The organism is Brachybacterium sp. AOP3-A1-3 (assembly GCF_052378285.1).
Classification (GTDB): domain Bacteria; phylum Actinomycetota; class Actinomycetes; order Actinomycetales; family Dermabacteraceae; genus Brachybacterium.
In genome coordinates, this window is record NZ_JBQSXM010000004.1 from 223,435 (window position 1) to 278,948 (window position 55,514).

Here is a 55,514-nt window from a genome sequence, read left to right on the forward strand (position 1 = left end):
CGATCAGCTCGTCGTAGATGCCGGTGACCAGCGCGACGGTGCCTCCACTGACTCCGGGAACCGTCTCGACCACCCCGATGAGGGCGCCGCGCAGCAGGTTCCCCAGCGGGTTGCGGTGACGCGGCAGGGCAAGGGGCTCCGCCGGTTCCGCCGCGTGGGCCCCCGGCGTGCGGGTTTCCGTGACGCGGGGCTCCGATGCGGTCCCGGCGGGGTGATCCGGTGTGCGGTCGGGTGCGACGTTCGGGGAGGCATCCGTCATGGTGGACAGCCTACGAACCCACCGGCAGAACACCTCTAGGATCACGGCCATGAGTGGTCGCCTTCACCTGCTGTACGGACTGTCCGGCTCCGGGAAGTCCACGCTGGCCCGGCAGCTCCAGAAGCAGAGCCCGGCGGTGCGCTTCACCCTCGACGAATGGATGCTGCGCCTGCACCCGGAGCTCTCGATCGACGACCCTGCCTACGGTGACCGCGCAGAGGTGGTGCAGGAGCTGATCTGGTCCATCGCCGAGCAGACGCTGCGCTCGGAGGTGGATGCCGTGCTGGACTGGAACTCCTGGTCGCGTGCCCGTCGGGCCTGGGCCCGGGAGCGCGCGGGGACCGTGGGTGCGGAGGTCGTGCTGCATCGGCTGTCGACCTCCCTCGAGGAGTCGACCCGGCGCGCGCAGCTCCGGGAGGAGTCACAGGCCTCGTTCGCCCATCGCATCAACCTCGAGGGGAACCAGCACCTCACTGGGCTCCTCGAGGAGCCGACCGCCGACGAGGGCCTCACGATCCTCGAGCACTGAGCACTGCCTGGACGGCCCCCATTCCCGCGGGACATTCAGCGTCCGCGACCCCAGTGCGGAGGCACATCGCCGGCGATGCGGGCGTCGTTGGACTCGTCGGTGCCGGGTTCCGGGGCATCCTCCGCGACCCGGTTCGGCAGGACCGGCCGACGCTCCTTCGAGGTCGCCGGCCGCTCGGCCGGGCTCTCGTCGTCCCAGGGGAACGGTTTGCCGGTCACCGAGGAGATCACGACCCGCCTGCTGGACCCGGAACCGGAGGCGCGCCGGGAATCAGCGCCCCGCGGGGCCTCCGGCGTCTCCGCGCTCCCGGCGCCCCCTGCGCTCCCGGCGCCCTGCTCGGTCACTGCCGCTCCTGGTAACGGCGGATCGCGCTCGAGACCGAGACGTCCAGCAGCACGGAGCGCTGCTCGAAGCCGAGGAAGCTGCGCACCTCGGTGGCCAGGTGCTCCTCGAGGCGAGCACGGCCGTCGGAGCAGATGTACTCCACGATCGCGTCGAAGTCCTCGCTCGAGTAGAACGAGAGCTGGTGGCCGGCAGGGATCTGCGGGCGCGGCTGGCGGTGCCGCACGGTCCCGACGCCCTTCGGGGACTCGGAGAGCTCCTCGGACTGGACCAGGCGCAGTGCCCGCTCGACAGCCCGGCGGATCCGCTCGGCCTCGCCGTCGGGGTCGATGAACAGTGCCCAGGACCAGACTCGTTCGGTCGCCCAGCCGGCCGCCTCGAGCCGCTCGGCCCGCAGACGGTCACGCTCGCGCTGGCTGGCGGTGCCCACATAGCGGGCACCGTCGGTGTCGACCGCGACCAGGAGCCTGCCCGGCATATCCGGGTGGCCGAGAGCGAGCTCGATGCGGTCGGAGGAGAGCCCGAAGTCGCTCTCCACGAGCAGCCCGAGCCGCCACAGCCGGTCGGCGAGATCGCGCACCAGGGCGTCGGTCTCCAGCTGGCGCGGGGCGACGGGCTCCGGGATCTCGTCGGCAGGAACGCTCTCGGCATCGGGCAGGTTCTCATCGCCTGCCGGGTTCTCAGCGTCCGACGGGCTCTCGCCCTCCCTCGCGCTCTCACCGTTCGCCACCTGGTGGGATCCGGATCCTGACCCAACGCGCTCGGGGGCCTCGACGGGCGTCTCCGCAGCAGGGTCTGCACTGTCCGGGGAGTCGGCGGACTTGCGGGCCATGGCCGCAGCGATGGCCGCGTCCAGGTCCTCGTCGGAAAGGTCCGACGTGGTGTCCTGCGTCGGTGCAGAGCCGTCGGCGGAAGCGAGGGAGCCGTCAGCGGAAGGGTTGGAGCCATCAGCAGGAGCGGCGGCTCCTGTCCGTGTGGCGTCGACCGTCGGGGCCGTGGCTGCGGGCGACTGTCTGGGCTGCTCGGGCTCGGGCGGGTCGATCGGGTCCTCGCGGCCGGTCAGCGCAGCGACGTGCGGGACGACGGCGACGTCGGCTCCCCCGCGCAGCACCCAGAACATGGCGCGGAGATCGCGTGCCCCTTCGCTGCGCAGACGGGCGTGGTCGAGGTCCTGCACGTCGATCGAGGACACCACGGTGGTGCGTCCGCGTGCCCGGGTGATCACGGTGGCGAGCGCCTTGCGGCCGCCGGCCTCGGAGAGCGGGCCGAAGCGGTGCAGGAGGCGTCCGTGTGGGGTCTTCCCGAAGCCGACGGAGACGATGATGTCGTCGCGCACCATCGAGGTGGCCTGCGCCGCCGGGAGCACGGTGAAGACCTCGCGGGCGGCGGGATCGAAGTAGTCCCGCAGCGCCGGGATCACGGAGACGGTGTTCATGATCCGCTCCATGAGCCGGCGTGCGTGCTCCTCCGTGAAGGTGAGCACGGCGAGAGAGCGCTCGGGCCGGGTACGGGCATGCTCGATGACGAGATCCGTCACGCGGCGCAGCTCCGCCTCGGTGCTCTCCACGTACTCCATGCCCTCGGTGACCGGGCCGCGGCCGTTCTCGACCACGATCAGCCGGTCCTGCTCGGGCACGACCGGGCTGGGCACTGCGGCGACCTCGCCCACCAGGGCCCGGCGCTGCGCGAAGCCGCGCAGTCCCTCGGTCGCGTGGTGCGCATCGCGCAGCAGCTCGATATGGGGCGCGATCCGCAGCATGTCGTCGAGCAGGCTCGGAGCGGCATCCCCGCCGTACTCGAGGGGGTCGCCGACCACGACGGTCTGCTCGGCGCGCACGATCGACGGCAGTGCGGCGGCGGTGGGCAGACGCCCGCCGTCGGCCACGATGAGCACGTCGAAGTGGCGTCCGCGCGGGAGCACCTGGGCGACCAGGTACGGGGAGGCGAGCCAGGTGGGGCGGGCCGCGAAGAGGATGTCCTCGTACTTCGCGGCGAGGTCCCGGATCGACACGGTCGAGGACCGGGCGAGCTCGGCGATCGCGGCGCGGGAGGTGTCCGGGTAGGACTTCATGGTCCGCACCCGGTTCTCGTCGGCCGCGGCATGCACGCGGGCCGATGCCCCCGCGAGGTCCTCGTGGTCCAGTCGGCGGAAGCGTTCGGCGACCTCCGACAGCGAGGTCCCGTCGTACTGGGAGATCGTGGGCTCGGCGCCGGCGATCAGCTCCAGGACGCTGCCCCACCAGCACAGCTCGAGCTCCGCGCCGACCTGCTCGGTCGGGACGCGGCGGGTGCGGAGGTCCTCCACGAGGTCCCCCAGCCCGTCGAAGCTGAGCCGACGCAGCAGCTCGGTGCGGCGCGGCAGGCTCTCCAGGTCGGCGCGGTCCGCGGCGAGGGCCTCGACCCGACGCTCGAGCTCGTCGAGGTCGGTCCGGGCCAGATCCGATCCCGTGGCAGTGCCGTCCAGCAGGACGGCCAGCTCGTCGAGGGTCTTCTGGGTGCGCTCGGCGATGCGGTGCGCCCGGTCCAGATCGGCCGGCAGCACCGGGGTCGACGGGGTGGCTGCGGGTGCTGAGCCGGATGCTGAGCCGGATGCTGAGCCGGCGGTGTCCGTCGAGGCAGCTGTCCTCGTGTCGGCAGCGGCCTCCGGCACGGCAGTGGTCCCCAGCTCAGCGGCGGCACCCGGCTCGGCCGCGGTCCCGGGCTCGACGGCCGTCCCGGGCTCGGCAGCGCCGTCGGACAGCGGGGAGATTCCGGCCGCGGCGGCGGGTGCGACGGGGGGCACCACGGGGGTCTCTGCCACCCGATGCCACTCGTCGGCGACACGGCGCGCTTCGCTGAGGTCCCGGTACAGATCCGGGGACAGCGCCGCCGGGCGCTGCAGGGAGGCGGCGTCCTTCCGCAGCCGACGACGCAGGCCGAAGCCCATCGTCACGCCGTGCTCGAGGCGCCAGGCCTTGTCGGCGGTGGCGGCGACGAGATCCGGCAGCGGGGCCCGGAACACGGCGGGCTGGAAGGTGCCCAGCAGCGCCCGCACCCGGTCGAGCAGACCGAGCCGCTCCGTGAGCTGCTGGAGCGTGGCGGGCGCCGCCAGCCCGAGGTCGTCACCGGTCTGGGTCGTGACCTCGCGAAGCTTCGGCAGGATCTCCTCGCGGAGGTGGTCCACGAGCTCCTCGGCGCGGGCGGCCTGGGTGTCGGAGCTGATGGGGGCTCCGTACCAGGCGGTCTCCTCGGGGCCGGTGGTGAGCACGCCCACCTCGGCGGCCTCTCGCAGGGCGTCCGAGTACCGGTCCCGGTCGTCGCCGATCATCTGGGCGGCGACATCCGCACGGAGCCGCACCTGGGTTCGGGGTGAGGGGCGCAGACGGGTCAGAGCGGCGAGCGCGGAGATCGCGTCGTGCGCGGAGGCGTTCCAGGGCTGCTGGAGGCGGTGCATCGCCTCGACGTGGCCCACGAGGATGTCCCGCATCTCCGCGAGCTCCGCCGGCGCGGCGTCCTCGGGGCCCAGCGCGTGGGACCCGGCGCGGCGCAGGCTGCGCAGCAGGGCCGCGGAGGCGTTGCGCTGCAGCGACGGGTCCGGGGAGAGGTCGAAGACGAGCTCCTCGAGGCCTCTGCGCTGCGCGGTCGCGACGAGCTGGGCCAGGTTCCGACGGCGCTGGGAGACGATCAGCACGCTTCGGCCGCGGGCGTTGAGCTCCTCGGCGAGGTCCACGACGAGATCGAGGCTGCCGTTGCCCGGGGGCGCCGCGACCGCGAGATCCTGACCGGCGAGCACCCGGGCGAGCACGGCGCGATGATCGGGATCGACGGCGGAGACCAGCTCGTGCTCGGGGACCTCGGGGACCTCCTGGTCCGCGTCATCGCTGCGCACGACGGCCTGGGCCTCGGCGTCCCCGGCGAGGGCCGCGACCAGGGGCGAGGACACCCAGTCGGGCCGGTCGGCCGCGAGGTCCTCGCCGACGGATCCGGCGGCGTCCATGAGGTTGCCGACCACCAGTGCGTGGGTGATGCGGAACCCGGGCAGGGGCTGCCCCAGGGAGCGGAAGGCGTCGAGCACAGGATTGGGGTCGAACCCGTGGGAGCCGTCGGTGGTGGCCAGCAGGGCGCGGGCGTCGACGGCGACACCGGCCTCGCGCAGGGAACGCAGCAGCACCGGGTTCAGATCCGCGGTCGTGTCGACCTCGAGGTCGACGTCCTCGCGGGCGTTGCCGCGCAGGCTCAGGGTGATCGGACGCACCAGCACGGGGGCATGGATCGGCTCGGAGCCGTCCTCGGGGAACCAGGTGGCCTCACCGATCCCGAGATGGCAGGTGGTCAGCCCGATCTCCTCGGCATGCCGCTCGGCGATCTCGCGGATGGTCCGGGCATGGGCTCTCGCGTCGGCCAGGGCGCCGACTTCGCGGACCAGGGACGACAGGCGCGTCGGACCATGGCCGGCGAGCAGCTGGGCGAGCCCGGAAGGATGGGAGTGCGTGAGCTCGAGGACGGTCGAGCCGGCCCGGATCTGGGTGAGGAAGGACGGCGCGGTGACCCCGCCGGTGATCTGCTGGGCCCAGCTGTCCAGGGCGTCGGCGACCAGGTCCTCGCGGCTGAGCGGGCGGTGCTCGCGAGGCTCGGAGGGGAGGTCGTCCTCGTCCTGCTCGGGGGCGATCCCGGCGCCGACCTCGTCGAGATGAGGTTCGACGACCAGGTCGTAACGGCTCGTGCTCGGGGCGTCCGTCGCGCTCTCCGCAGCGGTTCCAGCGCCCTCGGCGCGGTCGCCGTGAAGGCGCCCGTCCGCCTCGTCCTCGGCCGCCTGCGCGGAGGTGCTCGCAGAGGCCCGACTCTCACGGGCCAGGTTCGACAGGGCGTCGTCGCGACGGCCCGCACCCTCGGCCGTGCTGGCAGGGCGCTTCTTGCCGCGCAGGAGATTCCACATAGTGCATCACGCTACCGGGAGGCGGGCATCTGCTCGCGCAGGCGTGCCGTGGCCGCCCGGGAGTCCTGGGCGTGCCTGCTCACACCTCCTCCTCACACCTCGTGCAGACGCACCGAGGTCTCCTCGAGATGCGCCCGCAGATCGTCCGGGACCGGGCCGGCGATGATGAGGTCAGTGAGGACCGAGACCGGGCAGATCCCGGCGAGGGCGCGGTGGCCGACCTTGTCCGCCGTCGCCAGCCCGACCACGCGGCGGGAATGCCCGATCATGATGCGCGTGACACCGGCCTCGGCATCGGAGTTGCAGGTGAGCCCGGCGTGGATATCGAGGCCGACGGTGCCCACGAACATCGTGTCCAGCCAGAGGTCGCGCATCGTCGCCGTGGCGAGAGGGCCGGTGAGCTCGAAGGAGTACGGCTCGGCGACGCCGCCGAGCACGACCGTGCGCACCGAGGGCCGCAGCACGGCCTCCGTCGCGATGTTCAGCGCGGCGCAGACCACGGTGAGCCCCGGGGTCCCGTCCCGGGAGTCGATGTCCGGCCGGGCCACGGCACGCCGTGCGGTGGAGGTGGTGGTGCGCCCCCCGTTGAAGCCGATGATCTGTCCGGGCTCGACCAGGCTCGCGGCGCGGCCCGCGACGCGTTCCCGCTGCGCCGAGCCCTCGTCGGTCGTGCGCGGCACCGTGGCCAGGGAATAGGCGACGTCGATCGCGATGATGCCGCCGTGGGTGCGACGGGCGAGCTGGGCACGCTCCATCTCCATGAAGTCACGACGCACCGTGGACTCGCTGATCCCGAGCTCCGCGGCGACCTCGGACACCGACAGCCGCTTGGTCGTCGACAGCAGCGTGAGCACGTGGTCCCAGCGCGCCGATCGGTCCTTGCGGTCCGCAGGCTGCCGGGCTCGAGGCGCTCCGGACTGCCCGTCCGGCCGCACGTCCGGCCGCGCGTCTGGCCGCCCGGACTTCTGGTCAGAATTGGAAATACGCGGGTTCACGCACCCAGTATTGCGCATCTCGTCCCGACTCTTCGGGCTTCCGGTCACTAACCGTCAGAGGTGAAGGGAATCAGGTGGTCACGTTTGAGACACGACCTGCCGGGACGTAAGTTGGCGATGTCGCCCCGCACGGGGCGTGACCGCGAACGAAAGGACACTGATCATGGGTTTCGATGACGCGCTCAACAAGGCCAAGGACTTCGCCGGAGACAACCCGGACAAGGTGAACCAGGGCCTGGACGCCGCGAGCGACCAGGTCAAGGAGCGCACTCCGGACAACCTCGACAAGCATGTCGACACCGGCGCCGACGCCGCTCGCGACCGCTTCGGTCTCGGCGGCGACGACGAGGGTGAGAAGAAGGGCAACTGATCGCCCCTTCCCCCGCGTGACTGCGAAACGCCCCCGACGCTACGGCGTCGGGGGCGTTTCCTTGCTCGCGCCGTCCGCTCAGCTGCGCTTGCGGAGGACGAAGAACGCTGCGGCAGCGGCTGCGACCACCACGATCCCGACGACGCCCAGCAGCAGCGGCATCGCGGAGCCGCTCTCTTCGGTGGCCCCGGAGTCCTCACCGGACTCAGCACCCGTGGCACCCGAGGAGCCCCCTGCGTCCGACGAGCCGGCGGCCTCGTCTGCACCCCCGGCGTCGCTCGACCCGGTCGCTGCACCCTCGCCACCACCGTCGCTCGGCGCGGCAGAGTCCTGGTCAGCTGAGTCCTCTCCCGCAGGGTCCTGCTCGACGGCGATGTCCACGGAGCCTTCGATCGGATGCCCGTCGCTGGAGACGACCCGCCACTGCACCGTGTAGTCGCCGGCAGGCAGCGGATCCGCGAGCTCGGCGGTCACCTCGGGGCCGTCCACGGTCGGCTCCATATCGGCCACGGTCTCGCCGGCCTCGTCGACGATCCGCACCGCGGGGCTCACCTCGAGGATGTCCGCGGAATAGGTCAGGGTGATCGACTCGGGCGACGTCTCCAGCGTGTCGCCGTCGGCCGGATCCGAGGAGATCAGGGTGTCGTGGGCGTAGGCCGGGATCGAGAGCATCGCGAAGGCGGCGAGCATCGTCGCTGCGCACAGCGCGAGCAGGGAGGCGGGACGGACAGAAGCGGGCAGAGCGGAGGCACGAGGGCCGGTCGAGAGCATCACGCGAGCAGGCTACGCCAGCGACCGGGGGCGATTCCTGGACGGCGACGGGGCGGTGAGCGACGTCGCAGCGGGTGCTGGAACTCAGTCCCGGGGCAGGGGAACGCCGTGCTCGAGGACCGGCAGCGCAGCCCTCGCGTCCCGGACCTCCTCGAGGTCGAGGTCCACCACCAGCAGGCCCGGCTCCCGACCGAGCTCCTGGCGGATCTGCCCGAGCGGACCGATCACCGCGCTCTGCCCGATCCCCCGCGCCGCCTTGCCGGTGTACTGCGCCGGCGGGGCCTGGTCCGCGGCGAGCACCACGGTCGTGGAGTCCAGGGCGCGAGCCTGCAGCAGCAGACGCAGCTGCTCGCTCTTCCCGGGGCCGTCGGCCCAGGCCAGCGGGAGCAGGATCGCCTGCGCGCCTCGCCGGGCGAGCGCCGAGAACTGTTCCGGGAAGCGCACGTCGTAACAGGTGGCGATCCCCAACCGGGCGCCACCGAGGTCGATCACGACCAGCTCCTCCCCCGGGGCGACGGTCTCGGACTCGCGGGATCCGTAGGCATCGAACAGGTGGATCTTGCGGTACTCGGCCCGCACGGCACCCGGCTCGCCGATTGCCCCGGCCGCGTCGGCGGCAAGGGGCTCGTCGGCGGGACAGTTCTCGTCGGCAGGACCGTTCTCGTCGGCAGGACCGTTCTCGTCGTCAGGGCCGCGGGCGATCACCGTGTTGTGCACGCGGTCGCCGTCTGCCGGGGTGAAGGAGCCGGCTACCACGACAAGATGATGCGCATCGGCGAGCTCCTGGATCAGCTGCTCGAAAGAGGCATGGTGGCCATCTGCCACGGCCCGCAGGTCAGTGCCGAACGGCGTCAGCGTGGCCTCGGGCAGCAGCACGAGCTGTGCTCCGGCCGCTGCGGCCTCTGCCACCGCGGCGCGAACGGTTCCCCGCGTGACCTCGGCATCCTCGGAGACCTCGATCTGGGCGAGGGCAATGCGGGGGCCGGCCGCGTCGCGCGCCGCATCCAGCGCCTCCGGGGTGTCGATATCGGAGGCCTCCGCCCCCGCGGCCTGTCGCGTGAGGAGCTCATCGGCCCCGAGCTGGTCGTAGAGGCGGCGCAGGCTGAGGTTCGCCCAGCCGCCCTCAGGCTGTTCGAGGACTCCCAGTGCAGCGCGCAGTCGTGCGAGCGGCCAGGCGGCGCAGAGGTACTGCACATGGCCGTCGGACCCGGCGAGGGCCGCGACCTTCTGCTCGGAGGCGCTGGTCGACACCAGCGCGGTGAGGGTCTCTGCGCGCAGCAGGGGCATGTCCCCGCCGAGCACAAGCACGGTCACGCCGCGGTCGGAGTCATCGCTCGGGCCCTCTCCGCCGGGGATCTCGGCGACACCGCGGGCCAGCGCGGCGAGGGGCCCGGAGCGGGGCGGGTCCTCGTGCACGAAGCGGGCGCCGTGGCTGCGAGCGAGATCGGGCCCGTCGTCCCCGGCGGGGCCGACGACGATCCGCCGGTCGACGTGCGCCGAGCGCAGTACCCGCTCCAGTGTCGTGGCTCCTGCGACCTGCACCCGGGTCTTGTCCGTGCCGTCGAGCCGGGAGGAGGCGCCGCCCGCCAGCACGATCGCGATGGTGGTGGCAGTGGTCTCGTGCAGCTGGCTCGACATGCTCCGATCCTGCCATGGGCGCTAGTATGAGCGCGCCCGTGCGACGTCGGATGACGGATCGGCCGGGCAGGATGGCCCCCGTAGCTCAGGGGATAGAGCACCGCTCTCCTAAAGCGGGTGTCGGACGTTCGAATCGTCTCGGGGGCACGAAGGACGTATCGGGTCAGGGCGCTGCGGCAGCGTCCTGACCTTTCTTCGTGGCCCCAGGAGTCCGCAGACGGTCCGCAGCGTTCTCTCCTGGCGACTCCGGTAGCGTGACGAGATGCCTTCCTCCACCTCGAGCACAGACGCTCCCACCCCCTCCATGGCCCGCTCCCCCGAGGACCCGGCGAACGCTCCGGCCTCGGAATCTGCGGGGTCCTCTGATTTCTCGAACTTCTCCGACATCGACGGCTTCCTGCGCATCCCGCGCCTGGCCTCGCTCGCTGCCGGATCCGATGGCCGGGTGGTCGCCGCGATCCAGGAGGCCGACGAGAACGGCGCGAAGCTCGTCTCCTCCCTGTGGGAGTTGGATCCGGCGGGTGACCAGCCGGCCCGTCGGCTCACCTTCTCCGCCAGCGGCGAGAGCTCCCCGCGTTTCGCCCCGGACGGTTCGGTGCTGTTCAGCTCTGCTCGCCCGGACCCGCAGGGCGAGGCCGAGGACGACACCGCCGCGATCTGGCGCCTGCCCCGCACCGGGGAGGCGCAGGTGGTCGCGTCGGCCGCAGCGGGCCTGACCCTGCTGGGCGTCGCGGAGAACGGCACGATGCTCGCTGCGACCAGCGTGCTGCCCGGTGGCGCCCTCGAGGATGACGCCGAGCGTCGGAAGGCCCGCAAGGACGCGAAGCAGACCACGATCTGGCACACCGGCATGCCGATCCGGCAGTGGGACCACGAGATCGGCGACCAGAGCCGACGCCTGGTGCTGGTCAGCACCGACGGCGACCTCACCGATCTCACCCCGGACGTCGGGACGGTGACGCTCCACGCCGCCTCCGCGGACCTCTCCCCCGACGCCTCCACCGTCGCGACCTCCTGGACCCAGCGGGTGCGCGGCGGGGAGACCCGCAGCTCGATCGTGCTCATCGACACCGCCACCTTGCGGCGGGTCGTGCTGCTGCAGGCTGACGACGAGGCCCAGTTCGGCGCTCCCCTGTTCTCCCGGGACGGCAGCCATCTGGCCGTGATCCGCTCGACCGCGTCGAGCCCGACGGACACCAGCTACAGCCACCTCGAGATCCATCCGATCGGCGGCGGCGAGCCCGTCACGGCGCAGCTCGGCGACCTGAGCATCGGCGACCTGGCCTGGGCCGAGGACGGGTCCCTGCTCGTGGCCGGCGACCTGCACTCCTCCGGAGCGGTCCTCGCGATCGACCCCACCAGCGGCGCCTCCCGCACGGTCGCGGCCGACGGAGTCTTCTCCGCGCTCGCCCCCGCGGCAGATGGCACGCTGTTCGCCCTGCGCAACGACGTCGGGACGCCGTCCCGCCCGGTACGGATCACCGCCGACGCCACGCCCCGCGAGCTGCCCGCCCCGGGCGCGGTCGGCGCCCTCCCCGGCACGCTGGAATGGGTCGAGACCGACGTCGACGGGATCACCGTGGGCGGCTGGCTGTGCGTTCCCGCGTCGGCGTCTGCCGCGGAGCCGGCCCCGGTGATGCTGTGGATCCACGGCGGTCCGCACGGCTCGTACAACGCGTGGAGCTGGCGCTGGTGCCCGTGGCTCGCCGTCGAGCGCGGGTACGCGGTGCTCATGCCGGATCCGGCGATGTCCACCGGCTACGGGGACGAGGGCCTGAACCGCGGCTGGCCGCGCCTGCCCGACGTCGTCTTCCGGGAGTGCGAGACGCTCTTTGACGCCGTGCTGCCGCGCCCGGAGCTCGACGACACCCGCACCGCGATGCTCGGGGCATCGTTCGGCGGGTTCATGGCGAACTGGATCGCCGGGCATACCGACCGCTTCGACGCGATCGTCACCCATGCCGGGCTGTGGGCGCTCGAGCAGCAGCACCGCACCACTGACGCGGCCGCCTCGAAGATGCGCGTGCACCGCCACGAGGACGAGGTGCCCGAGTGGTATCGCCAGTACTCCCCGCACCGCGCCGCCGCGTCCATCACCACACCGATGCTGGTCACGCACGGCAACCGCGACTACCGCGTCCCGGTCAGCGAGGCGCTGCGCCTGTGGTGGGACCTGGTCTCGGGCTGGGACGGCGAACCGGAGACGATGCCGCACCGCTTCCTGCAGCTGACCAGCGAGAACCACTGGGTGCTGACCCCGTCCAACGCCCTGGCCTGGAACCAGGCGATGCTCGCCTTCTGCGACCAGCACGTGCTCGGAGCGGACCCGATCCCGGAGGTGATGCCGTGGTGAGGTCCCGCCGCATCGTCTCGGGATGCATGCCCCGGCGCTGACACCTGTCATCGCATCGCTCTTTGCCGGCACGGCGCCTTGGCCCCGGACCTCACGTCCGTGACGAGCGCGAGGCCCTGGGCCACGCAGGACGACGAAAATTCGTCGTCGCCCGGCACAGCCAGCGATCCGACAGCGACAGCACCAGCGGCCCGATGCCGCTGCACAGCGCGTCGGCCCCTTCGGGCCGCCTCTCAGTTCAGCGTGCCCGTGAGCCGTCCATGGAACCCGGTGGAGCGTTCATCGAGCCCGGTGAAGCGCACCTCGATGTCGTGCTCGGCGTACTTGGCCTGCACGGAGTCGAGCACGGCCACGGTCGAGGCGTCCCAGATCTGGGCGGCGGAGAAGTCCACGACCACTCGTGGGGGATCCTCGGCGTAGTGGAACTGCTCGACGAGGTCGTTGCTGCTGCCGAAGAACAGCGGCCCGCGCACGGTGTACGCCGCGCCCTGGTCCCCGACCAGGCGATCCACGGTGGTCACGTGCGCGACTCGCCTCGCGAAGAGCAGGATCGCCAGCACGGCGCCGGCGGCGACGCCGATCGCGAGGTTGTGGGTGAGGACCACGACCACGACGGTCACGAGCATCACGAAGGTCTCCGACAGCGGCATCCGCTTCAACGTGGCCGGCTTGATGCTGTGGACGTCGACGGTGGACAGGGCCACCACCATCATCACGGCGGCGAGCGCGGCCATCGGGATCTGCGCCATGAGGTCCGAGAGCACGGTCACCAGGATCAGCAGCAGCACGCCGGCGATGAAGGTGGAGAGGCGGGTGCGAGCCCGTCCGAGCTTCACGTTCACGACGGTCTGCCCGATCATGGCGCAGCCGGCGATGCCGCCCCAGAGACCGGCGAGGATGTTCGCAGTGCCCAGCGCCCAGGACTCGCGGCTCTTGGAGGACCTGGTGTCGGTGATGTCGTCCACGAGCTTCGCGGTCAGCAGGGTCTCCATGAGGCCCACGAAGGCGACGCTGAGCGCCGTGGGCCCGATGATGCCCAGGGTCTCGAGGTCCAGCGGCACCTGGAGCTGGGTGAGACCGGGCAGGCCGCCGGACATCTCGCCCTGGTCGCCGACATTCGGGACGGCGAGGTGGGCGATCATCGCGATGGCGGTGACCACCACGATCGCCACGAGCGGCGCCGGCACGGCCTTGGTCAGGCGCGGCAGCACGAGCACGATGACCAGGGTGAGCACGAACAGCGGGTAGACCGCAGTCGGCACATCCAGCACATGCTGCAACTGGGCCGTGAAGATGAGGATGCCGAGCGAGTTGACGAAGCCGATCATCACCGAGCGGGGGATGAAGCGCATGATCCGGGCGAGACCGGTGACGCCGAAGAGGATCTGGATGACGCCGGCGACGATCACCGTGGGCAGCAGGTACTCAACGCCGTGGGTGTGCACGAGCGGGGCCACCACGAGGGCGACGGCGCCGGCGGCCGCAGTGATCATGGCGGGCCGGCCGCCCAGGATCGACATCGAGACGGCGAGGACCACGGAGGCGATCAGGCTGACCTTCGGGTCGACGCCCGCGATCACCGAGAAGGAGATGACCTCGGGGATCAGGGCGAGAGTTGTCACCGCCCCGGCGAGCACCTCGGTGGTCAGGAGGTGAGGATGGCGCAGCGCCTGGAGGGTGGTCGGGGAAGCAGTCACACAGGGACTTTACCGGGGAACCGCGCTGGGTCTCCGGTGCGCGGGATACGTCTCGTTCCCGGCGATGAGACCTTTCTCGAGCTTCCACAGCGTCCGCTCCCGACGAGGGATCCCTCGGGGCGGCTCCCGGCTAGGCTTTCGAGGGACGCCCCACCCGCGCGGCCCGCGCAGGGCCACATCGAACCGCAGGGCCACATCGAACAGAGGCAGCATGACTCCGCAGAAGCACCGTTCCTTCGACGCCACCTGGATGCCGTTCGGCATGCTGATCGGCTTCATCGTGGGGATGGGCATCGCGCTGACGATGACGGACAACCTGGTGACAGCTGCGGCCTTCGGCTTCGCGGCGGGTATCGTCCTCGGGATCATCCTGGGCTTCCGTCCCCGCCACGGGTCGACGACGGATGAGGACGCGGAGGACGACCGCTACCGCGCCGAGCACGGGGATCCCACGCCTGGGCGCGACGACGACCACTGACCCGGGCTTCGACGGACTTGCCTGAACCGGGCTGAACTGGGCTGACTTGGCCTGAACTGGCCTGAACTCGCCCGAATGGCCTGAACCGGTCGTCTGCTAACCGGCTTTTCCCGCGTCTCGGACTCGCGGGATTGATCATCCGGAATTGCCCGCACGACGACCTTTCCTCCCCGAGGCACGTTATCCACAGGAAACTCAGGTGTCTTGCCGCCGTTTCCCTGGTTGTGGTGGCATGCTGTCCTCACCTGGTCAACGATGACCAGTGAAGACCGCCTGAAGTCCGCAGGAGGATTCCGATGAAGGTCACTGATACGCACGACACCGCCGCCGAGCATTTCGATTATCTCGACGCCGACGCACTGAGCGAGGTGGAGCGCGATGACGCGCCTCACGATCTCGAGGGAGAGGCTCACGATCTGATCGATCTGGTCCAGGTCACCGGCCCCGCCCCCACCGTCGCACCACGCGTCTCCGCACGCACCGCTTGATCGGCACGCACCGTCCGATCGGCACGCACCGTCCGATCGGCACGGCTGGTCCGGGCCACCACACCCAGGTGGCCCTGACCAGTCGTGCCAGCCTGACCAGCGGACCGAGCTGAGGACACCTCTGACCCCGTCGAATCAGCACCGTGCACGGCGATGACATCGGACGGCGAGAGCTGGGACCTCCTGGTCACCCCGAGCGACGTCGGTGGCGACGGCTGGGGTCGGCAGGTCGGCAGGTCGACAGGTCGACAGGTCGACAGGTCGACTGGTCGGCATCGACACGATTCCCAGAAGCTGACGGCTTTCGCGCGTCGGCGATCAGGCGGTCAGATCGCTCACCAGGTGCTTCCGAGCACCGCAGTCGTCGCCTACCGTGAAAGGTGCGTCGTCCCGGAGACGGGCGACGCCGCGACCGGGACGACCCGATCGCAGGAGCTCCGACGAGGACGGCCTCGGAACAGGACGATCCCATGCCGTCGCTCGACCGCTCCCCCGCCCTCACCGGCCCCCGGCTCGCCCGCGCAGTCCTCACGCCGTCCGCGATCCTGCGTCTCGTCGTCGGCTGGTCGTCGGTCGCCGCGCTCGCCGCCCTCGTCCCGGTGCTCCCGTCCCCGCTGTCCTCGCTCGGCCTGCTGGCGATCCTGACCGCGATCGTGGCAGTCATCGTGCTCGCCGCCGGTGGAGTCGTGCAGCAGGCAGAGGCCCTGGCCGGCCGCCTCGGCGACCCCTACGGCACGCTCGTGCTGACCCTCTCCATCGTGGTGATCGAGGTGGTGCTGATCGCGGCTGTGATGCTCGGCGAGGGCGACCACGCCACCATCGCCCGGGACTCCGTGATGGCGGTCGCGATGATCATCCTGAATCTGGTCTTCGGTCTCTGCCTGGTCATGGCCGGGGTCCGGTACGGCGGCCTGACCGCGAACCGGACCGGGACTTCGATGTACGTGGGCATGCTGGTGCTCCTGGCGACGAGCGCCTTCGCGCTGCCCGCCCTCATCGGGGACGAAGGCTCGCTGCGCCCGGTCCAGGCCGCCGTGGTGGCGGGCGCGGCCATCGCGCTGTACGCAGTGTTCCTCCGACGCCAGACCGGCGTGCGTGCCCCCGACTTCCAGGAGGTGGCGACCGGCCCGCGCGCAGCGCAGACCGGTCGCCGCGCAGCACAGACCGGTCGCCACGCAGCACAGACCGGCTGCCGAGCGGCGCCGGAGGACGTCGTCCGCGACCCCGACGCTGTCTCTTCCACGTCGGCGTCTGCGGCTGGGTCGGCGTCGTCCTCCCCATTCACCCCATCCGTCTCATCCGTCTCATCCGCCCCTTCCGCCTCATCCACCCCTTCCACCTCATCCACCCCATCCACCCCAGGGATCGGGCCGGCCCTTCGCACCCACCGCCTCGAGCTGCTGGCTCGTTCCGCGCTGCTCGTCGCCACGGTGCTGCCGATCGTGCTGCTCTCGCACCACATGGCGGGCCTGCTGGACGAGGGTCTCGCCCGGCTCGGCGCACCCGCGGCTCTCGGCGGGGTGCTGATCGCGATGATCGTGTTCACGCCGGAGTCGATCACGGCCGTGCGGGCGGCGCTCGGCGGAGAGATCCAGCGGGTGGTGAATCTGTGCCACGGCGCCCTGGTCTCGACCTTCGCCCTGACGATCCCGACGGTGCTGGTGATCTCCCTGCTCACCGGGCAGCGAGTGGTTCTCGCCGAGTCCCCCACGAACCTCGTGCTGCTCGGCGTGACCCTCGCGCTGTGCGCCCTCTCGGCGCGGGCGGCGAGGATGACCAGGTGGTACGGGATCGCCCACCTGCTGCTCGCCGCGATCTACGGGGTCGCGCTCTTCTCCTGAGCCTGCTCGCGGTACAGTCGCGACGTGAGTGCGACGACGCTTCTGATCCCCACCGACGCCGGCGACCTGCCCGGACTGCTCTGGTTGCCCGAGAACCTCGAGCAGCCGGCCCCCGGCCTCGTCGTGCTGCAGGAGATCTTCGGCCTGTCCGACTACATGCAGCAGCGCTGCGCGGATCTCGCAGCTCTCGGCTACGCGGTGCTCGCCCCGCAGCTGTTCGCCCGTCTCGACCCGCCGGTCGTGGGCCTGGAGGACGGGGAGGACGCCGAGTCCTGGCTCGCCGACGGCATGGACCTGGCCCAGCTGCTTCCCTGGGAGCGGGCCGAGGCAGACGCCCTCGCCTCCCTCAACGCCCTGCGCGCGCACGGCACGGTCGACGCGGAGCGGGTAGGGCTGCTCGGCTTCTGCTACGGCGGAGGGCTCGCGTTCACCACCGCGGCCGCCGCCGCTCGGGAGGACCGCTCCCCGTCGGTGCTGGTCAGCTATTACGGCTCCGCTCTGCCCACGGTGCTCGACCAGGCAGAGGACGTCACGGTCCCGAGCCTGCACCACTTCGGCACCGCCGACGCGTTCATCCCCCTCGATCAGGTCACCCAGATCCGCGAGGCCGTCACCGCCGGCGGCGCGCGGGAGCAGGTCCGCTTCGAGCTCCACGACGGGGCCGGCCACGCCTTCGACAACCCGCATCCCGCCCTCCACCATGCCCGGGCCTCCGAATCCGCCTGGCAGCAGACCCTCGGCTTCCTGGCGGAGACGCTGCCGACCCGCGCCTGACCGGCCGAGCCCAGAGCTACCGCGTACAGGGCCGCCGCATCCAAGGCCGCCGCATCCCGATCTGCCGCGTCCCGATCTGCCGAACGTCCCGATCCACGGCGCATCTGATCCACAGAACATCTGACTGTCTCGGCTCATCAGCGGTGACATGCCAGACAGCTTTCACCTGCGTGATCGAATAGTTATCTCCGGATTGTCGGACACTCCGGACACCAGGTTCCGGGCATCGCGCTCCCCGTAGTCGCCCCAGGCCATACCCCGTAATGGCGCACGGACTCGTCGCGCGGAGTTCACGGGGCTCGATGGCCCGCGGCGGGACAAAAGCCCTGTTCCTGGGCACAAGCCGTTTGCCGATGCGCAACGGTCTTGTGAAGATGGCGTGTCGGGCCGGTGCCCAGGCGTCCGGGGGAACACGCATTCGGGAGCCGATCCGTCACGCCAGATGTCAACAGCCAGAGGAGCCCTCGTGCCACCAGTGATCACCGCGGAAGGCCTGTACAAGGTCTTCGGTCGACGCCCCGCCCGGGGCGTGGAAGCGCTCCGCTCCGGCAGGACCCGGGACCAGCTGCGCGAGGACGGACTCACCGCAGCGGTCATCGACGCCAGCTTCAGCGTCGACCCCGGTGAGATGTTCGTGGTGATGGGGCTGTCCGGATCGGGGAAGTCCACCCTCATCCGTATGGTCAACGGGCTCCTCCTGGCGACCGACGGCGAACTGCGCATCGGTGACCAGGTGCTCTCGGCGATGTCCCCCGCCAAGGTGCGCGAAGTGCGCCGCAAGCGCATCTCGATGGTCTTCCAGCACTTCGCCCTCCTCCCCCACCGCACCGTCGGCGAGAACGCCGCCTACGGCCTGGAGATCTCCGGCCTCAACCGCTCGGAGCGCGAGGCGAAGGCCAGCGAGGCCCTCCAGATGGTCGGCCTGAAGGGCTGGGAGGGCTACCGCCCCTCGGCGCTCTCCGGCGGCATGCAGCAGCGCGTGGGCCTGGCCCGAGCGCTCGCGGCCGGCACCGACATCCTGCTCATGGACGAGGCCTTCAGCGCCCTCGACCCCCTGATCCGACGCGACATGCAGGACCAGCTCATCGACCTGCAGCAGCGGCTGGAGAAGACCGTCCTGTTCATCACGCACGACCTCAACGAGGCCATGCGCATCGGCGACCGCATCGCGATGATGCGCGATGGACGCATCGTGCAGGTGGGCACCTCCGAGGAGATCCTCAACGAGCCGGCGAACGACTACGTCGCGAAGTTCATCCAGGACGTCGACCGCAGCCGGGTGCTGACCGCGTCGGCCATCATGGAGCATCCCCCCGAGGTGCTCGGTGCCGCGCAGGGTCCGCGCACCGCCCACAAGCTGCTGCGCGAGACGCAGAACCCCTGGCTCGTGGTCCTGAACCGTGACCACACGCCGGCGGGCGTGATCTGGGAGAACGACATCGCCGACGCCGTCCAGTCCGGTCGTGACGACCTCCCGCTGACCCCCGCGCACGGCGTGCACATCGTGCGGCACGACACCCCGATCGCTGAACTGTTCGCCCCGGCCGCGCAGCACCTCAACCCGCTGGTCGTCGTGGACGACGACGGGAGGTTCGAGGGCGTCATCCCACGGGTGACGCTCCTGACTGCGGCGGGCGCCGCAGCCGACGGATCACCGACTTCGCCGCCCTCTCCGGGCACTCCGGGCGCTCCGGCCAACGCCGCATTCGGACGCGGAGAGCAGACCGGCTTCCGGGACACCACCGACCACGAGGGGAACGAGAACCGATGAACCCCGATGACAGCCTCATCCCCCGTATTCCCGTCGGCGACTGGGCCGAGTCCGGCATCGACTGGCTCACGCAGAACGCCAGCGGACTGTTCGACCTCATCAGCACGATCTTCAACTTCCTGGTCGGCAACCTGACCTACGGGCTGACAGCGCTCGAGCCGCTCGTGATGATCGTGATCCTGTCCCTGATCGCCTGGATCGTTCGCTCGTGGAAGCTCGCCCTCGGCACGGCGCTGACGTTCCTTCTGGTCCTGTCCATGGAGCAGTGGGTGCACATGATGGAGACGATGGCGCTGGTCCTCGTCGCGACTGTGATCGCGGTGCTGATCGCCGTACCCGTCGGTATCCTCGCCGCCCGCAACCGGGTCGTCAGCAGCATCGTGCGTCCCGGCATGGACTTCATGCAGACCATGCCGGCATTCGTGTACCTCATCCCTGCCGTCACCTTCTTCTCCATCGGTGTCGTACCCGGCATGGTCGCGACGATCATCTTCGCGCTGCCCCCGGGCGTACGCATGACCGAGCTGGGCATCCGCCAGGTCGACGGAGAGACCGTCGAAGCCGGTGAGGCGTTCGGTGCGAGCCCCTGGCAGATCCTCCGTGGCATCCAGCTTCCGCTGGCCGTCCCGACGATCATGGCCGGTGTCAATCAGGTCATCATGCTGTCCCTGTCCATGGGCGTGATCGCCGGCATGATCGGCGCTCCTGGCCTGGGCAAGGAGGTCGTCGCGGCGATCTCCAGCCTCGACCTCGCACTCGGCGTCGAAGCCGGGCTCGGCGTCGTCATCCTCGCGGTGTACCTCGACCGCCTCACGGCCGCCCTCGGAGATCGCGGCTCGTACACCGGTTCACTGCTCGCTGCGATCCAACGGGCCCGGGCACGACGCCTCACCCCGACAACCTGACCCGTGCGCGCCCTCGACGGCGCGCACCCCCGACCCACCGCACCTCGATCGAAGGAGAATTTGAAATGCACACCGCACGCACCCCCATCTCCCGCCCGCTCACGCGCCGCTCCGCCCTCGTCGGCTCGGCCGGTCTCATGGGGCTCGGCCTCGCGGCCTGCTCGGACAATGCGAGCACCGGTGGCGCCGACACCGGCGAGACCATCACCCTGGGCTACGTCCCCTCCTGGACCGATGGGCTGAGCACCGCCTACCTGCTCGACAACCGCCTGCAGGCCATGGGCTACAACGTCGAGCACCAAGAGATCAGCGAGCCCGCTGCTCTCTACGCCGCACTCGCCAAGGGCGACATCGACGTGTACCCCTCGGCGTGGCCGGAGGTCACGCACAAGGAGTACATGGAGAAGTACGGCGAGGACATCGATGATCTCGCCACGTACTACGGCAGCGCAGTGCTGACCATCGCCGTTCCGGACTACACCGACATCACGTCGATCGCCGATCTCAAGGGCAATGCCGACATGTTCGGCGGCAAGATCATCGGCATCGAGCCCGGCGCCGGTCTGACCGGGGTCACCCAGGACTCGATGATGCCGACTTACGAGCTCGAGGGCGAGTACGAGCTGGTCACCTCCTCGACCACCGCCATGCTCAGCGAGCTGAAGAAGGCGACCGAGGCGGAGACCGACATCGTGGTCACCCTGTGGCGCCCGTTCTGGGCGAACTCGGCCTTCCCCGTGCGCGACCTCGAGGATCCCGAGGGCGCAATGGGCGACAAGGAGGGCCTGCACTTCCTGGCCCGCACGGGCTTCGGCGACGACTTCGCGGACGCCGCGGAGTTCATCGGCGGCATCAAGCTGGATGACAAGCAGTACAACTCCCTCGAGGACCTCGTCGTCAACGAGTTCGGCGATGGCAAGGAAGCTGAGGCCATCGACAAGTGGCTCGAGGAGAACCCGGATGTCTTGCCGGAGGTCGAGGAGGGCTGAGGGCTCCCCTCGCACCACCACTCGCCCCACCACGCACGGCACGGGCCGATCGCGTCTGTTCGCGATCGGCCCGTGCCGTGTGCTCGTGAGGCTCGGCGGGCCCAGCCCGCAGAGGATCAGGCCCCGATCGCGACCTCGGCCCCGGCCTTCGCGGAGGCGTAGCAGGCGTCGATGACCTCGGCGCGGCGCAGGGCGAGCGCCCCGTTGTGCTCGGCCCAGCTGTCCGAGCGCACCTTCTGCAGGAAGCCCGCGACGGCGGCGGCGTGGCGGCCGTCCTCGCCGACGACCGGCTCCAGCACGGCCGGCATCCCGGCGACCTCGGTCCACACGGTGATGCTCGGCCCGTCGGGCCCGCCCCACTCGATGGTGGCGCCGCCGTCGGCCCCATAGAGGGTGACGTAGCAGAGGTCGTGCGGGATCCACTGCGCCCAGCTGGACTCCAGCAGCAGCGTGCCGCCGCCCTCGAGGCGCAGGAAGGCCGTCGCGAGGTCCTCGACCTCGAAGGGCACGCCCTCCTCGACCTGGGAGATGCCGAAGCCCGAGCCGCCGCGGCCCAGCGGACCGAACTCGGCGTGGGTGGAGGCCGACGCCGCGGTGACGTCCGGCTCGCCCATCAGGTGCAGGGCCATGTCGAGCATGTGGATGCCGATGTCCATCATGGCGCCGCCGCCGGAGCTCTTCGCCTTGGTGAACCAGGTGCCCAGGCCCGGGATGCCCTGGCGACGGATCCAGCCGGTCTTGGCGTAGTACAGCGTGCCGAGCACGCCGGAGTCCACGACCTGCTTGAGCGCGGTGACATCTCCGCGCTGGCGGTGGTTGAAGGACACGTCGAGCACCCGACCAGCGCGATTCGCGGCCTCGACCATGCGGGCGGCGGATTCGGCGTTCTCCGCCATCGGCTTCTCGGTGATCACGTGCAGGCCGGCCTCGAGGGCGGCGATCGCCATCGGGGCGTGCAGGAACGTCGGGGTGGCGATCGAGACCGCGTCCAGCTCGGCCTCGGCGATCATCTGCTGCCAGTCCTGGTAGCGGCCGGGAACGTCATGCAGGTCGCCGAACTGCGCGAGGAGGTGGTCCTCCATCGCGGAGATCGCTGCGAGGTCGACGGTCGGGTCGGCGGCGTAGGCGGCGACGTGCTGCTGGCCGGCCCAGCCCAGGCCGATCACGCCGACGCGCAGGCGGCGGTCGCTCCCCTGTGCTGCGGCGTCCGGCTGAAGTGCTTCGGTCATCGTGCGTGGTCCTCTCATCGGGGTCTTCGGTGGTCTTCGGTGGTCTTCGCGTCGGCCGGAGATCCCGGGCCGCACACGAAGGGTGCCCGTCCCCTCGTGCGAGGGGCGGGGAGATCTACGGACTGTCCGGGGGCTTGAGGGGCTCGAGAAGCTCCAGAGGGTCCTCCCGCAGGCGGGTGAGGGCGTGCTCGACCGCCCCGCGCACCACGGCGTCACGTCCCAGACCGCTCGCGACCAGCTCGGGAAACGGCGCGTAGGCGATGTCCGGGAGCACCTCCCGGGCCCGGACCAGCACGGGCTCCAGGGAGGAGGCGACGGCGCCGGCCAGGACGATCCGTTCGATGCCGAGCAGGCTCACGAGGATGGCGGCGATCCGGGCGATGCGCTCGCCGATCCGGTCCAGGACGTCCCGCGCGAGGGCGTCCCCGGCCTGCGCGGCGGCGAACACGTCGACCGCGGTGAGGGCCTCGGCAGGCAGCGCCGCGAGCAGGGGCGACTCGCGCCCGGCGGCGAGGCCCTCGCGCGTCCAGCGGCGAGCGAGCGACCCCACGCCCTCCGCGCCGATGTCGTCCTGGAGGATCGTCTCGAGGAAGCGCATCTCGCCCGCGCCGCCCAGCGCACCGTGCAGCAGACGCCCGTCGACGATGAGCCCAGCCCCGACCCGCTCCCCCACGAGCAGCGCGGCCATGTTCGCCTCAGGGTGCAGCCCGTGCTCGGCCAGGGCGCTGAGGTTCGCATCGTTCTCCACGACGACGGGGCCGTCGAGATGCTCGGGGAACCCGGAGTTCATCAGGCGCCAGAAGGTGCCCACGTCGATCGGGGATCGTCCCTGGGTGTCGACGGGGGCCGGGATCCCGATCACGGTGACCAGCAGGGGCGCGGCGGAGGCCGAGGCCTCGCGCACCTCCCGCACCAGCTCCTGGACGGTGCTGATCCGCAGCTCGCGGTCCACGACATCCGGATCGAGCTCTCGCCGACCGGTGGCGAGGACCGTGCCGCGCAGGTCCGCGGCCATCGCGCGGTAGCCGCTGCGCCCGGCATCGATGCCGATCACGAGGCCCGCCCCGGAGCGCAGACGGTGACGGCGAGCCGGTCGGCCGCGACGGGAGAGACCGGCGGCGCGGCTGTCCTCGGCCTCCTCGATCCAGCCTGCCGCCGTGAGCTCGTCGCACAGCCCCAGCACCGTCGCGCGGGTCAGGCTCGTGGCCTCCATCGCCTCGGCGGCCGTGAAGGTCCCCGACGCGAAGGCGTGGCGCAGCAGCGCCTCGATGTTGAGGCGACGCAGCACGCTCGTCGACACGCTCATGCCCACCTGCACCCACCTCCTTGACGTCCGCTATGACGCCCACCATACTTTCTCCAAGCATTAAATCTAGCAACTGAATTTACCAGTTGCGATGCCGCCGAGGAGACACCGTTGTCACCCAGACCCTTCAGCACCGGTCGCCCGACCCGTCGCTCCCTGCTCACCGCGGGAGCCGGCGCCGCCGGCGTGCTCGCCACCGGCGGGCTCGCGGGCTGCAGCTCATCGGGCCGCTCACGCGTGACCTTCTACCAGTCCAAGCGCGAGGTCATCTCGCACTTCCGAGAGCTGGTCAGCGAGTTCAACGCCGAGCAGTCGGACTACACCTACATCCACGATGTGGCGACGAACCTGCAGGCCGGGTTCGTGCGCTCCAACCCGCCGGATCTCGCCCTGCAGAACTACAACCTCGACATGAACCGCTTCATGGCGCGCGGCGCCCTGTCGGACCTCTCGGACCTCCCCGAGGCCGGCATGGTCCGCGACGACGTGCTGGACCTGGTGGACTGGTACCCCGGGTACGAGGGGCGCACCAGCGTGATCCCCTACTCCGTCGCGGCCTCCTCCGTCATCTACAACAAGCAGATCTTCGCGGACAACGGCCTGGAGGTCCCCACCACCTGGGACGAGCTGCTCTCGGTGTGCGAGGACCTGCTCGCCGCCGACGTCACCCCGATCTACGGCACCTTCCCCGAGCTGTGGACGATCACGCAGGGACTGTTCGACTACGTCATCGGCGGCCGGGTCGACGTGCGCGAGTTCTTCACCCAGCTCAACGACATCGGCGAGGACGTCGGCCCCGATTCCGAGGTGTCCTTCCAGAAGACCCTGCTCGAGCCGGTCCAGCAGATGCTCGAACTGCTGCCCTACTTCAACGACGACGCCTCCAGCCGCAGCTACGGCGACGGCAACACGGCGATGGCGAAGGGCGAGGCCGCCATGTACCTCCAGGGCCCCTGGGCGCTGGTGGAGATCGAGAAGGCCGGCACGGACGTCGAGCTGGGATCGTTCCCGCTTCCGGCGACGGGCGATCCCGAGGATCTGAAGATCCGCGTGAACATCGACCTGTCGCTGTGGATCCCGGAGCAGGCCGACGAGAAGCAGGGGGCGCGGGAGTTCCTCCAGCACCTGATGCTCCCGGAGATCCAGTTCCCCTACAACGAGCTGGCCCTCGCGTTCTCCACCACCGATGACGCCCCGAAGGTGAGCGATCCGCGCATCTCCGAGATGCAGCCGTACTACGACGACGGCCGCTTCTACATGGGCGCCTCGCAGTTCGTCCCGCCCACGATCCCCTTCCCGAACTATCTCCAGTCGATCGTGTTCGGAGCAGATCCGGAGCCGATCCTCGCTCAGATCGATTCCGACTTCGCCCGGCTCGCCTACCGCGCCTGAGCGGCCCACCCGCCGTCGACCCCAAGGACGCCCACCATGTCAGCGCAGACATCTCCCGCCCCGAGAACCCGTGAGAGCGAGCCCGCCGCTCGCCCCGGGAGCTCCCCCGCCCCGGCGCAGAACCGATCCCGACGCAAGGTCGACCCGGTCTACTACGCCTTCCTCTTCCCCGCCCTGGTGATCTTCACCCTGGTGATCACGCTGCCGGCCGTCGTCGGCTTCTTCTACAGCTTCACGAACTCCGTGGGCTTCGGCGACTACGAGTTCATCGGCCTGCGCAACTACATCGCGCTGTTCCAGGACCCGAACATCCTCAGCGCCTATGTGTTCACGCTGGGCTTCGCCCTGATCACGGTGATCCTCGTGAACATCCTCGCGTTCGCCCTCGCGGTCATGCTGACCTCGAAGATCCGCTTCCAGACGGCGCTGCGCACGATCTTCGTGATCCCCATGGTCATCTCGGGGATCATCATCGCGTTCGTGTTCAAGTTCCTGCTGTCCAACTCGCTGCCCGCTCTGGGTCAGGCGCTCGGCATCGACGTGATCGCCGAGTCGATCCTGGCCAACGAGAACCTGGCCTGGCTCGGCATCGTGATCGTGACGGCCTGGTCCGCGATCCCCGGCGCGATGCTCATCTACATCGCCGGTCTGGTCACGATCCCGGCCGAGCTGTACGAGGCGGCCGCGATCGATGGGGCCTCGGGGTGGCAGCGGCTGATGCGCATCACCCTGCCGATGGTCTCCGGCTTCATCCTCATCAACACGATCCTGGGCTTCAAGGGCTTCCTCAACGCCTACGACGTGATCGTGGGCCTCACCGACGGCGGCCCGGGCACCGCCACCACGTCCATCGCGATGTCGATCTTCAAGGGCTTCGGCGGCGGCGACTACGGCTACCAGATGGCGAATGCCGCGGTGTTCTTCCTGATCACCATCATCCTCGCCGGCCTCCAGCTTCGGCTCACCGCCGGGAAAGCGAGCTTCGGAGCATGAGCACCACCCAGTCCTCCACCCCTGTCTCCGATCGGTCGGCCTCCGGAGCGTCGGGGCCGACGTCACCCGCGCGGCGCCCGGGTCGACGCCCGGGCCGACGCACGGGGATCGGCACCGACCGCTTCAACTGGCCGCTCACCGCGATCCTCATCGTGTGCTCTCTCGCCGTGCTGGTCCCGCTGCTGGTCACCGTGAACATGTCCCTGAAGACCACCGCCCAGGCGGTCGACGGGTCCGCGTTCTCCCTGCCCGCACCGTTCTCCCTCGAGGGGTTCCGCGAGGCGTGGCAGCTGACCAACTTCCCGCGCGGCCTGGCGATCTCCGCCTTCATCACCGCGATCTCCGTGGCCGGCGAGATCGTCATCTCCTCGCTCGCGGCGTTCGCGATCGTGCGCAACTGGGACCGTCGACTGTTCCGCTGGTCGTTCTTCTACCTGCTCGCCGCGATGTTCATCCCGTTCCCGGTGGTGGCTCTGCCGCAGGTGAAGCTGACCGGCATCGTGGGGCTGGACAACCCGCTCGGCGTGGCGATCCTGCACATCGTGTTCGCTCTCGCCTTCAACACGCTGCTGTTCACGGCGTTCCTGCGCTCCATCCCCCTCTCGCTCGAGGAGTCGATGCGGGTGGACGGCGCCACCACCTGGCAGGTGTTCGCACGGCTGATCTTCCCGCTGCTCGCGCCGATGTCCGCCACGGTCGGGATCTTCGCGTTCCTGGGCTCGTGGAACGACTTCATGATGCCGAGCCTGATCACCACGAACCCCGAGCTGCAGACGCTCCCGGTGCTGCAGCAGATGTTCCAGACCCAGTTCAGCAACAACTACAACATCGCCTTCGCGTCGTACCTGATGGCGATGGCGCCCGCGGTCGTGGTCTACATCCTGACCCAGAAGTGGGTGATCTCGGGCCTGACCCAGGGCGCAGTGAAGTCCTGAGCAGACCATCCGGAGCCCTGGTCGGGTAGCGCATCGACCACGCCCCCGTACGCATGACACCGGCCCTCCCCTCACCATCGAGCGGAGGGCCGGTGCTTGTTCCGACATCGGACCGACGCCTGTTTCGGAATCGCGCCGGCGCCTGTCCCTGCATCGGGCCGGCGCCTGGTCCGGTAGAGGACCGGGACGATCTGGGCCGGGCCACAGGCCGGACCACAGGCCGGGCCGAGCGCCCGCGGTGCGGAGTCAGCCGACGAACCGGGGCGGCTCGCCGTGGCGCTCGCACCAGCGTGCGTAGTGCTCGACCACGGTCTGCACGTCGGGATGCTGCGCGAGCTCTTCGGCGGTGCCGCCGGGCAGCAGGAGGTTCAGCCGATCAGGCAGGACGACCTCGCCGTCGCGCAGATGCACGGCGACGCGGTACGAACCATGTGCTGCTCGCGCGGGTTCCACGGCATGGACGTCCCGCCAGAGGATGCTCTTGCGGGCACCCCAGGTCTGCCGCATCGACACACCCTCGTCGTGCACCGTGCAGGTGGTGCGCAGTGCGCCGACGGCCAGCAACCCGACGTAGGCGAACAGCGGCACGCTGACCACGCCGATGACGACTCCGGTGATGGCCAGGGCTGCGTCGGAGCGAATCGCCGCCACGACGAGGAGCGCGAGTGCCGCCCCGAGCGCCATCAGGGTCAGGACGGCGAGCGAGATCCGCTCCCGCAGCATCTTTCGCCCGCGCACTGTCTCGCGCATCGGGCGGAGCTCCACTCGTTCCGCTCCCGGGGATTCCGCACCCGGAGATTCCGCACCCGTGGAGGCCTGGCCGCCTGTGCTCATCAGGAGTAGGCGACGAAGTCGAGCTCTTCGAAGTCGATGACCTCGCTCTGCCAACGGGAGGCGACGAACTCCTGGTGGGCGTCGCTCTGGTCATAGGCGACATAGGCGTCCTGATCCTCGAAGCTCATCGCGAACTGGAAGCGGTAGCTGCTTTTCGGGCTGACCTGTCGGGAGACGGTGAAGTCCTGCACCCCGTCGATCGCGCGCAGCACGGCCGGAGCACCGGTGAGGAATTCGTGCTCCTCGGCAGAATCGGGAGCGTGGACGAGGGAGAAGGAGACGGTGTGTCGGATCATCGCATCAGCCTACTGAGGGGAGCCCCTCGGATCACCCCGCGTTCAGGGCCGTTCAGGGCGGGTCGTCACCGCACTCGTCGTCCTGAGTCGCGTCGGTGAAGCGGCCTCTGTCTTCTGCGTCGTCGCCTGCTGCCGACTCGGAGTCCACGGTCGGTGCTGTGGGTTCGGGTTCCGCCTGCGGTGCTGTGCGTTCCGGTTCCGCCTGCGGTGCTGGGCGCTCGGGGTCCACGAGCGGTGACGGGGTCGTGGTCCGAGTCGTGCCGCCGTAGCCGGTCCAGGCGACACGGTGTCCCGGCCGCTCGGGATCCTCGACGCGCTCCACCTCGAGTGCGTCCTCTTCCTTCTGGTTGCAGTGCAAGCAGGCATCCTGCCCGTTGTCCAGGCTCGTGGGACCGCCTCGCGCAGAGGGCTTGACGTGGTCGTGCTGACGGATCGCGGCGTTGCAGAAGGGGCCGCGACAGGACGTATCGCGCCAGGTGAGGAAGCGCGCCATGGCCGGCGGGAAGGCTCGAGCGCGAGAGTCCATGGAGACCAGCTCACCGGTGGTCGGATGCGTGTACAGCCGGCGGATCACCGCACGGATCGCCGGGCCATCCGCACCGAAGGGATCCTGCTGGGAGGAGCTGGGAGCTGCCGTGACGGCCAGCAGCTGGGCGCGCACGGCCTCCGCCGGGACCGCACCGTATCCCTCGATCTGGGCAACATCTCCGCTGCCCGGATGGAAGAGCGCCCGGTCCGTGATGATCACGCCGACGTCGAGTGTCGTCTGCACGGCGGTGTTCTCGGGCTGGAGCACAGCATCGTGCAGCACATCGGCCATGTGCGCACCGTGCGGCCCCTTCTTCCCGGCGACCACACGACGCTCGGCCTCGAGCATCAGCCTCTTGTGCACGAGACGCGCTTCGATCGCCGGCATATAGGCGCTGATCGTGGCCATGCCGTGGGCGCCGGGCGTGAAGGTGACGTGACGCTGCTTGCGGGCGCGACGGTGCCGGATCGTCTCGCCCTCGGGATCCAGGCCCCCGATCGCCAGCGCGACTGCCTGCTTCCATCGCCGTGTGCCCGCGCCGTCGAGGTCCGGCAGGCGCTCCCCGAGGAGAGCGTCGACCTGTGCGCGCTGGTCATCGTCCAGGACACCTGTCGCATCGGCCGCCGCGTAGACGGAGTCCGTCGCTGCCTGGCCCGACGCCATCGCCTCGAGCAGGGTGGGCATGGACTCCACCAGCCGCCGGGCGGAGGCCATGGTGCGACCGGCACCGGACGGGGATCTCCTGGTCATGAGGGAGATGTCCCGACGGGTCTTGCCGTCGGCCCTGCCGTGCAGCTCTTCGAGCGGTGGCATGGCGGAGAGCTCAGGGCCGACGGCGTCCTGAGCACTGCGGACCTGCTCGCTCCGGGTCGCGTCCCCGATCGCGACCACGGTGCGCGCCTCGATGGTGTCGAGGATGCCGCGCGCCTCCTGCACGGTGCGCAGCAGATTCACGTAGGTGTCCCGCCCACGATCCTCCACCACGAACATCGTCGCGGGATCAGAGGCGATCGAGCCGAGGAGGAAGCCGATGTCGCCGATGAGCCCTGCCATCGCACGCGGTCCACCCGCACGCAGCTCAGCCAGATGCGCCGACGGACCCGTAGGCCCCTCGGCTGGTTCTGGCGGTGTCGGCATCAGCATGGTTCCATCGTCCACGCATCTCGTCGCAATCGAAAGCCTCTTCGACGAATGTGGATAACTCCGTGGAAATTACCGACCGTTAACCGCTCGCATCATCGCACCTGGTCGACGCAACGTGCCGCTGACCTGCGAGGCGTATCCGTCGCCACCTTTCCTCCCCAATTATGCGACCCACAGGGGTCGACGGAGAATTCTGGGAAGAATCCCGCGAGGCCGCAATCGGACAGAGGTCGGCGGACGGCAGGCAGCGGCAGCGGCAGCGGCAGCGGCAGCGGACGGCAGACGGCAGACGGCAGACGGCAGACGGCAGTCGGCAGTCGGCAGTCGGCAGACCAAGGCTTCCGCGCGCGATGCACCATCCACGACTCGCCACCCACAGCTCAGCGCAGAGCGCCCACCTCGGCGACGGCCAGGTACAGAGCGCGGTGGCCGCGGCGGAAGCGGGCGTGACGGCGCACGGCCGACGGGTCCGGCTCCACCGTTCGCCCTCCGTCCCGATCGGCGAGTGGGCGGATCGTGTGCTCGAGCTGCAGGGCGTCCGCCGCCGCGAGAGCGCATCCCAGCAGCGCCGCGTCGGCCTCCTCGACGACGCGCACGGGACGGCCCATGACGTCGGCCAGGATCCGCATCCACGGTTCGGAGCCGGCTCCTCCCCCCGCGACAGCAAGCGGTCGCGGCGCGAACGCCGGCTCCCCCGGCAGTGCCGTGTCCCCCAGGGATGCTGGCTCTCCCGGCGATGCTGGCTCCCTCGGAGAGGCCAGAGCCGCACCCACCACGGGGCCCGTCACACCGGCCGCGCTCTCCACGGCGGCGTGAGCAAGCGCGTGCGCGACGCCCTCGAGCACGGCCGCGTACATGTCGATGGCCTCGGTGCTCGGCCCCATGCCGATGATCGCCGCCCGTAGATCCGGCTCGCGGACGGGGTAGCGCTCCCCATGGATCGACGGCAGCGCGAGCAGGCCTGTGGGTCCGCGACCATGCTCCACTTCCCGGCGTTCGAGCAGGTCATCGGCCTCCTCGGCCGTGATCCCGGCCAGCAGCGCTCCCCGCGCCCATTCCGCCGCCGCACCGGCGGCGAGCAGGGCCGAGATCCGCAGGGTCCGCGACGGCGAGGGTGGGGATGACGGGAACGCGAAGGACCACGAGGACGGGGGCGCGAAGGACGACGTGGACGACGACGACGGCGACGGCGACGGCGACGGCGCGGAAGAATCGTCCTGCCCGCTGAGGGCCAGATGGTGCGAGATCCCGGGAGCCGGCCCGTCGGGCGATATCGCGTCGCGCGGCCTGTCGGACCCAGCATCCTCGTGGTCCCGTCGAGTCTCCGGGACCACGGCGGCCAGCCATCCGCTGGTACCGAGGTAGGCGTACTCGTCGCCCTCGTCGAGGCCGACGATCCCCAGCGTGGTCGCGCCGGCATCCCCGGGCGCAAGGATCACGGGCAGCCCGACGGGCAGGCCCAGCAGGTCTGCGGCGGACTCGTCGGTGCGGCCGACGACCTGACCGATCGCCCTGGTCAGCTCCGGCAGCATCGCCCTGCTCAGCCCGGCGGCGCGCGCGACCGGGTCGCTCCAACGTCGGGTCCGGGCGTCGAGCAGCCCGGTCGCGGACGCGGTGGTCACATCGCACCAGGCCCCGAGGCCCAGGGCGTGCACGAGGTATCCAGCCGGGCCGAAGACGACTCCCCGGGCGCGGCCGACGACGTCAGGAGAGGTGCGCGAGAGGCGGCGGAACATCGCGGCGCAGCTGGTCGCGTCCTGCTCATTGCCGGTGATCCGTTCCCAGACCGCATCCGCCGATCCCCCGCACTCCGCACGCTGGCCGTCCTGGCCGCCCTGGCCGCTGTGACCGTCCTGGCCCGGATCATCGGAGCTTTCCTCAACGGCGGTCCTGCCCTCCCGACCCAGGATCTGGCGGATCTCTGCGGCGTCGGAGGCGGCGCGGGTGTCGCTGTAGAGGATCGCGGGAACCGGCTCTCCCTCGGTCAGGAGCACGAGGTCCTGCATCTGCCCGGTGATGCTGAGGGCGACGGGCTCCTCGTCCGCCCCGCGCAGCAGCTGCGTGATCGCGTCCTCGGCAGCGCGCAGCCAGTCGGCCGGGTTCTGCTCGACACCGCCATCGGCCGCGGTGAAGGTCTTGTATCCGCTGCTGGCCTGCGCTCTCGTCGTGCCGTCGAGGGCGAGGAGGGCGGCTTTGGCGGCGGAGGTGCCGAGATCCAGACACAGCAAGGAACGCATGAGATGAGGGTAGGCCGCCAGCGCCGTGTCCGACCGACGGGACCGGCTTCTGTGCTTCAGCGGACAGCTTCTGTCCGCGCCCAAGAGCACAGTGGTCGTGACAAGGGTGCTGCGCAGAGAGGCAGGCCATGTCACCTGCGAACCACTCCTCTGCGGTCGCAGCCCGCCGTCGTCACCCCTCGCCGAGCTCGCCTCCTTCTCCCAACCCGCACGTCCCAACCCGCAGCTCGCACCCCGCACCCCAGCTCAGATGGAGAATCCCATGAGCACCACCGTCCAGATCACGTTCGATGCCCACGATCCCCGCTCGCTGTCGATCTTCTGGCGCGAGGCGCTGGGCTACATCCATCCGCCGCCTCCGGGTGTCGAGCTGGAGGAGGGGAAGGATCCGCTGGACGCCTGGGAGGAGTTCCTCGAGCGTCTGGGAGTCCCCGACGACCAGCGCAACAACGCCTCTGCCCTCGAGGACCCGGACGGCTCCGGGCCGCGCGTCTTCTTCCAACGGGTCCCCGAGGGCAAGACGGCCAAGAACCGGGTGCATCTGGACCTGCGCAGCGCCCCGGGGCTCCACGGCGACGACCGGATGGCCGCCCTCGAGAGCACCTGCGAGCGCCTGCTTGCCCTCGGGGCCAGCCGCCTCGCACGGCATGAGCCCGAGGAACCGCTCAGCGCCGGATTCCTCGTGCTGGCAGATCCGGAGGGGAACGAGTTCTGCCTGGACTGACTCCGAGCCCGGACTGGCACTGAACCCGGACGGACGCTGCCGATGGCGACGGCCCCGGGGGCTCTGCGCACTCCCACGCGGCACACTCCCACGCGGCGCACTCCCACGAGGTACGGCTCCCTTGCGTGCGACCACTCGCGCGCGACACCGCGGCCGTGGTGATGCGGGAGACTCATGCGATGGACAGCACCGACCTCTCCCGCGGGATCGCCGCGCTCAGCACCTGGATCGACGAGGGCAATCGAGACCGGAATCCCGAAGCCGCCACGTGGGCTCGGCTCGCGAAGATCACCGAGGAGGCCGGCGAGGTGGACGCCGCGCAGATCGGGGCCACCGGCCAGAACCCGCGCAAGGGCGTGACGCACAGCGAGGAGGATGTGCAGGAGGAGCTGCTGGACGTGGCTCTCACGGCGCTCGCCGCGCTCGAGCATCTGCGCGGCCATGACGAGCGCTCGATCGAGCTGTTCGCAGACAAGCTCGGCCGCACCCTGCAGCGCGCTGGCCTGCACGAATGACCTCGGGGGCGGCGCAGGGCTCGACCGGCCGCACGGTCACGCGGATACTGGGAGCCACCGCACCCGCAAGGAGGCAGACATGGTCGACGACGACGACGATGCCCGAGGACCAGCCCGACGACACGACCCCGTCCGGCCCGAGGACCGCTCCGATGTGTTCGATGCTCCTGATGCTCCTGATGCCGCAGCGCACGACACCACCCACCGCTCTACTCCGCTGACAGCTCTCGAGCTCCGCGCCCGCGCCGAGATGACGGCGCCTGCGGGCGTGGGGCGCTCAGGCGCCCGGCACCGGGCCGAGGGCTCCGAGTCCTCCACGACCTTCTTCACCCGTCTGGACGATCTCCCGGAGAGGGCTCGGGAGGAACTCTTCGGCCCGTCCGTGCAACATGTGCTGTACGTGTACTACGCCGAAGGGCCGACGCTCGTGGGCGCGGTGCTGGATCCGCCGGTCGCCGTGCACGCCCCGTCGGCGAGCGCTCTCGAGGCCAGGATCCGCACCTACGTCGCCGAGCACCGAGGGGTGGTCGAGGCCGACGTGCAGACCTTCGGCCGACGCGTCGAGCGTGATCACGCACTGCGGATCCTGACCGCACCGGGGAGCTAGCGGCGCATACCTGCACCGTCCAGGCTTGGCGGGGTCTGGTCTGGTCCGGTCTGGTCTGGTCTGGAGAAGCCGCCTCTGAAGAACAGTCCAGGCGGAGCCGGCCCGAGGGAGGATGGGACGATGCTCCCCCAGCGCTGCGTCTTCCATGCCCGCACGGCCGCGAACGCCGCGGCAGATTCGGTGCTCCCCCTCAGCGATCTCGCCACCTCCGATCCCGCGGCGTACGAGCGGGCCCTGGCCAAGTACGACGACACCCCCGAGCGACGCCGGCTCCGGGACACGTGGATCCCGCTGCTCGAGGCGCGGTGGACCGAGGCCGTGTTCCTGACCCCGATCCACCCTCACGCGATCTGGCGCGCCTGGCGGGACATCGCGGGCACGGAGCTTCCGTCCCAGGAGTTCTGGGCGATCGCGATCGACGACGTCCACCGGCCTGTGCTCTTCGAGCGTCGCCTGAGCACCACCGGCGAGCCCATCGATCCGCGCGAGGTCGAAGCGGTGGATCCACAGTCGTTCACCACCGCGCACGAGACCACGCCGCGCAGCGCCGACTGGATCGCGCACCTCGCGGAGACGGGCAGACGCGGTGCGTGGTTCCACGGGACCCCGCACGTGCTCACCCGTCGGCCCGTGCCGGTCGGGTCCGCCCAGCTCATCGACTGGCAGCACCCGTGATCTGACGGGTCTCGACGTGCGGCACGGCTCCGGAAGCCTGGGCAGCCCCGGTGGGCCGCGGTGCCTGGACCCTCGACAGCGCCGCCAGGAACAGCCCGGCGGCGGCCGTCGCGGTGAGGACGGTGGTGCCCGCGAGCAGCGGGATCAGCACGCCGACGAGCGCGAGCAGCACGGCCTGCAGCGCCCGGGCCGGTGAGTCCGTGGGGCGGTGGAGCCGACGGCGCTCGATGCCTCCGAGGGCCCACGCCACCGTTGCGGTGAGCACGAGCGACAGCACGAGCCACGACGGCCGCAGCGTCCACCACAGCAGCCCGGAGGGCTCCGGCAGCAGCAGCCCGCCGTGCTCAGCGAGATAGGCCGATACCCCCGCCATGGTCAGCAGGACCGGCAGGTTCCAGAGGTAGATCGTCATGGTGCGGGCGGTCACGAACGCGGTGACCGCGGCGATCCACAGATGCGCGATCAGCGCTGCGAGCGCTGGCCGCAGGAGGGTGAACGCGGCCGTCTGCGCGACGCCGACCAGGAGCAGGGCCGAGGTGGGCGGGTTCAGGTGGGCGATGAGGTCGGGCGAGCAGAGGCCGAGCGTGAACGCCCCGGCGAGGAGCGCGATGGCTGCACCTCCGATCCTCACGCGGGTCACCGGGCGCAGCGCGTCCAGTCGTCCGTCGGCGAGGAAGAAGCCCAGCTGCTGCAGGGCGAGCCAGACGAGGGCGATGTTCGCGTAGCCGAGGGCGTCCGCTCCGCTCAGGCTCCGCAGCGTGTCGACGCCGAGGGCGGCCGCCGCGAGGGTGGTGAGCGCGGCGAGGGGTGCGCGCTCATGGGCGCGGAGCATCGCGGGCAGGACGGCCTGGGTTCCCAGGTACACGCCGAGGAACCACAGGGGCTGGCCGTAGCGCACTCCTGCCTCCAGGAGGAGGCCCGCCGGGACTCCGCGGGAGTGGAGCACGGCGAGCGCGACGGCGACCGCGGAGATCGTGACCACGGCGGGCAGCAGGAGGCGGTGCACGCGGCCGACGACGAAATCCGTCGCGGTGCCGCCCCGGTCGCGGAGCCGCCGGAACGCGAGCATCCCGGAGAAACCGCCGATGACGAAGAAGACCGGCATCACCTGCAGGAGCCAGGTCACCGGCGGGTACCAGGACGCTCCGACGGTGGCGTATTCGAGCACCGGGCCGTGCGGGCCCACGGTGACGCCCATCTGGAGGCCGTGGAGCAGCACGATGGCGAGAACGCACAGCGCACGGACGAGATCGATCACCGGGTCACGCCCGGTGGGTGCTGCGGGGGCTACGGGTGCTGTGGGCGTTGTCGGCGCGGTTATCGCACGTCGGGCCGTCTGGGTGGTGGTCATGGCTCGCTCTCCTCGGTGATACCGAGGACGTTAGGGACGAGATGGCAGGGCCCGCATCACCCCAGCGAGCGCAGTGCTCCCCCTACACCGGAGTGAACGGGTGCAGCCCCGCTGCACCCTGGAGCGATCTCGTCCGGGCACTCCGGCAGAGCCTCCTGCTGCATCACCAGCAGCGTCGCCGGCAGAGTCCGCGGCAGCGACGCCGGCAGGATCCCCGGCAGGGTCCGCGGCAACGTCGCCGGCAGGCAGGACCTACCGGATCTTCGCCGGCAGGGCGGCGAGACGTTGCGGGGCCGCGAGGACGTCGAGCCGGGCGATGCGGTCCGCGTCGAGGGTGACCAGGTAGATCGCCTGCACGACCCCGTCGGCGACATAGGCGGCGGCGGGGACGTCGCCGACCAGCACCAGGCGGGTGAGCTCGGCCCGGCCGGCGAAGACCCGTGCCACCGCGTCGCCGCCGCGCACCCGTTGCTCCAGCAGCGGCGCACCGTGCTCGGCGCCCTCGGAGGCGATCTCCACGGCACTGTCATCGCTGCGCAGCTCGATCTCCGGATCGAGCAGCTGCAGCAGGCCTCCGAAGTCCCCGCCGCGGGCAGCCTCGAGGAAGGCGATGATCGCCGCCTCCTGGCGCTGCCTGACCTCGCCCACGTCAACCGTGCGCAGGCGCCTCCGGGCCCGGGAGGCGAGCTGGCGGGCCGCCACCGGCGTGCGCTCCACGATGGGGGCGATGTCGGCGTAGGACAGCGCGAAGACGTCGTGCAGGACCAGCGCGAGACGTTCGAGCGGGCCGAGCGTGTCGAGCACGACCTGCATCGCCACGGCGAGATCCTCAGAACGCATCACGGTATGGACAGGATCCGTGGCCGACGAGCCGTCGACGTCCGGTGCGATCACGCTTCCGGTGTCGCCCGCGCCGCCTCGCTCGGCCGCGGCTCCCGACTCCTCGGCGCCGTCCCACCGAAGGTCCTCGCGCCGACTGCTCTGCTGGCGGATCATGTCGATGCACACGCGCGAGATCACCGTGGTCAGCCACGCCTCGAGGTTGTCTATCGCAGCGATGTCGGCGCGCTGCAGGCGGATCCATGCCTCCTGGACCGCGTCGTCGGCGCTCCACGGCGAGCCCAGTGTGCGGTGGGCGATGGCGTACAGCTTCGAGCGGTGCTCAGCGAACTGCGAGGCCGCAACCTCGAGAATGGCGGGTGGTTCCTGGCTCGTCATGGGCATCCCTCCGCGTGAGCGCTCGTCACGTTTCGTCGGCGTCGACCGACTCCCTGTCAGGAACGCCCACCTCGAGGCGTCCTCACCCCGATCGGCAACGACAGATCGGCATTCTCAGATCGCCAACCTCAAGGAGTCCTGATGAGCATCCTCCCGCACACCACCCTCACCGCGCTGCCCCATATCGTCCGCGGGCCGGTGCAGCTGCCCGGCGACCCCGGCTTCGAGCGGGCGCACCGCCCCTGGAACCTCGCGATTCCGCAGGACGTCAGTGCGGTCGTCGAGGCCGCCGATGCCGCAGACGTCGCCGAGCTCGTGTGTTTCGCCTCCGCCCACGCGCTGAGCGTCGCGACGCAGCCCAGCGGGCACGGTGCCACCGGTCGGGCCGACGGGTCGATCCTGCTGCGCACCTCACGCCTGGACACGATCGAGGTCGATCCCGGTGCCAGGACCGCCCGCATCGGCGCAGGGGTGCGTTCGGGCGAGCTGCAGCGGGCTCTCGCCCCGCACGGGCTGACCGCGCTGCCGGGCAGCTCGCCGGTGGTCACGGTGACCGGCGCGGCGCTCGGCGGCGGGCTGAGCTGGTTCGGGCGCGCCTTCGGGTGGATCGCCGACAGCATCCTCTCCGCCGAGGTGATCACCGCCGACGGCGCCGCACGCACGGTGACCCCGCAGAGCGATCCCGAGCTCCTGTGGGCGCTGGGCGGCGGGGGCGGGGACCTGGCGATCGTCACCTCGCTCGAGCTGAGGGTGCATCCCGCACCGTCCGTCGCGGGCGGGCGACAGCTCTGGTCCGCCACACATGCGCAGGAGGTCGCCCGGGCTTACCGGGCGCTGACCGAGGCCGCCCCGCCGGAGCTGACCCTCTGGCTCGAGCTGCTCAGCTTCCCCGGCTCCGAGCCGATGATCGCGATCGACTCCACCTTCCTGGGCGAGGAGGACGAGGCCCGCAGGCTCCTGCAGGCCACTGAGCGCCTCCCCGCTCCCCTGGCGGACTCCCGCGCCGCGCTCAGCGTGGCCGAGCTGGGCCGGATCACCGCTGAGCCCGTCGATCCGGGGCCCGGGCTGTCCCGCGGCGAGCTGCTCACCCGACTCGATGACGATGCCCTCACCACGCTCCTGGACACGCCGATCGCTCCGCTGATGACCGTGCAGATCCGACACCTGGGCGGCGCCCTCGCCGAGGGCACCGGCAACCCGCATGGCGCACTCGAAGAGCCGTATGCCGTCTACCTGTTCGGGGTGCCCTCGACCCCGGAGGTGGCCGCGGGGATCTCGGATCGCCAGGCGGAGATCGCCTCGGCGCTGCCGGTCAGCGGCCGCAAGCCGATCACCTTCCTCAGCCCTACGGAGACCCTGGCCACCGCGCTCCCGGACGCCTCGATGCAGCGGCTGCGGCGGCTCAAGGAGGAACTCGATCCGCAGCAGACCCTTCGCGGGAACTTCAGCATTCTGGGATGACGGCCCTCAGGGCCGGGCCAGGCGCCGATCAAGCCCCGATCAGGCTCCCGGGAAGCGGGGCGCGGGCGGCAGCTGCGCCGACGATGCCTGCATCGGGGGTCCCTGCATCGGAGGCACCTGACCGGGAGCCGCCTGGCCGGGAGCCGCCTGGCCGGGAGCTGTCTGGCCCGTGCCCGGCGTCCCGTCGGCCCGTCGCCTCCGCGCCGACCGTCGGAACCAGTTCACGAGCGGCCCGGGCACGAACCGATCCACGAACGGGGCACCGAACCGGGCGAGCGCCTCGACCATCAGTCCGATGAAGAACGCGACCACCGGCATCCACGGGGCGAGGCCGACGGTCATCCCGAGGTCGCCCACCATCCCCATCTGCATCTGCAGGGAGATCCGGACCAGCGCGAGCAGGATCAGCGACCACCCGAAGTAGGCGAGCGGAAGCGCAGCCCAGGACACGACCTGCGCGAGGACGTTCCCCTTCTCGATCCGGCGGTCCCGGTTCCAGAGCACCGCGACCACCGCCGGCATCAGCAGAGCGATCAGCACCAGGGGGATCCACAGGTACCAGGGCAGCTCGAAGAACCACAGGAACTCGTTGCCGCGCGCGCCCCCGAAATCCTCGACCGCACCCCTGGAGTTCATGTGCATCGGAACCGTCAGCATGCCCAGCCCGGGCAGCAGCGCGAGGCCCGTGAGCCCCCAGATCGGGATCGCCAGGAACATGGAGAGAACCGTCCCCCCATCACCCTGGACCACCATCCCGATCGATACGACCACCGCCATCAGGATCCAGACCGGGACCGCGAAGACCAGGGCGTGGACGAGTGCCAGCCGGGGCGCGGCGGCGAGGTCCGCGATCACCGGCCACCAGGCGGGCTTCTCGAGTCCCGCGACATGACCCAGGAACAGGGGAAGCGCGATGAGCACCCAGGTGCCGAAGAACATGTCCACCCCGGCGGAGTGCATCGACAGGGACAACCCGAGCGTGTCGTCCTCGATCGTGAGCGCGGTGACACGGGTGGCGATCACGGCGAAGATCGCGACGGCGAGCCCGGAGATCCCCGACCACAGCAGGGCACCGAGCACGCCGTTCGAGCCCCAGCGGCGCTGGACGAGACGGCCGACGACGAAGGCGGTCGCGACCATCGCCACAGTGATCAGCAAGGGCAGCCCCCGCAAGCTCATCGCGGCATTGCCGAAGAAGCCCAGGTTCAGCTCGGCGTCGTAGGAGCCGAAGGAGGCGAGGGAGACCAGCTGGAACGGGATCCCCACCAGACCCACGATCGCCTGCCAGCCGCCGTCCCCCGCGGGAGAGGTCGAGCCATCGGTCGGGACGGTGCCGCCGCCGGTCAGGTCGCCGGTATCGGCGGTGAGCGCGGCGAGGATGCCCGAGATGATCACCAGCAGCGCGGCGCCGAGGGCCACGATGTAGGCGAGCGCCCCGACGGCGAACGTGGGCAGGGGGTTGCCGATGCCGACCTTCCGCAGGGTAGCGCCGGCCTGCGCCGCAGAGAGCATCTGTGCCCCCTGGGAGACCTGCGTACCCTGGGCGCCCGTCGGTGCTGCCGGTCCCGAGGTCGCGGAGGCGGCCCAGGGTGCCGGCGCAGCGGACGAGGCCGAGGTGGGCGATGTGGGCGGTGCCGCAGAGTCGAAGGATGGGCCGGAGGCCGTGCCCGGCGGGATGGAGCCGAACGCTCCCCCGGAGGGTGACGGCGAGAACGGGGCCTCGCCGTATCCAGGCGGGGTGGGCTCATGGTCCGGGAGTCCGCCGCCTGGTCGGTCCTGATCTCCCCCGTGGCCGTAGGGATAGTTCGTCTCCGGCATGTGTCTCCCTCTCGCGTGACCGGCCAGCGTGGGCGCGGTCAAGTACCCCGGATGCCGAGCCTATCTGGTGGTGGTCACTCGCCGAGGTGGAGCTCATGGCCCGTGGCCTCCTTGCCGGGCCGGGCCTTCACGATCGTGCGGGTTGCAGACTGCCGGCCGGCCGGCCCGGATCAGTGAACGAGATCGCTGTGCCGATGGCCTGCGCATAGGCGATCTCGCCTCGCGTGGTCTCGCCGACGTACCCGCCGGGATTCACGATCAGCACCCTGTCCGCGAGGTCGATCTTTCGCAGATGCAGGGCGCCCAGCGCTGCTTTCTGCTCCTCGGTGATCTTCTCGCCTGCCTCACCAGGCGCGAGGACGATGACACCGGCCATGGTCAGATCACGGCTCCACGCACGCATCTCGTCCGCAAAGCGCATCGAACCGCAGAGGCAGACGATCTCAGGTCGATCAGGCACTGTTCATTCCTTCTGTCCTCCGCCGTCGATCCGCCGTTCCTCAGCTGCGCTGCCGACGCGATCTCGCTGCACGCTACTTGTCCCAGGCACCGACTGTTGGCAGCCCGCGACTTCTGCGCTCCTCATCGAGCAGCTCCTGGATGAGCGAGCTCTGCGTGATTCGTCGGGCCCGCGCCGTGCACGGCGTATCCGAGGCCTTCCAGCGGCTCCCCCATCGCGAACGGGTCTGCGTCGGCGACAGCACGTGCAGCGATGTCGATGACCGGCTTGGCGAGGAGACCGGGAACTGCCGTGCTCCCGATGTGCTCGATCGCGTCGACCCGTCCGGTCAGCGCAGCAGAGATGTCGCCCGCGGCGTGCGCGAAGGAGCTCGCCCAGAGAGCGTCGTGCGACTCGAGCTCGACCATGGTGGCGACACTACCCGTGTGCTCCGGTGAGCCGTCGTGGCCCCGATGAACCCCCCAACCGGTCGGGGTGGGAGCATCGGGCGCTGCCCGGGTGCCACGCGCAGTCCTGTCCGTCGCAGCAGATCCTCGCGAGGAACCCGGGACATTCCGAGGGCTCCGACTTCAAAAAACGCCCATAACGGGCGTCTTGACCTGCAGTTTCGTGTTCCTGCGGCAGTTGCCGGCCGGCAAGATTCACGTGAACGTCGACCCGCCGCAAAAGGACAGAAGTGATGAGCACCCCGGGAGAGCAGCTCGAGGCCCTGGTCTGGCTCGAAGCTGCCCACACCGACATCTCCGCGCAGCAGCGTGACGAGTTCTTCGCCGCCGTCGACGTCTACTACGACGAGCACCCGATCGCCTCGCGCGGTCCGGACCCGATCAGCATCCTCCACGAGGACGATCGCGCCTTCGCGGCCATCCTGCGCGAGGTGCTGGGCAGGGAGCACCCCACGGCGGCCCCGGACACGGACGCTTCCTGAGCACCACGAGGAGCTTCCCCGCACCCGGCTGAACCGCGCGAGGTGGAGCGCCTGGTCCGTCGAGCGTCAGTTCGGAGGCGTCTCGGTGAGCCAGTCGAGAATCTCGTCCTTCTCCACGGCGCCCACCGTCACCTCGTCGGCGCCGCTGGTGCATGTCACCCAGACGCTTTCCCCGTCGGCCTGGAGAGTGAGGGAATCGTTGTCCCGATCAGACAGCTCGAGTGGGGGTTTGCTCATCGTGGGTCCTTAGCTTCTCTACTGGTGCAGGAGAACATAACGCTCCCGATACGGGAATCGACAGTGGAGGCCCTACCACTCGATCGGACCCCGCGCTCCCGTCACGACACGCGTGATCACCACGGACCCCTCGCGACTCGAAACCCGTGGTGAGGCGACGATCGCGCCGAGGTCCGGCGTGGCTCCCCGGCAGGAGTCGGGCATCTCCGTGTCGGGAGCCCGCCCCCTGACACCTGACCCTCGTCAGATGAGCGCCTGGGCGATCGTCATCACCGCGCCCGCAGCGGACAGGACGAGCACGACCCGCATCAGAGTCTTGCCCGCGAAGCGTCCGGCGAGTCGCTGCCCGATCGCGGCACCGATCAGGATCGCCGCGATCGTCACCACCCAGCCGGTCCCCTCCATCGAGGGCAGCGACCCCTTCGCGACCAACGAGAGTGCACTGAGGAGCAGGAAGTGGGCCTGGGCCGACGCCGCGAAACCCTTATGGGCCCACCCGGTAGCCGCCGCGTAGACGGCCAACGCGGGCCCGCCCACGCCTGCCGTCACGTTCATGAAGCCCGAGGCGACACCGAACCCGGAGCTCACCGGCAGGCCGTCCTTCACGGCGCCGGGCCTGGCAATCACGGTCACGCCGATGGCGATCAGGATCAGCACTCCGACCAGCACGGCCAAGGGATCCGCGGGAAGCACTGTGAGCACGAGCACGCCCAGCACGATCCCCACCAACGAGAACGGGGTGAAGCGCAGCAGGCGTCGCCACTCGACGTCGCGGTGCACGAGCCCGAGGTTGAGGAGCGATGACACGACACCGCACGCATTCGTCACCAGCACGCCCTCGACGGGCCCCGCCGTCAGGACCAGGAAGGGTGAGGCGACCAGGGCGAACCCCATGCCCGTGAGCCGTTGGAGCCCCGCCCCGACGCCGATGATCGTCGCGAGGAGAGCGAGGTCGGCGAAGGTCACCGGGCAAGCCTACGGGCAGACCACCCGGCCTGAAGTGCCCGGACTCCGTTCCGCGGAGAGGCGATCGCGGACGGTCATCGCGGGGCTGCCGAGCTCCGCTGCGAGGTTCCTGCGAGCGGACAGCACCGACCCCTCACCCGGGAGGACCCGTCAGACCCCACGTCGGCTACCGCAAAATGTGAAGCCTTTCACAAAAGGGCTCCGATCGCGTGAGAACTCCGCCCGCCGTGACGTCCTCATCCGCAACGACCACAGCGCTGCATCCCAGCGCCGACCCTTCTACCGGAGACAGCATGTTCCCCATCGAGCTCAGCGACCACGACGGCGACGCCCTCACCATCACCACCCGCGGCACCGACGTGTGGCTCACGTGCACCACTGACCTGTCCGAGGTCACCATCGGCCCGATCCCCCGCACTGCGCTCCACGCCGCACTCACCGACAGCCGTATCGACGGCGCCGTCACCGCGGCCCCCATCGAGGATGCGGGATGACCCGCTCACGTCGAAAGTGAGGAGCTCCCCCGTGCTCATCGACGAAGGGATCCGCGGCCGGAGCCCATGGATCTCTCATCTCGATCGAACTCCACAAGGCCGCCCCGGTCCAAAGCTTCTCTCCCCGACCGGACGAATCGGAGTGCCAGGTGGCTCAGCTGTCGATGCATCTCCGCGTCCCCCAACCAGGCGGCACTGCGAATCTCGTCGTTCGCCAGGTCGAGGCCGTCGATCGCGGACGAGCCCATCGAGGCTTCATAGACGAACGCCAGCGCCCCGTGCGGGTCATCTACTCCCGGTTCGATGTGCCCCACGGCGAGCAGCCTGCCGAGATCGATCGAGACACCCAGCTCTTCTCGACACGCGCGAATACATGCGTCCGACGGTGACTCGCCCTACTCCACGGTGCCTCCGGGGAGATGCCAGGCGTCCTTGTAGGTGGGCTCGACGCACAGCACCCTGCGGTCCTCCGCGATGATCAGCGCACTGGTGATCACCCGCTTCCTCGGCAGGCTCGCCAGGTACTGGGCATGCGGCACCATCGACGCGGACGACAGACGGTGCACCATGGTCCCGAGGATATGTCGGCGCGCCTCACGAACGGCAGCATCGTCGGCCGGTCCTGGCCCATCCACGACGAGGCACGCGTGGTCCGTAGGCTGTGGCCGTGCCCCTTGCGATATTCGATCTGGACGGAACCCTCGTGGACCAGGCGGGCGCCGCGCGGACTTGGACACGCGGGTTCGCGAAGGCATGGAGCCTCGATGAGCAGGATGCGGGCGACATCGCCGCAGCGTTGACCCGGCGCCGCCCGAAGGGCGAGATCTTCTCGATGATCGTCGAGCGCTTCGCCCCCCCCCCCGTGACACCCGAGGCCGCATGGAGCGATTATCGCGCACAGATGCCGGATCTCGTCCGATGCACTGATGCCGACCGATCAGCGCTGGAGGACCTTCGCAACGCCGGGTGGCGGCTGGGCATCTGCACCAACGGCATGGCCGATAACCAGGAGAGCAAGATCCGGAGCACGGGACTCGCGGATCTCGTGGACGGATGGGTCATCTCCTCCGAGTTCGGACGCCGCAAACCAGACCCGGATATCTTCCGCGAGGTCGCCCGACGACTCGCGTGCCCTCTCGACGGATGGATGGTGGGCGACAGCCTCGACATCGACGTGGCAGGAGGGCTGACTGCAGGTCTCAAGACTGCGTGGATCACGTCGACGCCAGCAGCAGATCCTCGTCCCGCTCCCACAGTACGTCGAGCTGTCCGGAGGCCTTCAACTGCTCGACCAGGTCCTGGCCGGAGGGCTCACCGCCCGGCTGCTGCTTCTCGTTCGTCATGGTCATGATTCTTACCGTTCCTCTCAGTACGGCTTACACAGACCATCTGACACGCCCACGCGTGGACGATTTCGACGGTGACGCCGAGGTGCTCTGCGATCGCACCTGCCGACTGGTGTTCCGCCTCAGCGTCGGCGTAGTCCTCGTCGGGGATCAGGAGCCGTGCAGCCCAACGCCACGCGCTGCGCCCCACCGGCCGCGTACAGAGCGCGTCCCCGTAGTGATCGTGTGCGAGCTCGAGGACCAGCAAGCCGACCGCGACGCACGACGACAAGGACGGGGAGCCGCCCTATATGTACCATTGTCGCGGCCGTACGCAATTGCGAGGAGGACAGTTGGACTGGAAGAAACTCGTCCTGGGGGCCGTCGGGATTCTGGTGTCCCTGATTATCGTCTGGTTCGGAATCACCTGGGCCACGTCCGGCGTCTCGCTATCGCAGAGCGTACTGATCGGTGGGATCGTCGCGGTGCTGGGCATCATCCGGCTCGGGGATGCCGCACGACAGCTCTTCACCGCCACAGACACCCGAGCAGCCAGCAACCGCTGACCAGCCGAGAACAACACCAGTCGACGACGACATGACAGCGCCCACCTCTCAGCTAAGGCTGGGAGGTGGGGCGCTTTCGTCATAGGTGACGTCGGCTGGCGCGTCGCGTCCGCAGTCGCTCCACTAGTCACTGCCCTGCACGGTCTCAAACCGAGTGACGCGCTTCGCCATGCATTGCTCCCTCAGAGCGCTCTCGGTGTACGCGAACAGTGTCTCCGTGCGCTTGAACCCTCTGCGGCGGATCGTCGCTGTCCATGTGAACGAGTTGCCACCCGAGGCGGGAGCTTCGATCACGGCGTAAGTCTCGGATGCTGTCTTGCCAGTCATAGGAGTCTCCTTGGTCAGGATCAAGAGGACATCTGACCCAAGAGATTGTTCGGAGCGACGACACGATCAGATTGGCGAGAGGCCCTGCCGGCAGGTGCGCCGATGAGCCACCAGACAGGCGATGCCCGGCAAGGCGTCACCGTCGGTCTTGCTCAAAGCACGAGATGATCGCGGTCGGACCGGCCCGATACCAAACGGTTACCAGTTGCACCTGAAGGAGCGCGCGGGCGCCGATACGGTTGACCAGTCGGTCTCGCGCTGCTGAACACTTCGCGGTCGATGCTCTCAGAAACGCCCCCATCTTCCTCCGGGAAGGTGGGGGCGCCTTCGCACGCCTATAGGTCAGATTCACGATGGTCAAAGCTTGTAGTATTTCCTGGTCACCCCGTCTCTTCCTGCAGTGCCAGACGGGGGCGACCCCCTGGGAAGGGGAGCCTCCATCCCTTTACGGCGGGATGGAGGCACTTCTATGCCCGGGCCCGCTGGTGACGGCCGGCCGGCGGGTACGATCGCCACATGGCACTGGCTCACATCGTTCTACTGGTCGCGTTCATCGCCTTGGCGGTGGCCGTCGTCGCCGGGATCGGAGTGTTGTTGGCTGCGGGCGCTGGAATGCTTCTCGACACGCCAAATTCTGACGCACGCCGCCGGTAGGACCCGGGCTCACGAGACGTAGTGCTGACTCCTGGCCTGGGACCTGCCTACTCGGCGTCCTGCATCATGACGAATCTGGTGACACCCCGAGCTTGGCAACGCTTCTTCAAGCTCTCCTCGCAGTACGACTCGATCATCTCCGTACGCTTGTACCCCTTGTAGTGAATGTGCGCGGTCTAGATGAAGGTCAGACTGTCTGGAGCGGGCGGTTCGATCACGGCATACGTGTCGGGAGCAGTTCAACTAGTCATGGGTCTCCTCTTTGAGTGGCCCAAAATAAGCAGATCCACCATGCTGCCGACTACCACCACCCTACCCCTCTGACCTGCAACGGGCTAGAAAACTTCTAGGACTGTGCAGTAAAATTTGGTTATTGTCGAAACTGACCAAAGGGCGAATCTGGTGAGCACCGAGAGTGAACGAATTGAAGCAACGGTATGGCTCGAGTCCAACAGTCCGGACCTCACCTCGCAGCAGTGCGCGAAGTTCCTTTCTGCCGTCGACGCCTACTACGAAGTGGATCCCGTCGCGGAACGAACCGCGGGCCCGCTCGGCTGCATCCGGCAGGACGAGAGCAAGTTCGCTGAGATCCTCCGCAAGGTCCTCGGCGAGGTGCCGCCGTCGCCCCCAAGCCCCCCTCTCGATCTCCCGTGACGCGCGGAACACCCACCTGCTCAAAGGATGGGCACTTCCGCATGTCGAGAGCCAGTTGGAAATAACTGCTTCGCCTAGCTAAGCTGTTGCGTGCGGCCTCGCGGTGTCCTCGAAACCCATGGCGAGGCCGCGCCCCTCTGAGGAGAGGGAACGAGAAGCGCCCCACCCTCAGCTTCGGCTGGGAGGTGGGGCGCTTTCGTTATGCCAGGGACCTCAGCCCTTGAAGTGCTTGTCGACGATGTTCCAGTACTTCTCAGGGTCGAGTTCGTCTGCACCTGCGGCCACAGTCTGCTCGTGCACCTCGGTAGCGATCGCGTCGAGGTCGTAATCCTCGAGCCGATGAGACACCCCGGGATCCTGTCGGTTCTCGATCACGGTTCTGATGACCTCAACGAGCTTGTCGTGCTCCATCCGCACTCCTTAGCTTGGCTATCGATGATGCGGATTCTAGCGCGGCTCCAACCCTCCAGCACCGCCGCTGCCCCGACCAGTCGATCGGGTGCTCCCCAGCTACTGCATCTAGTCTCTGGGACGCGGCTTCGTTACGTCGTGAAACCCATGGCGAGGCCGCACCCCTCTGAGGAGAGGGAAGGAGAAGCGCCCCCACCTACCTGACTACTCGCAGGGCGAGGGGGCGCTCTCTTCATGTCCTGGATGTTTCCCGCCGTTTGGCAGTCCTTGATCGTACGAGCGTCGCCACGCCGAGGCACGCCAGCGCGATCAGCGCCGAGACTCCGACGATGTGCCACATAGTCCACGCGGCAAGCCATTCGTCCGGCAGGATCAGCTTCGCTATGAGTTGCGTCGCAACCAGCGCATCGCGACGGTCAGGGCTTCGTGCAGGGAGACTTGTCGTTTCTTCTCGCTCATGACTCGACGCTACGGCCGCCTTCGTTGGCAGCGACATGGCTGAGAGTCGAGGGCCGCTCCCCACGAAAGTACGCCCCCACTCTCCCAGGGGAGGGTGGGCGCTTTCGTCATACCCAGGGCGCTCCGTCGCGCCCCCCGTACTCGTTCGGTACCGCGATCGCGCCCGAGCAGCCGAGCGTCCGCACCGTGTGGCAGGCCCGACACGGCCACGCGGGGCGGCCGCCGCCGGTCGCGCCGGCGAACTGGCGGAACTGGAAGCTGACGCACGCGCCAGACTCGCCGCATTCGCATGGGCCGGGGTCGGGGTAGGTCCAGCCGTGGCGGGTTCGGATCAGGTCCATGGGGAGAGTGTGCGCCGCGGGCGGGACAGTCTGGATTTCGGACTGCACTAGCCCTGGGCTATACCCCAGCTAGGACTCGTCCGAGAGTGCGGATGTGGCACCACATGGGCACGACATCCGCCTCTCGTCTCCCCAGAACTCTCTCTGACCAGTGGGCCCGGAGGGGATCGAACCCTCGACCCGCGGATTAAAAGTCCGATGCTCTGCCGACTGAGCTACAGGCCCGCGCCCGCTGAGCGAGCCAGACCATCCTACCTGTGCGCGGCGGCGCTCGAGAACGCCGGACGCGGCGCACGGGCCTGCTCTTGGCGCGCCGGCGCGGGACGCCGGGCCGGCCAGGCATACAGGATTCCCGTCGTCGGCCGGATCAGGATCGCGAGCACGCAGATCCCGGTCGTCACCAGGTAGAACAGCAGGTAGCTCGCCGCGCTCGGCGGCACGTCCAGGTGGCGGCAGAGGAGCTCGATCACGGGGAGGTGCACGAGGTAGGCGACGATCGAGTGGCGGCCCAGCCACTCCACGGGACGGGTGAGCCGCATCCGCGGGAGACGCTGCGCGAGTCCTATCGCGGCGATCACGGACACCAGCACGACGACCTGAGTCACCACGGGGACCGACGGCTCGGCATCGCTCAGCGCCGCCCACAGCGCCCAGGCCGCCGCGAGACCCAGGGCAGGGACCAGCAGGGCGAGCGGGATCGTGCGCGCGGTGAGCACGTTCCGCAGCGCCGCCCCGGCGAAGAAGTACACCGCGTAGTAGATGAACTTGTCCGGCCGCGGCCCGTCGACGTCGTGCTCGATGCCGAGCAGGGGCAGGGCCGTCCAGACGGCGACGCTCGCCAGGGCGATCCATCCCGGCGGGACCCAGCGGACGAGGAGCCCGATCACGTAGTACAGGAACAGCGCCATGAGGAACCAGGTGTACATGCCGTTGATCCACCACAGCGGATCCGCGCCGTTGCTCCACCCCAGGATCGGCAGCATGATCGCCGACCACAGCAGCCACGGCCACAGCAGGCTGCGCACCTTGCCCACGAGGTAGCGGCCGGCCGGCTTCTCGAGCGATCTCGCCAGCAGCATCCCGGAGGCGAACAGCAGCGCCGGCATCCGGAACGGCGCGAGCGCCTCGGACAGCTCGACCATCGCCCAGGGGGCGGAACCGTCCCAGACCTGCTGGACGAGGCGGAGGTGGTGGGCGATCACGAGGAGGATCGCGCCACCGCGAAGCAGGTCCATCCAGTGCTGTCGCTCAGACGCAGCGGGCGGCATCGGAGAATTCATCGCGCCAGAGCGTAGGGGGCCGAGGACGCTCCGGAGTGAACAGCGGAGGAACTCGACGTGCAGATCGGGTGCGGGATCCGTCCCGCACCCGATTTGTGCTGTTCACCCGTCGGCGCCCGACGGCCAACACTCTGCAGCCAGCACCCACCTGCCGACGCACAGTGGGCGACGCTCAGCGGGCGACGCTCAGCGGCCGATGCTCAGTGAGCGGAGTCCAGCTCTCGCTGCTCCTGGTAGTCGCAGACGTCCTCGTCGACCCAGACCTCGACGTTCTTGATCTCGGGAAGGTCCGAGGCCAGGAAGATGGGGTCCAGGCCCTGGGCGCGCTGGGCGTTGTAGTGGCGCAGCAGCTTGAACGCCGTGGGTGCCAGGAACGCGATCACCACGAGGTTGATCAGGGCGATGAACACCATGGACACGCCGGCGATGGTCCAGGCGAGGTCCACGGCGATCACGGAGCCGATGAACACCAGCACGGTCACGGCGGCGCCGAAGGCGATGTGCCAGCCGCGCTTGGAGGTGATGAAGTGCATGTTCGCCTCGCCGTAGGAGAAGTTCCCCAGCACCGAGGTGAACGCGAGCAGGAACATGATCACTGCGAGCAGGATCGCGGCCCAGCCGCCGAGGTTGTCGGTGAGCGACTGCTGCACCATCACCAGGCCCTCGTCGCCCATGGAGACGTCCGGGAAGGCGACCAGCACGATGAACGCGGTGATCGAGCAGATCAGGATCGTGTCGAAGTAGACGCCGAGCGTCTGCACCAGGCCCTGCTTGACCGGGTGGCTGACCGAGGCGGTGGCAGCGACGTTGGGGACCGAGCCCATGCCGGCCTCGTTGGAGAGCATGCCGCGCTGGACGCCGTTGACGATGACGGCACCGATGCCGCCGCCGATCGCGGCCTGGGGGCTGAAGGCCTCGGTGACGATCTGGGTGATGACGCGGGGCAGCTCGCCGACGTTCATGCCCACGATGATGATCCCGAGCAGCAGGTAGATCGCCGCCATGATCGGAACCATGTTCTGGGCGACGCTGGCCACGCGGCGCATCCCGCCGAAGACGATCACGCCGGTGAGCACGGCCAGCAGCACGCCGAGCACGATGGGCAGCCACGGCAGACCCTCAGGATCGGTGTAGACGGCGACGGCCCCGGAGAAGGCATCCACGATCGTGTTGGCCTGCAGCGAGGTGAAGGCGAACGCGAAGCAGAAGATGAACAGCACCGCGAAGAACAGACCGAACTTCCGACTGCCCAGACCACGGGCGATGTAGAACGCCGGGCCACCCTTGTAGGTATCCGCGGCGCGGGTCTTCCACAGCTGCGCGAGCGTGGACTCGATGAAGCTTGCGGCACCCGTGAGCAGGCACATCACCCACATCCACAGCACCGCGCCCGGACCGCCGAGGAAGATCGCCCCGGCCACACCGGAGATGTTCCCGGTGCCCACACGGGCTGCGGCGGAAACGGAGAACGCCTGGAAGGCGCTGAGGGACTTGGTGCGCTCGGAGCGCCCCCTGCCCTCGCCGACCTCCTCCCGCTGGGCCTTCTGGGTGATCGCTCCGAACATCGCCGGGATCATCCGGAACTGGACGCCCTTGGAGCGGATCGTGAAGTACAGACCGAGCACCACGACCACGGGCATGCCGGCCCAGGTCCAGAGCCAGCCCTCCGCGTTTCCGAGGAACTCGTTGAGTGAATCGAGGGGGTTCATGACCTAGACGGTACCGAGGCCCTCTCGCCGGCGCGGCAGGTCTCCATGATCGAGACACCCGTGGGGGCCCTTGCCATCCCCGCGCGCGAGAGCGGGCCCCGAGGGCCAGGCAGTGATGCACCCCACACCAACTCCGGTCGACCCCCTGAAAAGCGCCCTGAACTGCGAACAAACCCGCTGGTCGCCACGCATGACCCCGGGTTGTCGGACAATCCGGAGATCGAAGGACTGACGGTCACGTTTGCGTCACGACACTCCGAGGAAGGTGCGTTGCACCACGGCACGGGCTCCACATTTGTCGCTGCTCTCGATAGCGTTGGTGAGCGTTATGGGCCAACTGACGACAAGTTCCGACGACCACCCTTCACCTCGAAGTACGACACGATCTGCTGCTGAGACTGCTGCTGAGAGCTCCGATCCGGAGATCATCACCCCCATCCATCGCCACGGCGCCGAGATGTGGCGCGTGGCCCGCGACAGCGGGACGCTGGATCTGAACACGTCCTACGCCTACCTCCTGCTCGCACGGGACTTCGCACAGACCTCCCGTGTCGCCGTCCACGACGGCGCGGTCGTCGGCTTCGTCATCGGTTACCTGCGACCCACCGACCCCGACTGCCTGTTCATCTGGCAGATCGCCGTGGACGAGTCGATGCGCGGCCGCCAGGTCGCCCGCCGGATGCTCGATGCACTGCTCGAGGACCTGACCCACGTGCGCACCCTGGAGACCACCATCACCGAGGACAACGCCGCGTCCCAGCGGCTGTTCGCCTCCTTCGCCGAGCGTCACGGCGCCGACCATCGCATCGAGCCGCTCTTCGAGGAGACCGACTTCCCGGACGCCGGACACGGGGCCGAGCTGCTCCATGTGATCGGAGAGCTGCACACCGGCTCCTGACCCCACCCCGTCGCACGACCCGTCGACACGGGCGCTCCGGCGCGCCCGGAGACCGCGCCCGAAGACCAAGTCCACCCGGACACCCAGACCATCTGCACACCTCACCTAGGGAGACACCATGACTGCGATCGCCCCCATCAACTCCACCTCGCTCGAGTCCGAGGTCCGCAGCTACTCGCGCAGCTGGCCCGTGAGCTTCACGCACGCCAAGGGCTCCACGCTCGTCGCCGAGGACGGCCGCGAGTACACCGACTTCTTCGCCGGCGCCGGCACCCTGAACTACGGCCACAACCACCCCGAGCTGAAGAAGGTCGTCATCGACCACTTCCTCGAGGACCGCATCGTGCACGGCCTGGACATGTTCACCGATGTGCGCAGCCGCTTCCTGGAGACCTTCAACGATCTGATCCTGGCCCCGCGCGATCTCGACTACAAGGTTGCCTTCCCCGGCCCGGGCGGTGCGAACGCCGTCGAGGCCGCGCTGAAGCTCGCCCGCAAGGTCACCGGCCGCGAGTCGGTCGTGAACTTCACCAACGCCTTCCACGGCATGACGCTGGGCGCCCTGTCGGTCACCGGCAACTCGCTCAAGCGCGGCGGCGCCGGCATCCCGCTGGTGCACGCCACCCCGATGCCCTTCGACGACTACTTCGGCCAGGTCGTCCCGGACTTCATGTACCTCGAGCGTCTGCTCACCGACGGCGGCAGCGGCCTGAACAAGCCCGCCGCCGTGATCGTCGAGACGGTCCAGGGCGAGGGCGGCATCAACGCGGCCCGCGCCGAGTGGCTGCGCGGCCTCGCCGACCTGTGCAAGGTCCACGACATCCTGCTGATCGTCGACGACATCCAGATGGGCTGCGGCCGCACGGGCGGCTTCTTCAGCTTCGAGGAGGCGGGCATCAAGCCCGACATCGTCACGCTGTCGAAGTCCATCAGCGGCTACGGCATGCCCCTCGCGCTGACCCTCCTCAAGCCCGAGCTGGACATCTGGGAGCCGGGCGAGCACAACGGCACCTTCCGCGGCTTCGGCCCCGCGTTCGCCTCCGGCGCCAAGGCCTTCGAGCTGTTCTGGAGCGATGACGAGCTCGAGAAGTCCACCATCGCCAAGGGCGCCTACATCGAGAGCCGCTTCAATCAGATCGCCGCCCGTCACGCCGATCAGCACGAGCTGATCGTCAAGGGCCGCGGCCTCGCCCGCGGTCTGCAGCTGCCCACCGGCGAGCAGGCCGGCAAGGTCACCTCGCGCGCCTTCGAGGAGGGCCTGCTGGTGGAGACCTCCGGTCCGTCCGACGAGGTCGTCAAGCTGCTCCCCGCACTCACCATCCCCGATGAGCAGCTCCGCGACGGACTCGACATCATCGAGACCGCCATCGACGAGGCGCTGTCCGCCTGATCCCCCAGTACCCGTCGGCCCGTTCCCGTCCAGGGACGGGCCGACGTCCCTGAGCGCACGCTCAGGTGCAGGACCCACAGACCATCCACGGAGAGGACCACCCCCATGCTCGTTCGCACCCTTGCAGAGGTCGAAGGCACCGACGCCGACATCCAGTCGGAGAACTGGCGCTCCAAGCGCATCATCCTGGCCAAGGAGGGCGTGGGCTTCTCGGTCCACGAGACCACCCTGTACGCCGGGACCGAGAGCTACTTCTGGTACGCGAACCACATCGAGGCCGTGTTCATCACCCAGGGTGAGGGCACCATCGAGGACCTCGCCACCGGCGAGACGCATGAGCTCGCCCCGGGCAGCCTCTACCTGCTCAACGACCACGACAAGCACATCGTGCGCCCCCGCACGGAGATCAAGTGCGTGTGCGTGTTCAACCCGCCGGTGACCGGCCGCGAGGTCCACGACGAGAACGGCGTGTACCCGCTGGTGACCGAGGACGCCTGAGTCCTCACCCATCGCCGTCGCGCATCGCGGCACAGTGAGAGCGCAGCGACCTCCCCCAGCGGCTGACTAGCTGCAGGGCCGAGTGATTGCGTGACTGGACTGGCCCAGCGACTGCGTGGCTGAGTGGCTGTGCGAGAGGGGCCCACCGGGAGCAGAAATGCTCCGGGTGGGCCCCTCGCGTCATGACCGGTGACCGGTCAGGTCAGCCGACGCGCACTCCCCCGCCGCGTGCTGCGTCGATCGCCACGATCCACGCGGAGCGCCCGGTCACGACGAAGCTCTGCCGCGACCCGTCGGCCAGCGTCACCTCCACCGAGTTCTTCAGCAGCGGAAGCTTCCCGAACACTTTGGTCCAGGCCGGGGCGACGCCGACGACGGCTCCCAGCTCGATCTGCGCCGGCGCGGTCTGCAGATTCAGGGCATGGGGCCGGAACACCAGGCGCGAAGTGGTCAGGAACAGCCTCCCGCCGACGGCCTCGGCGCCTCGCTGCATGTTCGCGCCGCCGCTCTTCCGCGGCTGCTCGCCGGGCTCCAGCTCGAACGGGAACTTCCGCTCCGTGCTCACGCCGTCACGCGGCGCTTGCGCACGATCAGCAGGATCACGCCGATCGCGAGGAGCACGAACCCGAGGAAACCTCCGCCCACGGCGAGCAGGATGCCGCCGATCGCGCCGAAGATGCCACCGATGGAGACGGGCGGGCCGACGGCGACCGGGGTGCCCGCGCAGTCGACGGTGTACTCGCCGGCCTCGTTCGCGGTGAAGGAGTCGAAGGAATCCCACTGCTTGCCGTCGATCGCGGTCGAACTGGTCTGGATGGTGCCCTCGCCCGGGGCCTCACCGGACGGGGACAGGATCTCGCAGGCCGGTGCGTCCGTTCCCGCTTCGGCGTAGAGCTGCAGCGAGTCGCCCTGTTCGGCCGTGATCGAGGCGGAGCCGCTGTCGAAGACCTCGATGTCGCCGATCCCGCCGGCGGTCGCACGGATCCCGATGATCGCGATCACGGCCCCGATGATGACGGCCAGCGCCAGGATGATGCTGCCGAGGATGATGAGGATCTTCGGGGCCTTCCCGGCTCTCTGTCGCTGCGGGGGCTGGCCCAGGTTCTGGCCGGGCTGCGGTCCGGGAGACGGGTAGGGCGAGGAGATTGGAGCGGTCAAAGGGTCCTCCAGGACGTATCGGTTGGCTGCCGCGATGCGGCCCGGTGCCAGCGTAATGCCCCGGCGACAGGCGACGGCGGCGGTCATCGGACCCACCCGGACAGGACCGGGCTGGACGCGCCCACCTAGACTCGGCCCCATGCCCGAACCCCTCGTCCTCGCCGCCGATGTCGAGACGGAGCTGGTCGAGAAGCGCTCCCGGTTCCTCACCCGCCTGCATCGGGTGGAGTCCCTCGAGGAGGTCGACGCCCTGGTCCGGGCCGCACGCCGCGAGCATCCCGATGCCCGCCACCACTGCACCGCCCTCGTGATCGGCGAGACCGCACAGTCCGCCGAGGTCAACCGCTCCAGCGACGACGGCGAACCGTCGGGGACCGCCGG

The 55,514-nt window shown here is 69.6% G+C and carries 53 protein-coding genes, 2 tRNA genes and 2 pseudogenes (2 of these 57 only partly in view); 28 read left to right on the forward strand and 29 right to left on the reverse strand.

Annotation, left to right across the window (positions count from 1 at the left end; translation table 11 throughout):
- Window positions 1–259, reverse strand: partial view of a DUF368 domain-containing protein gene (locus tag ACT3T5_RS08250; RefSeq protein WP_343925829.1) — the beginning only. Its footprint begins 770 nt before the window's first position; 259 of the gene's 1,029 nt are visible here — the first part of the coding sequence; the start codon lies at window positions 257–259; its stop codon lies off the left edge, out of view.
- A gap of 49 nt (window positions 260–308) precedes the next feature.
- Here ACT3T5_RS08250 and ACT3T5_RS08255 point away from each other — a divergent pair, with 49 nt between their 5' ends.
- On the forward strand, window positions 309–788 hold the full coding sequence (locus ACT3T5_RS08255; RefSeq protein WP_343925827.1) for an AAA family ATPase: 480 nt from the start codon (window positions 309–311) through the stop codon (window positions 786–788).
- A 35-nt stretch (window positions 789–823) separates the two neighbouring features.
- On the opposite strand, the gene ACT3T5_RS08260 is transcribed toward ACT3T5_RS08255, so the two are convergent.
- The 3 genes from ACT3T5_RS08260 to ACT3T5_RS08270 form a co-directional block, all read right to left on the reverse strand.
- Entirely contained in the window at window positions 824–1,132 is a 309-nt protein-coding gene (locus ACT3T5_RS08260; protein WP_444578004.1) for a hypothetical protein, read from the reverse strand.
- Window positions 1,129–6,045, reverse strand: a complete 4,917-nt coding sequence (locus ACT3T5_RS08265; RefSeq protein ID WP_444594123.1) for a hypothetical protein — start codon at window positions 6,043–6,045, stop codon at window positions 1,129–1,131. The genes ACT3T5_RS08260 and ACT3T5_RS08265 overlap by 4 nt, the downstream gene beginning before the upstream one ends.
- 92 nt (window positions 6,046–6,137) lie before the next feature.
- Entirely contained in the window at window positions 6,138–7,040 is a 903-nt protein-coding gene (locus ACT3T5_RS08270; protein ID WP_444594124.1) for a DeoR/GlpR family DNA-binding transcription regulator, read from the reverse strand.
- Between the two features lie 163 nt (window positions 7,041–7,203).
- Here ACT3T5_RS08270 and ACT3T5_RS08275 point away from each other — a divergent pair, with 163 nt between their 5' ends.
- Window positions 7,204–7,410 carry an antitoxin gene (locus ACT3T5_RS08275; protein ID WP_444578001.1) on the forward strand — a complete coding sequence of 69 codons (207 nt, stop codon included), beginning with the start codon at window positions 7,204–7,206 and terminating at the stop codon, window positions 7,408–7,410.
- A gap of 78 nt (window positions 7,411–7,488) precedes the next feature.
- On the opposite strand, the gene ACT3T5_RS08280 is transcribed toward ACT3T5_RS08275, so the two are convergent.
- Window positions 7,489–8,181 (reverse strand): copper resistance CopC family protein, encoded by a 693-nt coding sequence (locus ACT3T5_RS08280; RefSeq protein ID WP_444594228.1) that lies wholly within the window; start codon window positions 8,179–8,181, stop codon window positions 7,489–7,491.
- Window positions 8,182–8,265: 84 nt separating this feature from the next.
- Complete coding sequence (locus ACT3T5_RS08285; RefSeq protein WP_444578000.1) at window positions 8,266–9,819, reverse strand: nitrilase-related carbon-nitrogen hydrolase; 1,554 nt, start codon at window positions 9,817–9,819, stop codon at window positions 8,266–8,268.
- A gap of 74 nt (window positions 9,820–9,893) precedes the next feature.
- Here ACT3T5_RS08285 and ACT3T5_RS08290 point away from each other — a divergent pair.
- Together ACT3T5_RS08290 and ACT3T5_RS08295 are read left to right on the forward strand one after the other, a co-directional pair.
- Window positions 9,894–9,966 (forward strand) — tRNA-Arg (locus ACT3T5_RS08290).
- Window positions 9,967–10,081: 115 nt separating this feature from the next.
- Window positions 10,082–12,172, forward strand: a complete 2,091-nt coding sequence (locus ACT3T5_RS08295) for an alpha/beta fold hydrolase (protein ID WP_444594125.1) — start codon at window positions 10,082–10,084, stop codon at window positions 12,170–12,172.
- Window positions 12,173–12,405: 233 nt separating this feature from the next.
- Here ACT3T5_RS08295 and ACT3T5_RS08300 read toward each other — a convergent pair whose 3' ends face one another.
- On the reverse strand, window positions 12,406–13,869 hold the full coding sequence (locus ACT3T5_RS08300; RefSeq protein ID WP_444577998.1) for a SulP family inorganic anion transporter: 1,464 nt from the start codon (window positions 13,867–13,869) through the stop codon (window positions 12,406–12,408).
- Between the two features lie 211 nt (window positions 13,870–14,080).
- Between ACT3T5_RS08300 and ACT3T5_RS08305 the strand changes: the two genes are divergently transcribed.
- From ACT3T5_RS08305 to ACT3T5_RS08335, 7 genes are all read left to right on the forward strand, one after another.
- Complete coding sequence (locus ACT3T5_RS08305; RefSeq protein ID WP_444577997.1) at window positions 14,081–14,347, forward strand: hypothetical protein; 267 nt, start codon at window positions 14,081–14,083, stop codon at window positions 14,345–14,347.
- Window positions 14,348–14,643: 296 nt separating this feature from the next.
- Window positions 14,644–14,835, forward strand: coding sequence for a hypothetical protein (locus ACT3T5_RS08310; RefSeq protein ID WP_443351266.1), 192 nt, complete (start codon window positions 14,644–14,646; stop codon window positions 14,833–14,835).
- Window positions 14,836–15,305: 470 nt separating this feature from the next.
- The gene (locus ACT3T5_RS08315) at window positions 15,306–16,676 is read left to right on the forward strand and encodes a calcium:proton antiporter (protein ID WP_444594126.1); all 1,371 of its coding nucleotides are present in this window, start codon (window positions 15,306–15,308) and stop codon (window positions 16,674–16,676) included.
- 24 nt (window positions 16,677–16,700) lie between these two features.
- Window positions 16,701–17,450 (forward strand): dienelactone hydrolase family protein, encoded by a 750-nt coding sequence (locus tag ACT3T5_RS08320; protein WP_444594127.1) that lies wholly within the window; start codon window positions 16,701–16,703, stop codon window positions 17,448–17,450.
- Window positions 17,451–17,892: 442 nt separating this feature from the next.
- Complete coding sequence (locus ACT3T5_RS08325; RefSeq protein ID WP_444577994.1) at window positions 17,893–19,221, forward strand: quaternary amine ABC transporter ATP-binding protein; 1,329 nt, start codon at window positions 17,893–17,895, stop codon at window positions 19,219–19,221.
- The gene (locus ACT3T5_RS08330; RefSeq protein WP_444594128.1) at window positions 19,218–20,126 is read left to right on the forward strand and encodes an ABC transporter permease; all 909 of its coding nucleotides are present in this window, start codon (window positions 19,218–19,220) and stop codon (window positions 20,124–20,126) included. Before ACT3T5_RS08325 ends, ACT3T5_RS08330 begins: the two co-directional genes overlap by 4 nt.
- 65 nt (window positions 20,127–20,191) lie before the next feature.
- The gene (locus tag ACT3T5_RS08335; RefSeq protein ID WP_193116724.1) at window positions 20,192–21,115 is read left to right on the forward strand and encodes a glycine betaine ABC transporter substrate-binding protein; all 924 of its coding nucleotides are present in this window, start codon (window positions 20,192–20,194) and stop codon (window positions 21,113–21,115) included.
- A 116-nt stretch (window positions 21,116–21,231) separates the two neighbouring features.
- On the opposite strand, the gene ACT3T5_RS08340 is transcribed toward ACT3T5_RS08335, so the two are convergent.
- The gene (locus tag ACT3T5_RS08340) at window positions 21,232–22,344 is read right to left on the reverse strand and encodes a Gfo/Idh/MocA family protein (RefSeq protein WP_444594129.1); all 1,113 of its coding nucleotides are present in this window, start codon (window positions 22,342–22,344) and stop codon (window positions 21,232–21,234) included.
- A gap of 115 nt (window positions 22,345–22,459) precedes the next feature.
- Complete coding sequence (locus ACT3T5_RS08345) at window positions 22,460–23,650, reverse strand: ROK family protein (RefSeq protein ID WP_444594130.1); 1,191 nt, start codon at window positions 23,648–23,650, stop codon at window positions 22,460–22,462.
- A gap of 111 nt (window positions 23,651–23,761) precedes the next feature.
- On the opposite strand from ACT3T5_RS08345, the gene ACT3T5_RS08350 reads away from it, so the two are divergent.
- From ACT3T5_RS08350 to ACT3T5_RS08360, 3 genes are read left to right on the forward strand one after another with little or no spacing between them, the layout of a single operon-like run.
- Entirely contained in the window at window positions 23,762–25,042 is a 1,281-nt protein-coding gene (locus tag ACT3T5_RS08350) for an ABC transporter substrate-binding protein (RefSeq protein WP_444594131.1), read from the forward strand.
- Window positions 25,043–25,078: 36 nt separating this feature from the next.
- On the forward strand, window positions 25,079–26,035 hold the full coding sequence (locus tag ACT3T5_RS08355; protein WP_444579856.1) for a carbohydrate ABC transporter permease: 957 nt from the start codon (window positions 25,079–25,081) through the stop codon (window positions 26,033–26,035).
- Window positions 26,032–26,970, forward strand: a complete 939-nt coding sequence (locus ACT3T5_RS08360) for a carbohydrate ABC transporter permease (RefSeq protein ID WP_444579854.1) — start codon at window positions 26,032–26,034, stop codon at window positions 26,968–26,970. Before ACT3T5_RS08355 ends, ACT3T5_RS08360 begins: the two co-directional genes overlap by 4 nt.
- Window positions 26,971–27,216: 246 nt before the next feature.
- On the opposite strand, the gene ACT3T5_RS08365 is transcribed toward ACT3T5_RS08360, so the two are convergent.
- From ACT3T5_RS08365 to ACT3T5_RS08380, 4 genes are all read right to left on the reverse strand, one after another.
- Window positions 27,217–27,720, reverse strand: coding sequence for a hypothetical protein (locus ACT3T5_RS08365; RefSeq protein WP_444594132.1), 504 nt, complete (start codon window positions 27,718–27,720; stop codon window positions 27,217–27,219).
- Window positions 27,721–27,803: 83 nt separating this feature from the next.
- Window positions 27,804–28,100 carry a Dabb family protein gene (locus ACT3T5_RS08370; protein ID WP_444579850.1) on the reverse strand — a complete coding sequence of 99 codons (297 nt, stop codon included), beginning with the start codon at window positions 28,098–28,100 and terminating at the stop codon, window positions 27,804–27,806.
- A 52-nt stretch (window positions 28,101–28,152) separates the two neighbouring features.
- Complete coding sequence (locus tag ACT3T5_RS08375) at window positions 28,153–29,682, reverse strand: DUF222 domain-containing protein (RefSeq protein WP_444579849.1); 1,530 nt, start codon at window positions 29,680–29,682, stop codon at window positions 28,153–28,155.
- A 470-nt stretch (window positions 29,683–30,152) separates the two neighbouring features.
- On the reverse strand, window positions 30,153–32,009 hold the full coding sequence (locus tag ACT3T5_RS08380) for an FGGY family carbohydrate kinase (protein ID WP_444594133.1): 1,857 nt from the start codon (window positions 32,007–32,009) through the stop codon (window positions 30,153–30,155).
- A 262-nt stretch (window positions 32,010–32,271) separates the two neighbouring features.
- Between ACT3T5_RS08380 and ACT3T5_RS08385 the strand changes: the two genes are divergently transcribed.
- From ACT3T5_RS08385 to ACT3T5_RS08400, 4 genes are all read left to right on the forward strand, one after another.
- The gene (locus tag ACT3T5_RS08385) at window positions 32,272–32,733 is read left to right on the forward strand and encodes a VOC family protein (protein ID WP_444579846.1); all 462 of its coding nucleotides are present in this window, start codon (window positions 32,272–32,274) and stop codon (window positions 32,731–32,733) included.
- Between the two features lie 179 nt (window positions 32,734–32,912).
- On the forward strand, window positions 32,913–33,248 hold the full coding sequence (locus ACT3T5_RS08390; protein WP_444594134.1) for a MazG-like family protein: 336 nt from the start codon (window positions 32,913–32,915) through the stop codon (window positions 33,246–33,248).
- 79 nt (window positions 33,249–33,327) lie between these two features.
- Window positions 33,328–33,855: a hypothetical protein gene (locus ACT3T5_RS08395; protein WP_444594135.1), complete on the forward strand. Its 528-nt coding sequence runs from the start codon at window positions 33,328–33,330 to the stop codon at window positions 33,853–33,855.
- Between the two features lie 120 nt (window positions 33,856–33,975).
- On the forward strand, window positions 33,976–34,530 hold the full coding sequence (locus ACT3T5_RS08400) for a hypothetical protein (protein WP_444594136.1): 555 nt from the start codon (window positions 33,976–33,978) through the stop codon (window positions 34,528–34,530).
- Here ACT3T5_RS08400 and ACT3T5_RS08405 read toward each other — a convergent pair.
- Window positions 34,508–35,881 (reverse strand): acyltransferase family protein, encoded by a 1,374-nt coding sequence (locus tag ACT3T5_RS08405; RefSeq protein ID WP_444594137.1) that lies wholly within the window; start codon window positions 35,879–35,881, stop codon window positions 34,508–34,510. The genes ACT3T5_RS08400 and ACT3T5_RS08405 overlap by 23 nt on opposite strands.
- A 252-nt stretch (window positions 35,882–36,133) precedes the next feature.
- Window positions 36,134–37,099, reverse strand: coding sequence for a sigma-70 family RNA polymerase sigma factor (locus tag ACT3T5_RS08410; RefSeq protein ID WP_444594138.1), 966 nt, complete (start codon window positions 37,097–37,099; stop codon window positions 36,134–36,136).
- Between the two features lie 141 nt (window positions 37,100–37,240).
- Here ACT3T5_RS08410 and ACT3T5_RS08415 point away from each other — a divergent pair, with 141 nt between their 5' ends.
- Window positions 37,241–38,560 (forward strand): FAD-binding oxidoreductase, encoded by a 1,320-nt coding sequence (locus ACT3T5_RS08415; RefSeq protein WP_444594139.1) that lies wholly within the window; start codon window positions 37,241–37,243, stop codon window positions 38,558–38,560.
- A gap of 39 nt (window positions 38,561–38,599) precedes the next feature.
- On the opposite strand, the gene ACT3T5_RS08420 is transcribed toward ACT3T5_RS08415, so the two are convergent.
- From ACT3T5_RS08420 to ACT3T5_RS08430, 3 genes are all read right to left on the reverse strand, one after another.
- A complete protein-coding gene (locus ACT3T5_RS08420) occupies window positions 38,600–40,378 on the reverse strand; it encodes a hypothetical protein (RefSeq protein WP_444594140.1) in 1,779 nt (592 codons plus the stop codon).
- A 127-nt stretch (window positions 40,379–40,505) separates the two neighbouring features.
- Window positions 40,506–40,838 carry a hypothetical protein gene (locus tag ACT3T5_RS08425; RefSeq protein WP_444579833.1) on the reverse strand — a complete coding sequence of 111 codons (333 nt, stop codon included), beginning with the start codon at window positions 40,836–40,838 and terminating at the stop codon, window positions 40,506–40,508.
- 122 nt (window positions 40,839–40,960) lie between these two features.
- Window positions 40,961–41,245: a GrpB family protein gene (locus ACT3T5_RS08430; RefSeq protein WP_444594141.1), complete on the reverse strand. Its 285-nt coding sequence runs from the start codon at window positions 41,243–41,245 to the stop codon at window positions 40,961–40,963.
- A 272-nt stretch (window positions 41,246–41,517) separates the two neighbouring features.
- Between ACT3T5_RS08430 and ACT3T5_RS08435 the strand changes: the two genes are divergently transcribed.
- The gene (locus ACT3T5_RS08435) at window positions 41,518–41,766 is read left to right on the forward strand and encodes a hypothetical protein (RefSeq protein ID WP_444579829.1); all 249 of its coding nucleotides are present in this window, start codon (window positions 41,518–41,520) and stop codon (window positions 41,764–41,766) included.
- A gap of 66 nt (window positions 41,767–41,832) precedes the next feature.
- On the opposite strand, the gene ACT3T5_RS08440 is transcribed toward ACT3T5_RS08435, so the two are convergent.
- Both ACT3T5_RS08440 and ACT3T5_RS08445 read right to left on the reverse strand, forming a co-directional pair.
- A complete protein-coding gene (locus tag ACT3T5_RS08440; RefSeq protein WP_444594142.1) occupies window positions 41,833–42,003 on the reverse strand; it encodes a hypothetical protein in 171 nt (56 codons plus the stop codon).
- A gap of 243 nt (window positions 42,004–42,246) precedes the next feature.
- A complete protein-coding gene (locus ACT3T5_RS08445; protein WP_444594143.1) occupies window positions 42,247–42,969 on the reverse strand; it encodes a TSUP family transporter in 723 nt (240 codons plus the stop codon).
- 293 nt (window positions 42,970–43,262) lie between these two features.
- Between ACT3T5_RS08445 and ACT3T5_RS08450 the strand changes: the two genes are divergently transcribed.
- Complete coding sequence (locus ACT3T5_RS08450) at window positions 43,263–43,463, forward strand: hypothetical protein (protein ID WP_444594144.1); 201 nt, start codon at window positions 43,263–43,265, stop codon at window positions 43,461–43,463.
- A 35-nt stretch (window positions 43,464–43,498) separates the two neighbouring features.
- Here the strand turns inward: ACT3T5_RS08450 and ACT3T5_RS08455 are convergent.
- Both ACT3T5_RS08455 and ACT3T5_RS08460 read right to left on the reverse strand, forming a co-directional pair.
- Window positions 43,499–43,846, reverse strand: a pseudogene (locus ACT3T5_RS08455) (hypothetical protein); the annotation flags it as partial.
- A 12-nt stretch (window positions 43,847–43,858) separates the two neighbouring features.
- On the reverse strand, window positions 43,859–44,032 hold the full coding sequence (locus ACT3T5_RS08460) for a hypothetical protein (protein ID WP_444594145.1): 174 nt from the start codon (window positions 44,030–44,032) through the stop codon (window positions 43,859–43,861).
- A gap of 98 nt (window positions 44,033–44,130) precedes the next feature.
- On the opposite strand from ACT3T5_RS08460, the pseudogene ACT3T5_RS08465 reads away from it, so the two are divergent.
- Window positions 44,131–44,667 (forward strand): annotated as a pseudogene (locus ACT3T5_RS08465) (HAD family hydrolase); the annotation flags it as partial.
- Between the two features lie 10 nt (window positions 44,668–44,677).
- Here ACT3T5_RS08465 and ACT3T5_RS08470 read toward each other — a convergent pair.
- Window positions 44,678–44,812: a hypothetical protein gene (locus tag ACT3T5_RS08470; RefSeq protein ID WP_264298789.1), complete on the reverse strand. Its 135-nt coding sequence runs from the start codon at window positions 44,810–44,812 to the stop codon at window positions 44,678–44,680.
- Window positions 44,813–45,141: 329 nt separating this feature from the next.
- Here ACT3T5_RS08470 and ACT3T5_RS08475 point away from each other — a divergent pair, with 329 nt between their 5' ends.
- A complete protein-coding gene (locus tag ACT3T5_RS08475; RefSeq protein ID WP_193119549.1) occupies window positions 45,142–45,354 on the forward strand; it encodes a hypothetical protein in 213 nt (70 codons plus the stop codon).
- A 1,383-nt stretch (window positions 45,355–46,737) separates the two neighbouring features.
- Window positions 46,738–46,989 (forward strand): hypothetical protein, encoded by a 252-nt coding sequence (locus ACT3T5_RS08480; protein ID WP_444579958.1) that lies wholly within the window; start codon window positions 46,738–46,740, stop codon window positions 46,987–46,989.
- A gap of 213 nt (window positions 46,990–47,202) precedes the next feature.
- Here ACT3T5_RS08480 and ACT3T5_RS08485 read toward each other — a convergent pair whose 3' ends face one another.
- The 4 genes from ACT3T5_RS08485 to ACT3T5_RS08500 all read right to left on the reverse strand — a co-directional run bounded on the left by ACT3T5_RS08485 (window position 47,203) and on the right by ACT3T5_RS08500 (window position 51,189).
- Window positions 47,203–47,400: a hypothetical protein gene (locus tag ACT3T5_RS08485; protein WP_444579957.1), complete on the reverse strand. Its 198-nt coding sequence runs from the start codon at window positions 47,398–47,400 to the stop codon at window positions 47,203–47,205.
- Window positions 47,401–48,352: 952 nt separating this feature from the next.
- Window positions 48,353–48,425, reverse strand: a tRNA-Lys gene (locus tag ACT3T5_RS08490).
- 26 nt (window positions 48,426–48,451) lie between these two features.
- Window positions 48,452–49,480, reverse strand: coding sequence for an acyltransferase family protein (locus tag ACT3T5_RS08495; protein ID WP_444594146.1), 1,029 nt, complete (start codon window positions 49,478–49,480; stop codon window positions 48,452–48,454).
- Between the two features lie 200 nt (window positions 49,481–49,680).
- Window positions 49,681–51,189 carry an alanine/glycine:cation symporter family protein gene (locus ACT3T5_RS08500; RefSeq protein WP_444579955.1) on the reverse strand — a complete coding sequence of 503 codons (1,509 nt, stop codon included), beginning with the start codon at window positions 51,187–51,189 and terminating at the stop codon, window positions 49,681–49,683.
- A gap of 436 nt (window positions 51,190–51,625) precedes the next feature.
- Here ACT3T5_RS08500 and ectA point away from each other — a divergent pair, with 436 nt between their 5' ends.
- The 3 genes from ectA (at window position 51,626) to ACT3T5_RS08515 (ending at window position 53,975) form a co-directional block, all read left to right on the forward strand.
- Window positions 51,626–52,087, forward strand: a complete 462-nt coding sequence (gene ectA / locus ACT3T5_RS08505) for a diaminobutyrate acetyltransferase (protein ID WP_444594229.1) — start codon at window positions 51,626–51,628, stop codon at window positions 52,085–52,087.
- A 118-nt stretch (window positions 52,088–52,205) separates the two neighbouring features.
- A complete protein-coding gene (ectB, locus tag ACT3T5_RS08510; RefSeq protein ID WP_444579954.1) occupies window positions 52,206–53,477 on the forward strand; it encodes a diaminobutyrate--2-oxoglutarate transaminase in 1,272 nt (423 codons plus the stop codon).
- 105 nt (window positions 53,478–53,582) lie between these two features.
- Window positions 53,583–53,975, forward strand: a complete 393-nt coding sequence (locus ACT3T5_RS08515; protein ID WP_444579953.1) for an ectoine synthase — start codon at window positions 53,583–53,585, stop codon at window positions 53,973–53,975.
- A gap of 202 nt (window positions 53,976–54,177) precedes the next feature.
- On the opposite strand, the gene ACT3T5_RS08520 is transcribed toward ACT3T5_RS08515, so the two are convergent.
- Window positions 54,178–54,540, reverse strand: coding sequence for a GRAM domain-containing protein (locus ACT3T5_RS08520; protein WP_444579952.1), 363 nt, complete (start codon window positions 54,538–54,540; stop codon window positions 54,178–54,180).
- Window positions 54,537–55,133, reverse strand: coding sequence for a hypothetical protein (locus ACT3T5_RS08525; RefSeq protein WP_444594147.1), 597 nt, complete (start codon window positions 55,131–55,133; stop codon window positions 54,537–54,539). The genes ACT3T5_RS08520 and ACT3T5_RS08525 overlap by 4 nt, the downstream gene beginning before the upstream one ends.
- Window positions 55,134–55,272: 139 nt before the next feature.
- Here ACT3T5_RS08525 and ACT3T5_RS08530 point away from each other — a divergent pair, with 139 nt between their 5' ends.
- On the forward strand, window positions 55,273–55,514 hold the start of the coding sequence (locus tag ACT3T5_RS08530; RefSeq protein ID WP_444579950.1) for an IMPACT family protein. 412 nt of this gene lie beyond the right edge of the window; 242 of the gene's 654 nt are visible here — the first part of the coding sequence; it begins with the start codon at window positions 55,273–55,275; the stop codon falls past the right edge of the window.

Excerpts from the sequence above, each read along its gene's own strand:
- ACT3T5_RS08295 (WP_444594125.1), top strand. The coding sequence starts at position 10,082 with ATGCCTTCCTCCACCTCGAGCACAGACGCTCCCACCCCCTCCATGGCC.
- ACT3T5_RS08315 (WP_444594126.1), top strand. The coding sequence starts at position 15,306 with ATGCCGTCGCTCGACCGCTCCCCCGCCCTCACCGGCCCCCGGCTCGCC.
- ACT3T5_RS08390 (WP_444594134.1), top strand. The coding sequence starts at position 32,913 with ATGGACAGCACCGACCTCTCCCGCGGGATCGCCGCGCTCAGCACCTGG.
- ACT3T5_RS08420 (WP_444594140.1), bottom strand. The coding sequence starts at position 40,378 with ATGCCGGAGACGAACTATCCCTACGGCCACGGGGGAGATCAGGACCGA.
- ACT3T5_RS08485 (WP_444579957.1), bottom strand. The coding sequence starts at position 47,400 with ATGGAGCACGACAAGCTCGTTGAGGTCATCAGAACCGTGATCGAGAAC.
- ACT3T5_RS08355 (WP_444579856.1), top strand. The coding sequence starts at position 25,079 with ATGTCAGCGCAGACATCTCCCGCCCCGAGAACCCGTGAGAGCGAGCCC.
- ACT3T5_RS08330 (WP_444594128.1), top strand. The coding sequence starts at position 19,218 with ATGAACCCCGATGACAGCCTCATCCCCCGTATTCCCGTCGGCGACTGG.
- ACT3T5_RS08440 (WP_444594142.1), bottom strand. The coding sequence starts at position 42,003 with ATGAGCAAACCCCCACTCGAGCTGTCTGATCGGGACAACGATTCCCTC.
- ACT3T5_RS08515 (WP_444579953.1), top strand. The coding sequence starts at position 53,583 with ATGCTCGTTCGCACCCTTGCAGAGGTCGAAGGCACCGACGCCGACATC.
- ACT3T5_RS08500 (WP_444579955.1), bottom strand. The coding sequence starts at position 51,189 with ATGAACCCCCTCGATTCACTCAACGAGTTCCTCGGAAACGCGGAGGGC.
- ACT3T5_RS08275 (WP_444578001.1), top strand. The coding sequence starts at position 7,204 with ATGGGTTTCGATGACGCGCTCAACAAGGCCAAGGACTTCGCCGGAGAC.
- ACT3T5_RS08410 (WP_444594138.1), bottom strand. The coding sequence starts at position 37,099 with ATGACGAGCCAGGAACCACCCGCCATTCTCGAGGTTGCGGCCTCGCAG.
- ACT3T5_RS08285 (WP_444578000.1), bottom strand. The coding sequence starts at position 9,819 with ATGTCGAGCCAGCTGCACGAGACCACTGCCACCACCATCGCGATCGTG.
- ACT3T5_RS08395 (WP_444594135.1), top strand. The coding sequence starts at position 33,328 with ATGGTCGACGACGACGACGATGCCCGAGGACCAGCCCGACGACACGAC.
- ACT3T5_RS08450 (WP_444594144.1), top strand. The coding sequence starts at position 43,263 with ATGTTCCCCATCGAGCTCAGCGACCACGACGGCGACGCCCTCACCATC.
- ACT3T5_RS08460 (WP_444594145.1), bottom strand. The coding sequence starts at position 44,032 with ATGGTGCACCGTCTGTCGTCCGCGTCGATGGTGCCGCATGCCCAGTAC.
- ACT3T5_RS08310 (WP_443351266.1), top strand. The coding sequence starts at position 14,644 with ATGAAGGTCACTGATACGCACGACACCGCCGCCGAGCATTTCGATTAT.
- ACT3T5_RS08255 (WP_343925827.1), top strand. The coding sequence starts at position 309 with ATGAGTGGTCGCCTTCACCTGCTGTACGGACTGTCCGGCTCCGGGAAG.
- ACT3T5_RS08375 (WP_444579849.1), bottom strand. The coding sequence starts at position 29,682 with ATGGCAGGGCTCATCGGCGACATCGGCTTCCTCCTCGGCTCGATCGCC.
- ACT3T5_RS08380 (WP_444594133.1), bottom strand. The coding sequence starts at position 32,009 with ATGCGTTCCTTGCTGTGTCTGGATCTCGGCACCTCCGCCGCCAAAGCC.
- ACT3T5_RS08305 (WP_444577997.1), top strand. The coding sequence starts at position 14,081 with ATGACTCCGCAGAAGCACCGTTCCTTCGACGCCACCTGGATGCCGTTC.
- ACT3T5_RS08345 (WP_444594130.1), bottom strand. The coding sequence starts at position 23,650 with ATGAGCGTGTCGACGAGCGTGCTGCGTCGCCTCAACATCGAGGCGCTG.
- ACT3T5_RS08265 (WP_444594123.1), bottom strand. The coding sequence starts at position 6,045 with ATGTGGAATCTCCTGCGCGGCAAGAAGCGCCCTGCCAGCACGGCCGAG.
- ACT3T5_RS08495 (WP_444594146.1), bottom strand. The coding sequence starts at position 49,480 with ATGAATTCTCCGATGCCGCCCGCTGCGTCTGAGCGACAGCACTGGATG.
- ACT3T5_RS08430 (WP_444594141.1), bottom strand. The coding sequence starts at position 41,245 with ATGGTCGAGCTCGAGTCGCACGACGCTCTCTGGGCGAGCTCCTTCGCG.
- ACT3T5_RS08415 (WP_444594139.1), top strand. The coding sequence starts at position 37,241 with ATGAGCATCCTCCCGCACACCACCCTCACCGCGCTGCCCCATATCGTC.
- ACT3T5_RS08435 (WP_444579829.1), top strand. The coding sequence starts at position 41,518 with ATGAGCACCCCGGGAGAGCAGCTCGAGGCCCTGGTCTGGCTCGAAGCT.
- ACT3T5_RS08385 (WP_444579846.1), top strand. The coding sequence starts at position 32,272 with ATGAGCACCACCGTCCAGATCACGTTCGATGCCCACGATCCCCGCTCG.
- ACT3T5_RS08470 (WP_264298789.1), bottom strand. The coding sequence starts at position 44,812 with ATGACCATGACGAACGAGAAGCAGCAGCCGGGCGGTGAGCCCTCCGGC.
- ACT3T5_RS08370 (WP_444579850.1), bottom strand. The coding sequence starts at position 28,100 with ATGATCCGACACACCGTCTCCTTCTCCCTCGTCCACGCTCCCGATTCT.
- ectB (WP_444579954.1), top strand. The coding sequence starts at position 52,206 with ATGACTGCGATCGCCCCCATCAACTCCACCTCGCTCGAGTCCGAGGTC.
- ACT3T5_RS08365 (WP_444594132.1), bottom strand. The coding sequence starts at position 27,720 with ATGCGCGAGACAGTGCGCGGGCGAAAGATGCTGCGGGAGCGGATCTCG.
- ACT3T5_RS08405 (WP_444594137.1), bottom strand. The coding sequence starts at position 35,881 with ATGACCACCACCCAGACGGCCCGACGTGCGATAACCGCGCCGACAACG.
- ACT3T5_RS08325 (WP_444577994.1), top strand. The coding sequence starts at position 17,893 with ATGTCAACAGCCAGAGGAGCCCTCGTGCCACCAGTGATCACCGCGGAA.
- ACT3T5_RS08335 (WP_193116724.1), top strand. The coding sequence starts at position 20,192 with ATGCACACCGCACGCACCCCCATCTCCCGCCCGCTCACGCGCCGCTCC.
- ACT3T5_RS08340 (WP_444594129.1), bottom strand. The coding sequence starts at position 22,344 with ATGACCGAAGCACTTCAGCCGGACGCCGCAGCACAGGGGAGCGACCGC.
- ACT3T5_RS08400 (WP_444594136.1), top strand. The coding sequence starts at position 33,976 with ATGCTCCCCCAGCGCTGCGTCTTCCATGCCCGCACGGCCGCGAACGCC.
- ACT3T5_RS08280 (WP_444594228.1), bottom strand. The coding sequence starts at position 8,181 with ATGCTCTCGACCGGCCCTCGTGCCTCCGCTCTGCCCGCTTCTGTCCGT.
- ACT3T5_RS08360 (WP_444579854.1), top strand. The coding sequence starts at position 26,032 with ATGAGCACCACCCAGTCCTCCACCCCTGTCTCCGATCGGTCGGCCTCC.